The sequence below is a fragment of the Frankia sp. AvcI1 genome (genome assembly GCF_001420875.1).
Taxonomy (GTDB): Bacteria; Actinomycetota; Actinomycetes; order Frankiales; family Frankiaceae; genus Frankia; species Frankia alni.
Genome location: NZ_LJFZ01000042.1, coordinates 1 through 57671, shown reverse-complemented (window position 1 = coordinate 57671; position 57671 = coordinate 1). Strand labels below are relative to the sequence as shown.

At 73.6% G+C, this 57671-nt stretch carries 34 protein-coding genes and 39 pseudogenes (1 of these 73 running past the window's edge); 29 read left to right on the top strand and 44 right to left on the bottom strand.

The features are described 5' to 3' along the window. From UK94_RS29080 to UK94_RS69345, 6 genes and pseudogenes are all read right to left on the bottom strand, one after another. A protein-coding gene (locus UK94_RS29080) for an ATP-dependent Clp protease proteolytic subunit (protein ID WP_041939476.1) crosses the window boundary here: on the bottom strand, nt 1–119 show its start. 592 nt of this gene lie to the left of the window's left edge; 119 of the gene's 711 nt are visible here — the first part of the coding sequence; its start codon is at nt 117–119; its stop codon lies off the left edge, out of view. Between the two features lie 224 nt (nt 120–343). Beyond that, nucleotides 344–807 (bottom strand): annotated as a pseudogene (locus tag UK94_RS29075) (MerR family DNA-binding protein); the annotation flags it as partial. Between the two features lies 1 nt (nt 808). Beyond that, nucleotides 809–901, bottom strand: a pseudogene (locus tag UK94_RS69360) (MerR family transcriptional regulator); the annotation flags it as partial. A gap of 380 nt (nt 902–1281) precedes the next feature. Then, nucleotides 1282–1464, bottom strand: a pseudogene (locus tag UK94_RS69355) (MerR family transcriptional regulator); the annotation flags it as partial. Between the two features lies 1 nt (nt 1465). Continuing rightward, nucleotides 1466–1629: pseudogene (locus UK94_RS69350) on the bottom strand (MerR family transcriptional regulator); the annotation flags it as partial. 1 nt (nt 1630) lies between these two features. After that, nucleotides 1631–1716, bottom strand: a pseudogene (locus UK94_RS69345) (MerR family transcriptional regulator); the annotation flags it as partial. Nucleotides 1717–2115: 399 nt separating this feature from the next. Here UK94_RS69345 and mce point away from each other — a divergent pair. Further along, nucleotides 2116–2541 (top strand): methylmalonyl-CoA epimerase, encoded by a 426-nt coding sequence (gene mce, locus UK94_RS29065; RefSeq protein ID WP_011605401.1) that lies wholly within the window; start codon nt 2116–2118, stop codon nt 2539–2541. Nucleotides 2542–2605: 64 nt separating this feature from the next. Further along, nucleotides 2606–3265, top strand: a complete 660-nt coding sequence (locus UK94_RS29060; RefSeq protein WP_011605402.1) for an NAD(P)H-binding protein — start codon at nt 2606–2608, stop codon at nt 3263–3265. A gap of 185 nt (nt 3266–3450) precedes the next feature. On the opposite strand, the pseudogene UK94_RS69340 reads toward UK94_RS29060, so the two are convergent. The 6 genes and pseudogenes from UK94_RS69340 to UK94_RS69320 form a co-directional block, all read right to left on the bottom strand. Then, a pseudogene (locus UK94_RS69340) lies at nt 3451–3740 on the bottom strand (LppP/LprE family lipoprotein); the annotation flags it as partial. A gap of 1 nt (nt 3741) precedes the next feature. After that, nucleotides 3742–3807, bottom strand: a pseudogene (locus UK94_RS75360) (LppP/LprE family lipoprotein); the annotation flags it as partial. A 365-nt stretch (nt 3808–4172) separates the two neighbouring features. Then, a pseudogene (locus tag UK94_RS69335) lies at nt 4173–5211 on the bottom strand (aldehyde dehydrogenase family protein); the annotation flags it as partial. Nucleotide 5212: 1 nt separating this feature from the next. Further along, nucleotides 5213–5783, bottom strand: a 571-nt coding sequence (locus UK94_RS69330) for an aldehyde dehydrogenase family protein (protein WP_235490491.1), incomplete at its 3' end; no start/stop codon positions are given. Between the two features lie 149 nt (nt 5784–5932). Continuing rightward, nucleotides 5933–6735: pseudogene (locus UK94_RS29045) on the bottom strand (thiamine pyrophosphate-dependent enzyme); the annotation flags it as partial. A 38-nt stretch (nt 6736–6773) separates the two neighbouring features. Beyond that, nucleotides 6774–7030, bottom strand: a pseudogene (locus UK94_RS69320) (thiamine pyrophosphate-dependent dehydrogenase E1 component subunit alpha); the annotation flags it as partial. A gap of 554 nt (nt 7031–7584) precedes the next feature. Between UK94_RS69320 and UK94_RS29040 the strand changes: the two are divergent. From UK94_RS29040 to UK94_RS69270, 9 genes and pseudogenes are all read left to right on the top strand, one after another. Beyond that, complete coding sequence (locus UK94_RS29040; protein ID WP_235490467.1) at nt 7585–8034, top strand: hypothetical protein; 450 nt, start codon at nt 7585–7587, stop codon at nt 8032–8034. A gap of 393 nt (nt 8035–8427) precedes the next feature. Then, nucleotides 8428–8555 (top strand): annotated as a pseudogene (locus UK94_RS69315) (RtcB family protein); the annotation flags it as partial. Nucleotide 8556: 1 nt separating this feature from the next. Further along, a pseudogene (locus tag UK94_RS69310) lies at nt 8557–9002 on the top strand (RtcB family protein); the annotation flags it as partial. A 1-nt stretch (nt 9003) separates the two neighbouring features. After that, nucleotides 9004–9489: pseudogene (locus UK94_RS69305) on the top strand (RtcB family protein); the annotation flags it as partial. 37 nt (nt 9490–9526) lie between these two features. Next, the coding region (locus UK94_RS69295; RefSeq protein ID WP_235490490.1) for an RtcB family protein at nt 9527–9642 on the top strand (116 nt) is incomplete at its 5' end. 413 nt (nt 9643–10055) lie between these two features. Next, nucleotides 10056–10534 (top strand): annotated as a pseudogene (locus tag UK94_RS69290) (multicopper oxidase domain-containing protein); the annotation flags it as partial. Nucleotides 10535–10577: 43 nt separating this feature from the next. Then, nucleotides 10578–10713, top strand: a pseudogene (locus UK94_RS76620) (hypothetical protein); the annotation flags it as partial. Nucleotide 10714: 1 nt separating this feature from the next. Beyond that, nucleotides 10715–11286: pseudogene (locus tag UK94_RS69285) on the top strand (multicopper oxidase domain-containing protein); the annotation flags it as partial. A gap of 44 nt (nt 11287–11330) precedes the next feature. Further along, on the top strand, nt 11331–11480 hold a 150-nt coding region (locus tag UK94_RS69270), incomplete at its 5' end, for a multicopper oxidase domain-containing protein (RefSeq protein ID WP_235490487.1). Nucleotides 11481–11604: 124 nt separating this feature from the next. Here the strand turns inward: UK94_RS69270 and UK94_RS29025 are convergent. The 8 genes and pseudogenes from UK94_RS29025 to UK94_RS29000 all read right to left on the bottom strand — a co-directional run. Further along, a partial coding sequence (locus tag UK94_RS29025; protein ID WP_235490465.1) for a UBP-type zinc finger domain-containing protein occupies nt 11605–11857 on the bottom strand: 253 nt, incomplete at its 3' end. A 213-nt stretch (nt 11858–12070) separates the two neighbouring features. Next, nucleotides 12071–12141, bottom strand: a pseudogene (locus UK94_RS75355) (2OG-Fe(II) oxygenase); the annotation flags it as partial. 1 nt (nt 12142) lies between these two features. Then, a pseudogene (locus UK94_RS69265) lies at nt 12143–12234 on the bottom strand (proline hydroxylase); the annotation flags it as partial. A gap of 1 nt (nt 12235) precedes the next feature. Next, nucleotides 12236–12616: 2OG-Fe(II) oxygenase (locus tag UK94_RS69260; protein ID WP_235490485.1), on the bottom strand; the 381-nt coding region annotated here is incomplete at its 3' end. Between the two features lie 185 nt (nt 12617–12801). Continuing rightward, on the bottom strand, nt 12802–13368 hold the full coding sequence (locus tag UK94_RS29015; protein ID WP_063845408.1) for a methylated-DNA--[protein]-cysteine S-methyltransferase: 567 nt from the start codon (nt 13366–13368) through the stop codon (nt 12802–12804). Further along, nucleotides 13368–15116 carry an AlkA N-terminal domain-containing protein gene (locus tag UK94_RS29010; protein WP_055752329.1) on the bottom strand — a complete coding sequence of 583 codons (1749 nt, stop codon included), beginning with the start codon at nt 15114–15116 and terminating at the stop codon, nt 13368–13370. The genes UK94_RS29015 and UK94_RS29010 overlap by 1 nt, the downstream gene beginning before the upstream one ends. 76 nt (nt 15117–15192) lie before the next feature. After that, the gene (locus UK94_RS29005) at nt 15193–15855 is read right to left on the bottom strand and encodes a GNAT family N-acetyltransferase (RefSeq protein WP_055752328.1); all 663 of its coding nucleotides are present in this window, start codon (nt 15853–15855) and stop codon (nt 15193–15195) included. A gap of 97 nt (nt 15856–15952) precedes the next feature. Then, on the bottom strand, nt 15953–16792 hold an 840-nt coding region (locus UK94_RS29000), incomplete at its 3' end, for an NAD-dependent protein deacetylase (RefSeq protein WP_235490463.1). A gap of 102 nt (nt 16793–16894) precedes the next feature. Between UK94_RS29000 and UK94_RS28995 the strand changes: the two genes are divergently transcribed. Then, nucleotides 16895–17281: a hydrogenase assembly protein HupF gene (locus UK94_RS28995; RefSeq protein ID WP_063822648.1), complete on the top strand. Its 387-nt coding sequence runs from the start codon at nt 16895–16897 to the stop codon at nt 17279–17281. 143 nt (nt 17282–17424) lie between these two features. Then, on the top strand, nt 17425–18450 hold the full coding sequence (locus tag UK94_RS28990; protein WP_055752326.1) for a hypothetical protein: 1026 nt from the start codon (nt 17425–17427) through the stop codon (nt 18448–18450). Between the two features lie 48 nt (nt 18451–18498). Here UK94_RS28990 and UK94_RS69255 read toward each other — a convergent pair whose 3' ends face one another. The 7 genes and pseudogenes from UK94_RS69255 to UK94_RS75350 all read right to left on the bottom strand — a co-directional run. After that, nucleotides 18499–18864, bottom strand: coding sequence for a hypothetical protein (locus UK94_RS69255; RefSeq protein WP_235490461.1), 366 nt, complete (start codon nt 18862–18864; stop codon nt 18499–18501). 1 nt (nt 18865) lies between these two features. Next, nucleotides 18866–18943, bottom strand: a pseudogene (locus UK94_RS69250) (hypothetical protein); the annotation flags it as partial. Nucleotide 18944: 1 nt separating this feature from the next. Continuing rightward, the coding region (locus tag UK94_RS69245) for a YhjD/YihY/BrkB family envelope integrity protein (protein ID WP_235490482.1) at nt 18945–19599 on the bottom strand (655 nt) is incomplete at its 3' end. A 1145-nt stretch (nt 19600–20744) separates the two neighbouring features. Continuing rightward, nucleotides 20745–21341 (bottom strand): annotated as a pseudogene (locus UK94_RS69240) (NAD(P)/FAD-dependent oxidoreductase); the annotation flags it as partial. Nucleotide 21342: 1 nt separating this feature from the next. Continuing rightward, a partial coding sequence (locus UK94_RS69235; RefSeq protein ID WP_235490479.1) for an FAD-dependent oxidoreductase occupies nt 21343–22151 on the bottom strand: 809 nt, incomplete at its 3' end. Between the two features lie 3169 nt (nt 22152–25320). Next, nucleotides 25321–25620, bottom strand: a pseudogene (locus tag UK94_RS69230) (NUDIX domain-containing protein); the annotation flags it as partial. A gap of 14 nt (nt 25621–25634) precedes the next feature. Then, a partial coding sequence (locus UK94_RS75350; RefSeq protein WP_268761704.1) for an NUDIX domain-containing protein occupies nt 25635–25794 on the bottom strand: 160 nt, incomplete at its 3' end. 1102 nt (nt 25795–26896) lie between these two features. Here UK94_RS75350 and UK94_RS28945 point away from each other — a divergent pair. From UK94_RS28945 to UK94_RS28920, 6 genes and pseudogenes are all read left to right on the top strand, one after another. Further along, nucleotides 26897–27091: a hypothetical protein gene (locus tag UK94_RS28945; protein ID WP_041939482.1), complete on the top strand. Its 195-nt coding sequence runs from the start codon at nt 26897–26899 to the stop codon at nt 27089–27091. After that, nucleotides 27091–27375 (top strand): hypothetical protein, encoded by a 285-nt coding sequence (locus UK94_RS28940; RefSeq protein ID WP_011605431.1) that lies wholly within the window; start codon nt 27091–27093, stop codon nt 27373–27375. Before UK94_RS28945 ends, UK94_RS28940 begins: the two co-directional genes overlap by 1 nt. A gap of 770 nt (nt 27376–28145) precedes the next feature. Further along, nucleotides 28146–28844, top strand: a complete 699-nt coding sequence (locus UK94_RS28930; protein WP_055752317.1) for a copper resistance protein CopC — start codon at nt 28146–28148, stop codon at nt 28842–28844. A gap of 671 nt (nt 28845–29515) precedes the next feature. Then, nucleotides 29516–31381, top strand: coding sequence for a cytochrome c oxidase assembly protein (locus tag UK94_RS28925; RefSeq protein ID WP_235490476.1), 1866 nt, complete (start codon nt 29516–29518; stop codon nt 31379–31381). Nucleotides 31382–31565: 184 nt separating this feature from the next. Continuing rightward, nucleotides 31566–32257: pseudogene (locus UK94_RS76615) on the top strand (Na+/H+ antiporter NhaA); the annotation flags it as partial. Nucleotide 32258: 1 nt separating this feature from the next. Continuing rightward, nucleotides 32259–33284 (top strand): Na+/H+ antiporter NhaA (locus UK94_RS28920; RefSeq protein ID WP_235490459.1); only part of this gene is annotated, 1026 nt, incomplete at its 5' end. Here the strand turns inward: UK94_RS28920 and UK94_RS69210 are convergent. The 4 genes and pseudogenes from UK94_RS69210 to UK94_RS69195 form a co-directional block, all read right to left on the bottom strand. Beyond that, nucleotides 33247–35098 (bottom strand): annotated as a pseudogene (locus tag UK94_RS69210) (HAD-IC family P-type ATPase); the annotation flags it as partial. The gene UK94_RS28920 and the pseudogene UK94_RS69210 overlap by 38 nt on opposite strands. Nucleotide 35099: 1 nt before the next feature. Continuing rightward, a pseudogene (locus UK94_RS69205) lies at nt 35100–36096 on the bottom strand (cation-translocating P-type ATPase); the annotation flags it as partial. Between the two features lie 288 nt (nt 36097–36384). After that, nucleotides 36385–36797, bottom strand: a pseudogene (locus UK94_RS69200) (undecaprenyl-diphosphate phosphatase); the annotation flags it as partial. A gap of 1 nt (nt 36798) precedes the next feature. Then, nucleotides 36799–37278: undecaprenyl-diphosphate phosphatase (locus UK94_RS69195; RefSeq protein WP_313949612.1), on the bottom strand; the 480-nt coding region annotated here is incomplete at its 3' end. Nucleotides 37279–39036: 1758 nt separating this feature from the next. On the opposite strand from UK94_RS69195, the pseudogene UK94_RS69190 reads away from it, so the two are divergent. After that, a pseudogene (locus UK94_RS69190) lies at nt 39037–39525 on the top strand (MFS transporter); the annotation flags it as partial. A gap of 561 nt (nt 39526–40086) precedes the next feature. On the opposite strand, the gene UK94_RS69185 reads toward UK94_RS69190, so the two are convergent. From UK94_RS69185 to UK94_RS75335, 8 genes and pseudogenes are all read right to left on the bottom strand, one after another. Further along, nucleotides 40087–40485, bottom strand: coding sequence for a cation transporting ATPase C-terminal domain-containing protein (locus UK94_RS69185; protein ID WP_235490473.1), 399 nt, complete (start codon nt 40483–40485; stop codon nt 40087–40089). Nucleotides 40486–40575: 90 nt separating this feature from the next. Then, a pseudogene (locus UK94_RS69180) lies at nt 40576–42284 on the bottom strand (HAD-IC family P-type ATPase); the annotation flags it as partial. Between the two features lies 1 nt (nt 42285). Further along, nucleotides 42286–42648, bottom strand: a 363-nt coding sequence (locus UK94_RS75340) for a hypothetical protein (protein WP_268761703.1), incomplete at its 3' end; no start/stop codon positions are given. Between the two features lie 2302 nt (nt 42649–44950). Continuing rightward, on the bottom strand, nt 44951–45523 hold a 573-nt coding region (locus UK94_RS28895), incomplete at its 3' end, for a hypothetical protein (RefSeq protein WP_235490456.1). A gap of 1148 nt (nt 45524–46671) precedes the next feature. Next, a pseudogene (locus tag UK94_RS69170) lies at nt 46672–46775 on the bottom strand (mycofactocin system transcriptional regulator); the annotation flags it as partial. Nucleotide 46776: 1 nt separating this feature from the next. After that, nucleotides 46777–47037 (bottom strand): annotated as a pseudogene (locus UK94_RS69165) (mycofactocin system transcriptional regulator); the annotation flags it as partial. 1 nt (nt 47038) lies between these two features. Then, nucleotides 47039–47162, bottom strand: a pseudogene (locus tag UK94_RS69160) (TetR family transcriptional regulator); the annotation flags it as partial. Nucleotide 47163: 1 nt separating this feature from the next. After that, a pseudogene (locus tag UK94_RS75335) lies at nt 47164–47258 on the bottom strand (mycofactocin system transcriptional regulator); the annotation flags it as partial. Nucleotides 47259–47444: 186 nt separating this feature from the next. Between UK94_RS75335 and UK94_RS69150 the strand changes: the two are divergent. The 4 genes and pseudogenes from UK94_RS69150 to UK94_RS69130 all read left to right on the top strand — a co-directional run. Next, nucleotides 47445–49588: pseudogene (locus UK94_RS69150) on the top strand (mycofactocin system FadH/OYE family oxidoreductase 1); the annotation flags it as partial. Between the two features lies 1 nt (nt 49589). Continuing rightward, nucleotides 49590–49763 (top strand): annotated as a pseudogene (locus tag UK94_RS75330) (hypothetical protein); the annotation flags it as partial. 1 nt (nt 49764) lies between these two features. Beyond that, nucleotides 49765–50414 (top strand): annotated as a pseudogene (locus UK94_RS69140) (mycofactocin system FadH/OYE family oxidoreductase); the annotation flags it as partial. A gap of 32 nt (nt 50415–50446) precedes the next feature. Continuing rightward, nucleotides 50447–51749 (top strand): FAD-dependent oxidoreductase (locus UK94_RS69130; RefSeq protein ID WP_235490454.1); only part of this gene is annotated, 1303 nt, incomplete at its 5' end. 59 nt (nt 51750–51808) lie between these two features. Here the strand turns inward: UK94_RS69130 and UK94_RS28880 are convergent. The 3 genes and pseudogenes from UK94_RS28880 to UK94_RS33195 form a co-directional block, all read right to left on the bottom strand. Further along, a pseudogene (locus tag UK94_RS28880) lies at nt 51809–52706 on the bottom strand (FAD-dependent monooxygenase); the annotation flags it as partial. Between the two features lies 1 nt (nt 52707). Continuing rightward, nucleotides 52708–53158 (bottom strand): lycopene cyclase family protein (locus tag UK94_RS69125; protein ID WP_235490451.1); only part of this gene is annotated, 451 nt, incomplete at its 3' end. A gap of 231 nt (nt 53159–53389) precedes the next feature. Further along, nucleotides 53390–53599, bottom strand: a complete 210-nt coding sequence (locus tag UK94_RS33195) for a keywimysin-related RiPP (protein ID WP_011605446.1) — start codon at nt 53597–53599, stop codon at nt 53390–53392. Nucleotides 53600–54627: 1028 nt separating this feature from the next. On the opposite strand from UK94_RS33195, the pseudogene UK94_RS69120 reads away from it, so the two are divergent. The 3 genes and pseudogenes from UK94_RS69120 to UK94_RS69110 all read left to right on the top strand — a co-directional run. Next, nucleotides 54628–55214 (top strand): annotated as a pseudogene (locus UK94_RS69120) (aminotransferase class I/II-fold pyridoxal phosphate-dependent enzyme); the annotation flags it as partial. Nucleotide 55215: 1 nt separating this feature from the next. Further along, a pseudogene (locus UK94_RS69115) lies at nt 55216–55287 on the top strand (hypothetical protein); the annotation flags it as partial. Between the two features lies 1 nt (nt 55288). Then, the coding region (locus UK94_RS69110; protein ID WP_235490448.1) for a PLP-dependent aminotransferase family protein at nt 55289–55833 on the top strand (545 nt) is incomplete at its 5' end. Between the two features lie 76 nt (nt 55834–55909). On the opposite strand, the pseudogene UK94_RS69105 reads toward UK94_RS69110, so the two are convergent. After that, a pseudogene (locus UK94_RS69105) lies at nt 55910–56040 on the bottom strand (N-dimethylarginine dimethylaminohydrolase); the annotation flags it as partial. A gap of 1 nt (nt 56041) precedes the next feature. Next, nucleotides 56042–56737: N-dimethylarginine dimethylaminohydrolase (locus UK94_RS28865; protein ID WP_235490446.1), on the bottom strand; the 696-nt coding region annotated here is incomplete at its 3' end. 495 nt (nt 56738–57232) lie between these two features. Between UK94_RS28865 and UK94_RS69100 the strand changes: the two are divergent. Further along, nucleotides 57233–57397, top strand: a pseudogene (locus tag UK94_RS69100) (hypothetical protein); the annotation flags it as partial. A 1-nt stretch (nt 57398) separates the two neighbouring features. Beyond that, nucleotides 57399–57671, top strand: a 273-nt coding sequence (locus tag UK94_RS69095; RefSeq protein WP_235490469.1) for a protein kinase, incomplete at both ends; no start/stop codon positions are given.

The following is a 57671-nucleotide window of genomic DNA, read 5'->3' as shown; positions in this document are numbered from 1 at the left end:
TTCTCCAGCAGGCGACCGAACACCTGGTCGTCGCCGGTGGCGGCGCCGCCGGCCTGGGCGGCCGGGCCTCGGGCCCGGCCAATGCCGGGCCCCGCGTGCGCCGTCGATGTTTCGATCATGAGACGTGTCCTCCCGCCGGCCGGGTCGGGACTCGTCGCGCACGACGAGAAGCCGGCCCTTCCAGGGTCACCGGAAAAGCCGCCGCCGGACCGGCGGTCTGCCTGCGGCAGATCTGCTCCTGGCAGACAGGCCTCAGTGCGGCCCGCACCACGGCCGCCGCATCCCTCACCCAACGTCCCGGGCCGGGCCGGGCCAGCGCCCCGCGCTGACAGCGGCCAGCGCGTCAGCGGTCGTCGCCGCCGAGCGGGTCGTCGAGGAAGTCGAGGAACGAATCGTCGAGGTCCGGCCGACCGCCGGCGAGTCCCGGGGCCGGACCACTGCGATCGGATCCGTCCGCGTCGCCGTCGGTCCGCAGGGACCGGGCCGTGTCGTCCCGCAGACCGATCATGAAGTCCTCGGCGAGGCGGACCTGCTCCTGCAGCGAGGCGAGCTTCTCCTCGGCCAGGGTGACCCAGGTCTGCAGCCGGTCGTGCAGCTCGGCGCGAAGCTGCGGAGGAAGCCCCGGCTGCGCCATCCGCTCACGCAGAGTGAGCAGCGAACGCATCTCCTCCACCGTGAAACCCAGGGGCTTCATCTTCTTGATCAGAAAGAATCGATCGAGGGCATCGTCGTCATAGAGCGGAAAACCGCCCTCCGAGCGGCCCACGGCGACGAGGAGGCCAGCCTCCTCGTAGAACCGGGCGGTACNCAGGGACAAGGTCACCAGGGTGGCGACGTCACCGATCTCGTAGCGCCCGTCGCGGGCGTCGGCGGAAGACCTGGCGCTGCTGGTTGTGGACAATTCAACCCTTATCAGGTGAGCTTGGCGGCTGGTGTTCAGATATCTAGCGTCTACGCGTGGGCAATCCGCGGCTACACACAAGCGGTAAAGATCTGGTAATCCCTGCCCCACCGTGCGTCCCCGCCGAGGCCGGCTCCCCGAGGCCCCGCGCGCGATCTTCCGTAGCCGAGACCGGGGCGGGGCCGCGGCGAGNGTCGGCACACCGTCCGCACCCGTCGGATCCAGCGCCAGCCGGAGTGCACCGGACCCCGCTCCGTCACATTGTGTAGCCGGAAGATCCGGCGGGCCGATGTGCCCCACCGACCTACCGTAGCCGCTGACCTCGCACTACACGCCCAGGCGCGGCCGGCCGCCGAACCGGAGGGACGCCTAGCGCTGGGTCACGCTGATCTGTCGGCGTCGCCGTGCAGGCCGATGACGAAGTCCTCGGCGACGCCGGCCTGCTGGCGCAGGGTGGCGAGCTTCTCCTCGGCCAGCACGACCCAGGTGCGCAGCAACTCGCGCAGCTCGGCCCGACGGGCGTCGGAGATCTTCGGGTCGGACAGCTCGTCACGGACGGACAGNAGCGAGCGCATCTCCTCGAGCGTGAATCCGAGGGATTTCATCTTCTTGATGACCAACAGCCGGTCGACGGCCTCGTCGCCGTAAAGGCGGAAACCGCCCGGCGTACGGCCGGCGGTCGTGAGCAGCCCGGCCTCCTCGTAGTACCGGACCGTGCGCAACGAGAGNCCGACCCGCTCGGCCACCTCACCTATCTGATACGTGGTTCCGCGGGCCGCACGGAGCGCGGATGGATCGCGACGCGTCGTGGACAAGGTGACCCTCACGTTAGTGGCTCGACGCCGGGAGCAAGGCTGATAACAGACGACTCTACGACGTTCCGGACAGCGGGCCGATACGGGTCGCTTCGGCCCACCGCGCACCGCCGGACGATCCTCCGTGCACCGGTGCGGATGGTGCGTCCACGCCGACGCCGCCGACCGGGTGGGCGATCGCGGACCCACCGCGACCGTCATCACCTGCGCCACCTGCCCGGCAACGGTCGACGCGGGGATCGCGAACGGNCAGGCTCTTCCTCGGGCCGAGCTCTGCGGCGGGGTGGAGCTCTGCGGCGGGGCCGAGCTCCGCCGCGAGGCCGAGCCCGGACGCCGCCCGTCTCGGGCACCATTATCGGCATGATCCGGCCACCGGGCCGGCGGAGCAGGGAGAGCGTTGTGCTGACCAGGATCGACCATGTCGGGATCGCGGTGGTTTCACTGGCCGAGGCGATTCCGCGCTACGAGGAGGCGTTCGGCCTCAAGGTCGTGCACCAGGAGGACAACGACCGCCAGGGTGTGCGCGAAGCGATGCTGCTGGTGCACAGCGGCGAGGTCGGCAACTCCTACGTCCAGCTCCTCGAGCCGCTGCGCGAGGACAGCCCGGTGGGTAAGTTCCTGGCCAAGCGGGGCCCCGGCATCCACCACATCGCCTACGGCGTCGCCGACATCGACAGCGCCCTGGCCGCCCTGACCACCACCGGCTTCGACCTGGTCAACAAGACGCCGGTACACGGCACCGCTGGCAGCCGGATCGCCTTCGTCCATCCCAAGGGGCTCGGCGGGGTGCTCACCGAGCTGGTCGAGGCCGCCGAGGGCCACTGAGCGCCATCGAGGCCAACGAGGCCACCGAAGGGCCGCGGAGCCGAACAGCTGGAAGGAGTAGCGGGTGCGGATCGTGATCGCGGGGGCCCACGGCCGGATTGCCCGGGCGCTGAGCCGCCGGCTGCGCGCGCGGGACGCGACGGTGATCGGGCTGATCCGCAATCCCGACCATCGCGGCGACGTGCGTGCGGCGGGCGCCGAGCCCGTCCTCGCCGACCTGGAGTCGATCGACGCCGCGGCGTTGGCGAGCCACGTGCGCGGCGCGGACGCCGTCGTCTTCGCGGCCGGCGCGGGACCGGGCAGTGGCGCGGCCCGCAAGGACACCGTCGACCGCGCCGCGGCGGTGCTGCTCGCCGACGCGGCGCGGCTCGCCGGGGTCCGTCGCTACCTGCTGGTCTCCTCGGTCGGGGTCGACGGGCCGCCGCCGGCGGGCACGGACGCGGTCTTCGCGGCCTACCTGCGGGCCAAGGCGGCGGCCGAGGAGACGATCCGCGGCCGCGATCTGGACTGGACCATCGTCCGCCCGGGCCGGCTCACCGACGACGAGCCGACCGGCCGGGTGCACCTCGCCGCCGGGGTGGACCGCGGGGAGATCCCCCGCGAGGACGTGGCCGCCGTGCTCGCCGCCCTGCTCACCGCCCCCGGCACCGCCGGGATCACCGCCGGGCTGGTCAGTGGCGAGACGCCCGTGGCACAGGCGGTCGCGCAGCTTTCCTCCGCCTGACCCGCACCACGCCGGGAGCGGGTGCCGGCACCGCCGTGCGGCGGAAGTAGCCGCTTCCTTCCTTGTCTCCTGCCTCCTTCCTCCTTCTTCCTTCCTTGCCCTTCCAGAGGGTCTCCTGTCCGATTCGTCCCTCCGGAAGGGCAAGGAGGCCGGGGCTGGTGGTCCGCGGTGCCGGAGCACGGCGGTCAGCGGCGGCCTGCCGGGGCGGCGAAGGCGGCGCTCGGGATCGGGTCGAGCGGTGTCACCGAGGAGCCGTTCCACTGGTAACGGACGGTTGCTCCGCCTGCGGTCGGGCAGCACATCGGATCACCAGGCTTGTACAGGTCGTACTGCAGGGCCACCACCCGGTCGGTGGACCAGATCCAGCGAATCGTCGCGCTCGACTGCGGCGAGTCGTAGCCGATGAACGTCCCGCGGTGGAAGAAGAACGCCCGCTGCGGGTGCCCGTCCGCGGAGGTCGAGAGCAGCCCGACGANCACGCTGAGGTCACTGTTCTGGTCGAAGCCGCCCAGCGAGATCGGGGTGTACCCGGCGGCGCGCACGACCGAGGACGCCTTGGCCACGCTGAGCGCGGGTGCTCCNACCGCACTCGGCGCGGCCGAGGCGCTNCCNGCCATTCCGCCTACCAGAACGAGTACACCGATCATCACTGAAACGGCAAGTCCGCGACGTAGAGTCATGAGACCCCCCAGGTTCCGTGTTGACCCGACCACGCTAGATGCCCTCTTCGACGGCCGCCGCCCCGGCAGGGTCTATGGGCGTAATGTCGCCCGGTTCGATCGCAATCGCCTGGCACTTGCTGCGCGGGTTGTCGCGGGTCGGGGGGCTACGGGTCGCCAGCCGCGAAGCGCGCGGGTCGGGGGGCTACAGGGCCTCGGAGCGCGGGTCTCGGGGCGCGGGTCTCGGGTCAGCGGCTGAGGCGGGCGGACGGGCCGCGGCCGTGGCGGCGGCCCGCGACCCAGCTGACCGCGGCCAGCAGCCCGGGCGTGCGCTGGAAGCTGGTCAGCGTCGTGCCCGGCAGCGGTAGGCGCAGCGTGGCCACCGAGCGGGGGCGGGCGAACTCGCGCAGCCCCTCGGCGCCGTGCACCCGGCCGAAGCCACTCTCCCCGCTGCCACCGAAGGGCAGGGCGGGAATCCCGGCGAAGGCGAGCACGGCGTTGACAGACACCATGCCGGCGTCGAGTCGGCGGGCGATCTCGTCGCCGTGGCGACGGGAGAACACCGTCGCGCCCAGGGCGTACGGGGTGCCGTTGGCCAGAGCGACGGCCTCGTCGACGTCGGCGACGGTGCGGACGGTGACGACGGGACCGAAGGTCTCCTCCTGCACGGCGGGGCTGTCCTCGGGGACGTCGACGAGGACGATCGGGGCGATGAACGTCTCGCCCACCGCGTCGACGCCGCCGAGCAGGGCCGTCGCCCCGCGGGCCAGCGCGTCGCCGACGTGGCGGCGCACGACGGCGGCCTGGCCGGGCATCGTCATCGGCCCGTAGGAGGCGTCGGGACCGCCGCCCGGGCGCACCGTGGCCAGCGCCCGGCGGACCTCGGCGAGGAACTGCTCGGCGACGGCCGCGGTGACGTAGATCCGCTCGACGCCGGCGCAGGTCTGCCCGGCGTTCGCCATCGCCCCCCAGACGGCCGCCCGGGCGGCGGCGACCACGTCGGCGTCGTCGGCGACGATGCACGGATCCTTGCCGCCGCACTCCAGGATGACCGGGGTCAGCGACTGCGCGCAGGTCGCCATGACCGCGCGGCCGCTGGCCGCGGAGCCGGTGAAGGCGATCTTGTCGACGCCCGCGGCGCAGAGCGCGGCGCCGGTGTCGGCGAACCCGGTCACCACGCCCAGCACGCCGGCGGGGGCGGCCGGGTTCGCCGCGGCGAAGGCCTGCGCCAGCCAGCTGCCCAGCGCCGGGGTGTACTCGCTGGGCTTGAACACCACCGGGTTGCCGNCGGCGAGGGCGTAGGCGATCGAGCCGACCGGGGTCAGCAGCGGGTAGTTCCACGGGCCGATCACCCCGACGACCCCGAGCGGGCGGTACTCCACCCGGGCGGTGTGGTTGGCCAGGAACGGACCGGGCAGGACCCGGCGCGTGCGCAGCACCCGCCCGGCGTGACGGGCCGCCCAGCGGATGTGCTCCAGGGTGAGCAGCAGCTCGATGCGGGCGTCCGCGGTGGTCTTGCCGTTCTCCGCGTGCAGCAGCTCGACGAGCTCCCGGTCGTGGCGGGCGAGGTGAGCCGCCCAGCGCAGCAGGTGGTCGCGGCGCCCCGCGGCGCCGAGCCCGGCCCACCAGGGGGCCGCCGCGCGGGCCGCCGCCACCGCGGCCGAGACCCGCCGCGGGGAGGACATCGGGAAGCGGCCGACGACCGCGCCGGTGACCGGATTCGTCGAGGCGAACGTCGACTCCGAAGCACTCCCGGCCTCGGCGGCCGGACCAGCCGCGACGGCTGCGGACGCACCGACGCCCAGGACCACGGCGTCCAGAACGGTCGGGGTGCTGCCCACGGCCGGCTGGTCGGGCACGTGCGCCGCCTCCGCCTCGTGGCCGACCACCTCAGCCGGCGAGGTCGACGCAGACTGTCGCACCGCACGCCCCCCGGTGGTCGTCACGGACCTTCCCTGCCGGGAAACCCCTCCGGACCAAGCATAGGTCGCCCGCGGGCCGAGGTCGACTACAGGAAGGAGTCGCGGTAGGCGGTGAACCACTCCCGCTGGGCCCGCTGGTCGGCCGTCTCGTCCGCGCTGACGTTGCCGAACATGGTCACCGGGGCCGGCGGGTCCATGGCGAGGCAGGCGCGGCGCAGGTCCCCGGCGGCGTCGTCGGCGTGCTCGCGAACCTCGTCGAACCAGCCGGCGCTCACCTCGGCGGCCAGCAGCAGCCGCAGTCGCTCGATGGGGTCCCGCGCCCGCCAGACGGCGAGCTCCTCGGCGGGCTGGTACCGGGTCGCGTCGTCCGACGTGGTGTGCGGCGCCATCCGGTAGGTGTTGGCCTCGATGAGCACCGGACCGCCGCCGCCGCGGGCGTGCTCGAGCGCCCAGGTGGTGACGGCGTGCATGGCGAGCACGTCGTTGCCGTCGACGCGCACACCGGGGAAGCCGAACCCGTCGGCGCGCCGGGCCAGCTGCATCGTCGACTGCCGCCGGGTCGGAGTGGAGATCGCCCACTGGTTGTTCTGGCAGAGGAACACCACCGGGGCGCCGAAGCTCGCCGCCCACACGAACGCCTCGTTGGCGTCGCCCTGGCTCATCGCGCCGTCACCGAGGTAGACCAGCACGGCGCCGTCGCGGTCCGGATCGCCGGTGCCGACCGCGCCGTCGAGCACCATGCCCATGCCGTAGCCGACGGCATGCAGGGTCTGCGAGGCGAGAACGATCGTGTAGTTGGCCATGTTGTGCTCCGCCGTGTCCCAGCCGTCGTGGCTCACCCCGCGCAGCAGGCGGATGACCTCGGCGGCCGGCACCCCACGGTGCCAGGNGACGGCGTGCTCGCGGTAGCTGGGGAAGATGAAGTCNCGCGGCCTGACCGCCGCCGCGGAACCGACCTGCGCCGCCTCCTGCCCACGCAGCGGAATCCAGAGCACCAGCTCACCCTGCCGTTGCAGGGCCGTGGCCTCCTCGTCCAGACGGCGTGCCAGCACCATCGACGAGTAGAACTCCCGGCACAGGTCGTGGTCGGCGAGGACGGCGAAGCGGGGGTCGGTGACCCGGGTGCCGTCCGGCGCGAGCAGCCGGACGCCGGAGTCGGCCGGCTCCGGCGGTGGCGACGGCACCGCCGCAGGCGCGGCGGCGGCCGCCGCTTCCGGTGGCCGGGCGGGCCGCGCCGGCCGCTCCGCGGTCAGCCCCGGCCCGCGTACGACATTCATACCGAGTACCTCATCCCCACCGGAAGATCGCAGGACGTCCTACGATCGGAGACCATCGAAAAAAGACCGGTATACCGGTAAGAGAGTACGCGGTCCGGGTTGGACGAGAACGCCGGATCCCCTTGTTCATTCACGTTGTACTCCTACCCAGCCGGCCGCCCGGGATTCCAAGGACGTCCTACGATCGGAAACCATCGAGAGGGAAACGGTCACAGTTGTGAACTCGCTCGAAACTCGAGTGGCCGTTACGTCGCCCGCAGGTAAGGAGCACATTTCGGCCGCAGCCCGAGCTCCTCCCGCCGGCGGTCCACCAAGGGCCGTCCNACCAGTCGGAAAGAGGACCGGCGGTCGGCCTGATCGGCGCGTCGGATCGGACCGACGGACGCCCGGCACACGGTGTTCGCCGGCCCACACCGGCGCACAATGGCCCCATGGCTGGCAGGACGGGACGTGTCCGTGTGGTGTTGGAACGGTCCGGCGGGCTGCTGGGGCGGCCGGTACGGCGGGGGCTCGACAGCGCCGATCTGCCCGAGCCGGAAGCCGCCCAGCTGTGCGCGCTGGTGCGAGGTGCGGTCCCACCGGGCCAGGCACCAGCCCGGCGGGCCGGGGGGGCAGAGGGGGCAGCGCCGCGGGGCGGGCCGACCGGCAGCGGGCGGGGCGGGGGCGCGGACCGCTTTGTCTACACCCTGGAGGTCGACTACACCCCCGAGATCGACCACGCCCACGACATCGACCACGCCCCCGACATCGACCACGCCCCCGACGTCGAGCACCCGCCGCGGGTCGGCCAGCAGGGCGAACGCGTCGTGCGGACCTTCTCCGAGCCGGTCCCCGAGGACCTGCGGCCGCTGCTGGCCCTGCTGCGGACCGCCCCCCTGCTTCCGGCCGGTGGCCGCGACACGCCACGCTGACCCGCCGATCCCACCGGACGGAAGCCCGCCCCCGGGAGGAGGGAAATTCATTCGCCGGACGGCCGTGTACCGGGCATCCTGAGCAGGCAGAGCGGAAACGACCTCGAGTCGGGCTACCGGACCAGGCCGACACCTTCACTGAAGGCGGCGACAAAGGCGCGACAGGACTGGACAGGACAGGACTGGCATGAATGCGCAGAGCATGGGCTTCCGTGGCCGGCGTAATGCGCGCGCCGACTATTCCGGCAGCGGGCAGGACATCGTGATACCGGCGCGACGCCCTGGTGCCGGGGCGCCCACCAGAATTCCGGGCGACCGGGATGAACGCATTCGTTCGGCCGGACGTGAACAGCATGGACCCACCCCCGTCGAGACGAGAGGAGGAACCACCCGATGAGCCCCGTCGCGACGCTCGGCGCAGCGGCGCATCCGATCTGGCTGTGGACCCGGCCCGAGGAGGTCGAGAGCGCCGCGCTGGACCAGCTTCGCAACGTCGCGTCCCTGCCCTACATCCATCACCANGTCGCGGTGATGCCCGACGTGCACCTCGGTTACGGCGCCACGGTCGGCTCCGTCATCGCCCTGCGTGACGCCGTCTCCCCCGCCGCCGTCGGGGTCGACATCGGCTGCGGGATGGCCGCGGCGCGGACCAATCTCACCGCGGCCGACCTGCCCGACGACCTCGGTCCGCTGCGGGCCGCGCTGGAGGCGGCCGTCCCGGTCGGGATGACCAGCCACCGGGAGCCGACCGCGCGGGCCCGGCGCCAGGACGACCTGTGGAGCACGTTCGGCGCGCTGCACCCGCGCGTGGCCGGGCGGCTGGCGAGGGCCATGAACCAGCTCGGCACCCTCGGCTCGGGCAACCACTTCCTCGAGGTGTGCCTGGACACCGACGACGCAGTCTGGATCATGCTGCACTCCGGTTCGCGCAACGTCGGCAAGGAGCTCGCCGAGGGCCACATCCGCGTNGCCAAGCAGCTCGAACACAACGCCGGCCTGGCCGACCGCGACCTCGCCGTGTTCCTCGCCGGCACCCCCGAGATGGCCGCCTACCGCCACGACCTGGACTGGGCCCAGACGTACGCCCGGCGCAACCGGGACCTGATGCTCGCCGCGGCCGTCGAGGCACTGCGCGGCCCGCTGCCCGGGCTGCGCGTGCCCACCCCGCCGGCCGACGGCCCGCACGCCCGCGACCGAGACTTCGCCCTCGTCAACTGCCACCACAACTACGTCGCCGAGGAGCACCATTTCGGTGCCGACGTGCTCGTCACCCGCAAGGGCGCCATCTCCGCCAGGGAAGGGGAATACGGCATCATCCCCGGTTCGATGGGAACCCGGTCCTACCTGGTCCGCGGGCGGGGAAACCCCGACTCGTTCCATTCCGCCAGCCACGGTGCCGGCCGCACGATGAGCCGCAACCGGGCGCGGCGGACGTTCACCGTCGACGACCTCGCCNCCCAGACCCGCGGGGTGGAATGCCGCAAGGACGCCNGCGTCCTCGACGAGATCCCCGCGGCGTACAAGGACATCGACACCGTCCTGGCCCGTCAGAGCGACCTCGTCGAGATCGTCGCTCAGCTGCACGCCGTGCTCTGCGTGAAGGGCTGACCTTCACGGCACGTGGACGGGGGCCGTCGCCTCGGACGGCGGCCCCCGCGACCTCGGCCGACGCTCCCCCGGGGCTCCCCGACCAGCTCGCCCCCGTCCGGCCGGCTCGTCGGCACCGCCGTCACCACCCGGCACGGCCCGCGGCGCTTCAACCGCCGTTTCACCCGCCGGCTCCGCGCCCGGGGGTGTCCGACGAACGATGGACGTGCCTCGGCGGTCTCGCCGACCGAGGTGGGAGGAAAAGCTTGCATCGGCGCCCATGTCGGTCTTTCGGCCCCCTCCGCGCGCACGGGTGATTCGACCGCCCCGTCCATACGGATTATCGGTGACTGACGCCGGGTAAAAACAATCCGGCCGATCCCGACGACATCTGACCGGGACGGTGGCGTCCGCGCACGTCGCTGGGGGGCGTGATGCTTTCTCGACACCGAGCCGCACGACTCACGGTTGCGGCACTGATCGGTGCCATTGTGATGGTCGGCGCCAACCAGCCGGGCATGTCCGTGCCGACGGCGGCGCCCACACCGCCGCAGGGACAGCCGCTTCGGGACCCGCCGCAGTACGTGAGTCAGGACGGCGTCCTGCGGGTCCGTATCCTCGTGGAGCGCCGCCAGGTCGAGTTGGCCGGCCACCGGCTGTGGGCGCTGACCTACAACGGCCTGTACATGCCGCCGACGCTGCGATTCCGGCCGGGCGACCGGCTGGATCTGACGATGGTGAACCGCGTCCGCCCTTACACGAACCTGCATATCCACGGGCTGCACGTGTCGCCAGCCGGAAACTCCGACAACGTCTTCATCCACATCCATCCGGGCGAGACATATCATTACGTGTACCAGTTCCCTCGGACCCTGACGCCGGGGACCTACTGGTACCATTCCCATGGGCATCCNCATGCCGCGTCGCAGGTCGCCGGAGGGATGTCGGGAATCATNATCGTCGACGGCCTGCAGCGGTACCTTCCGCCGGATCTCCGTCACATCACCGAGCACGTCGTCGCCCTGAAGGACTTCCAGGTCCAGGGCGACGCGATCCGGACCGAGGACCTGCACATCGGAGCGGCGACGAACCNCACGGTCAACGGCCAGCGGAACCCGACCATCCAGATCCGGCCGGGCGAGACCCAGCTGTGGCGGCTGGCCAACATCAGCGCCAACATCTACTACCGACTGCGGCTGCCGGGGCAGCGGTTCCACGTGATCACGCAGGATGCGAGCCCCGTCACCCGGGTCTGGTCCGCGGACACTCTCGTCATTCCGGCCGGCGCCCGCTATGACGTACTCGTGCAGGGCGGCCCGGCCGGCCGCACCGCACTGGAAACCCTCGCCTACAACACCGGACCGGCAGGCAACAGTTTTCCCCGGCAGGCCCTCGCCACCGTCGTCTCCAGCGGTCCGGCGATGCGACCGGCGGTGTTGCCCACCACCTTCGACCCGAGACCGCGGACGGACCTGGGCCGCGCTCCCATCGCCGCGCGCCACACCATCGTCTTCTCGGAGAACAGCGCCGGAACCCAGTTCTACATCAACGGTCGGACCTTCGACGAAAACCGGGTCGACATCCGGTCCAGGCTCGACACGGTCGAGGAATGGACCGTCCGCAACGAGTCCGACGAGCAGCACTCCTTCCACGTGCACACCAACCNCTTCCAGGTGATGANCATCGACGGCGTACCGCATCACGCACTNAGCCTGCAGGACACCGTGAACCTCCCCGCGCGGGGAGAGGCGGTCGTGCGGATCCATTTCACCGACTTCACCGGAAAGACGGTCCTGCACTGCCACATCCTCAACCACGAGGACATGGGCATGATGGCCGTCCTCCAGATCGTGAGATAGGCCGCCGTACGATGATCGCCATGACGAAGGAGCGCAGGAATGCGACCCTCGGGCGCGTGCCTCCGCCGCAGGCATCAGACGCAGGCATCAGACATAGGGATCAGACCCAGGGATCAGACGTAGNCCTCGTCGACGTAACACCAGCGCCAGTCCTCGCCCGGTTCGAACGAGCGGACGATGGGGTGGCCGTGTTCGACGGCGTGGGCGCTGGCGTGCCGCGCCGGCGAGGAGTCGCAGCAGCCGACGTTGCCGCAGGTCAGGCAGAGCCGCAGGTGTACCCAGCGGCCGCCGGTGCGCAGGCATTCGCCGCAGCCCTGGGGCGTCGCCGGCTCGACGTCGCGGATCGCCGACAGGTGAGGGTCCTGGATGGTGGTCATCGGCCNCTCCGATCCTCGTCTGGCCGGCACGCACGAGCGGTGCGCGCCGATGTCGACTATGCCCGGCGGGGGGCTCTGACACCTCCCGGGTGCTCGGCGGGCCCTGGGTGCTCGGCGGCCCCTGGGTGCTCGGCGGCCCCTGGGTGGCCGGCGTGCCGCCCTTGGTGGCCGGCTGCGGCCCGGCTCGTCGCGGACTGCACCTGCGGGGTCCGATCAGGCGGCGTCATGGAAGATCAGGCCGAGGGCGTGGCGGCGGCCCGATCGGACGGTGCTGACCCCGTGCCNCACGGGCGAGGCGGACCAGCCACGCGCCGAGGGGACCGGCCGATCCCGGGTGGTGAAGATCAGGGCATGCCCGCGCGGGAGGATGTGGGCCGNGCCCCGAGACTGGGCCCGCATGCGCTGCTCGACGAGCAGAAACTCGCCGCCGGTGTAGTCCGCGCCGGGGGTGTCGAGGCCGATGACGACCTGCAACGGGAAGACCAGCTCGCCGTACAGGTCGCGGTGCAGCGCGTTCCAGTCGCCGGCCCGGTAGCGCAGCAGCAGCGGAGCGGGCAGGCGCTGCCCGGCACGGTGGCAGGCGGCCAGCCAGGCGTCGAGGGTGTCCGGCCAGGGGGCGGCCCGGCCCAGCCGGGCGGCCCATCGCCTGGCGACAGGCAGCAGGAACGGGTAGAACGCCGCGCGCAGGGACCCGACCGGCGGGGGAAGGGGCTGGTCGAAGTAGCGGTATTCCCCCGACCCGAAGCGGTGGCGGCCCATGTCCACGGTGGATCGAAAGTGGCCGGGCTCCTCGTACAGACGCACGAGGTCGCGGCACTGCGTCTCGGTGAGCACCGCGGCGGTGAGGGCGCTGCCGGTGGCATCCAGCTGCGCACCGATCTCCGCCCACTCCAGGGCCCGTACGCGTTGCGCGGCNCCGACGGTCGATGACGGCGGAGATTGCGTCATCCGAACTCCCCGGCCGAGCCGGCCGGCACGCTCGCCGCGGTGGCCCCGCCGGCGAGGTCCAGCGTCGGTGCGAGCGCGCCCTCGTGGCGCAGCAGGAACTCCTTGCGATCCAGTCCGGCGGCGAAGCCGCGCAGCATGCCGTCCGCGCCGATCACTCGGTGGCAGGGCCGCACCAGCAGCAGCGGATTGGCGCCGACCGCCGTGCCGACCGCGCGCACCTCCCCACGCCCGGCTCCGATGCGGGCGGCGAGCTGGCCGTAGCTGATCGTCGTGCCGTAGGGGATCGCCTCCAACGCCCGCCACACCCGCTCCTGGAAGCCGGTGCCGCCGGTCTGCAGGGTGAGGGTGAATCTGCGCCGTTCGCCCGCGAAGTACTCCTCGATCTCGCCTGCGACGGCGACGAAGGGCTCGGCGGCGCGGCGCCAGTGCGGCGCGGGAACCGCTGCGCCCCGCTGCCCCGGCAGGGACAGCGAGGCCAGGGTGAGCCCGCCGGGTGCCTGGTCCGTCGCGGTCCCCACCAGCAGCAGCTCGCCCACTGGGCTCGCCAGCGTCGTGTAGAGCATCACCGCTCCCCTCTCGATCCAGTCCCGCCCATCGGGACTGCTTCGCCCACCGGGCCTGCTTCGCCCCTCGGGCCTGGTTCGACATGCGGGCCTCGTTCGACGTGCGGGCCTGGTTCGACGTGCGGGCCTGGTTCGACGTGCGTGGTCAACTCGGACCAGGCACCGGGCCCGCAGCCGTCTTCCGCCGCGTGCCGGCCCGGGCGGGCACGGCCGGCGCGCAGACCCACGCGCGTCAGTCTGGATGGATCTCCGCGGGTGGCTGCTGCGGCCCACACGTGGTGCGCCGCATAGCTGCGCCAGGGCGCCCAGGCGGCGGCGCGACCCAGGTCGACGTCGCCGCGGCGGTCCGCGGCACGCAGGGCCGCGTCGCCCGGCGGGAGCACGTCCGGGTCGCCGAGGGCACGCATCCGGAGGTAACCCGCCGTCCAGGGCCCGATGCCGCGCAGCGCCAACAGCGCCCGGTGCGCCTCGTCGCGGTCCACGCCGGCGTCGAGGACCACGGAGCCGTCCGCGAGTGCACCGGCGAGCGTCCGCACGGTGTCCCGGCGCCCCGCCGGCATGCCCAGCTCCACCAGACCAGCGCACGCGATGGTGTCGACCCGGGGGAACAGCACGGTCAGGCCGCCGCTCGGCGTGGCCAGCGGCTCGCCGTAGGCCGCGAGCAACACCGCGCCGAGGCGCCGCCCGGCGGCCACCGACACCTGCTGGCCGAGCACGGCCCGCACGGCGAGCTCATGTGGGTCGGCGGCACCGGGGGCGCGTAGTCCGGGCAGGCGGCCCACCTGCGCGGCCAGGGCGGGATCACCGGCGAGCCGGTCGGCGACGGCGAGCGGGTCGGCGTCGAGGTCGAACAGTCGCCGGACCCGGCTGACGGCGCTGCCGAGGTCCCGCAGATCGCTCAGGACCAGCCGGCAGTCCAGCCAGCCGGCGTCGTCGCCGGCCGGGCGCTCGGCCACCTCCGCGACGCCGTGGCCGTGGGCCAGGCGCAGGGTGCGCCGGTAGGTGCGCCGGCCTCGCTCGCCCACGACCTCCTCCATCCCGGGCAGGGCCCGGGCGGCGAGGTAGTCGAACAGGTGACCCGCCTCGTAGGGCCGGCGGTAGCCCAACCTGAGGGTGAGACCACCCTCGTCGGGGCGGCCGCCCGGACCCGCCCGATCGCCGCGGTGCCGGCCGGACGGCACGACCCGCGGCGGCCGTGGGCCGCGCAGCTCGAGGGGCGTCGCCGCATAGACCGTCCGGACGGTGTCGTTGAACTGGCGGACGCTCGCGAAGCCGGCGGCGAAGGCCACCTCGGTGGCGGGCAGCGCGGTGGTCTGCAGCAGCAGCCGCGCGGTGTGTGCACGCCGCGCTCGGGCCAGGGCGAGCGGCCCGGCGCCCACCTCGGCGGTCAGGTGCCGGTGGAGCTGGCGCGCGCTGTAGCCCAGCCGGGCGGCGAGGCCGGCCACGCCCTCCCGATCGACGACACCGTCGCCGATCAGGCGCATCGCCCGGCCGACCACGTCCGCGCGGACGTCCCACTCGGCCGAGCCTGGCACCGCGTCCGGCCGGCACCGCCGGCAGGCCCGGAAGCCCGCGCCGTGCGCCGCCGCGGCCGTCGGGAAGAACCGGACGTTCGTCCGCTTCGGCGTCACCGCCGGGCAGCTTGGCCGGCAGTAGATGCCCGTCGTGGTCACGGCGAAGTAGAAGGCGCCATCGAATCGGGCATCCCGGCTGGCCACCGCCTCGTAGCGGCCCTCGTCCGTCCTCATGCCCCCACTCTCGGCGCGACCGGCTCCGGATGNTGGCGNGAATCGGACGTCGTGCCCGCTCGTCGGATCGGCGACGTCAGACGAGCGGCTTGCGCAGGACGACGAAGTAGAGGTCGGGCCGCAGCGGCCGACCGAACCGCTCGTCGGCGTACGGAAACGGTCGGGTGGCGGTGGTCGGTTGGTACCCCTTGCTGCGGTACCAGCCGATGAGTTCGCTCCGCTGGGCGATGACCTGCATCTCCATCCACGACGCCGACCACGCGGCGACGGCGTGCCGCTCGGCAAGCCGCAGCAGCGCCCCACCCACTCCGGCCCCCTGCCGGGTGGGGCTGACGGCGAACATGCCGAAGTAGGCCCCCGTCACCGCGGTGACTCCCGCCGCGGTGGTCCCCTCGCCCTCGCCCGGTTGGGCTACCAGCTCACCCGTCCGGACCACACCGGCTCCGCCCTGCGCCAGCGGCTCGATGCGCCGCTCAACGTGGCAGCAGCCCACGAGAAGACCCGAGGGCTCCTCCGCGAGCAGGACCGTCCCGTGCGGTGCGGTCAGGGCGGCACGCACCTCCTCCACATCCGTGCGCTGGCCTCCGACCAGGTCGGCCTCGGTGGTCCACCCCGCTCGGCTGGGCTCCCCGCGGTACGCGGACTCGACGAGAGCGACGATCGCCGCCGCCTCGGCGACGCTGTCGGTGGCATGGCGAAACGCCACGTTCGCGGGCTGGGGACGGGAGACCGATCGCATCTGCCCATCCTCACAGCTCAGCAGGCGAATCCCCCGACAGGGCCAGAGACACCACGGTCCGTGACGGCGCGAGCGTTCGTTTGCCACTGGTCGCGGNGGCCAGCTGGGGCAGCAGCGTCCCGAGAGGACCGTCGACACGGACCGTCGCCCGACTGTCGCCGCGGGTGGGACCCTGGTTGACGATCGCGACCGGAATGTCGAGCTCGGCCGCCCGCAGGACGAACCGGTATCCGGACATGACCGTCAGCGACGATCCCAGGATCAGCACCGCACGCGCGCTCTCGACCAGATCGAACGCCTGCGCCACGCGGGGGCGCGGCACGGTGGCGCCGAAGAACACCACGTCCGGCTCCAGCCGCTCACCGCCGCAGCCCCGGCAGCCGACCATGACGAAGCGGTCGACCGCCTCCGCCGACAGGGTGACGTCACCGTCCGGGTTGGTGGGGGCGCCGGAGATGCGGAAGCCCGGATTCGCCGCGCTCAGCCGCTCGTCGAGGTCGAGGCGCGGACTCACCTGCCCGCAGTCGCCGCACACCACGCGGGAGAGGCTTCCATGAAGATCGATGACCTGGCGGGAGCCGGCGCGCTGGTGCAACTCGTCGACGTTCTGGGTGATGATGCCGGTGACCAGCCCTGCCTGCTCCAGGCGGGCCACCGCGCGATGGCCCGCGTTGGGCTCGGCCCTGGCGACCTGCCGCCAGCCGGCATGGCTGCGCGCCCAGTAGCGGTGACGCGCCCCCGGTTCCTTGGTGAACTGCTGGTAGGTCATCGGGGTGTGGCGGCGCAGCGCCCCGTTCGGGCCCCGATAGTCCGGGATACCGGAGTCGGTCGAGATCCCCGCCCCGCTCACCACGGCGACGCCGCCTGCCGCGACGAGGGCGCACAGCCGGTCGAACGCCTCGCCGTCGTTGGTCGTCTTTACTCCCACCGCTCCCATGCTGCCCGATCGCGCGGCCGCGGACCCGTCCGAGCCGACTGGTGACCTCCGAGCACGGGTCGTACCGTTACGCCGGGTAGACCTGTACCGAGGTGATGACCGATGAACAAGCAGGTCAGCAGCGCCAGCAGACCGCCACGCGAGCGGCGGGACACCCCCGGCCCCGCCGTGGCGTCCCCCGAACGGCGCACGCCGCGCGTCGCCGGTGCGGGGGACGAAGTCGCACGCACCGGAGCTGAACGGCTGTCAGCGTGGGAGGCCGCGCAGGCCGCCGTCCACCCGGGCCCCGAGGCGCCCGTGTGTGGCGCGGCGGGACAGCTCGCCGGACCCGAGGAGACGATCGAGGCGGAGATCGTCCGGTGCCTGCCGGGGGCGGTCGCACTTGTCCGGACACCGGCCGGCACGGAGGAGATCGGTCTCGGCCTCGTCCGAGCCCAGCCGGGCGACGCGGTGCTGGTCCACGCCGGGGAAGCAGTCAGCGTCCTCTGACCAGCAATGCCGTCGGACCGTGGGGCCCGTTCGGGCGAGTCGATACACGCGGGGCGGGCGGTGCACAGACCGGTCCGCCCGGTCGGGCGGGTCGCGCGGCGCAGCAGGGACGCCGGTGCGNCCGAGCGTGAAGGGGGCTACCGATGAGGACGGTTCAGGCGCGGCTCGACCGGGCGGCGGCGATCGCCGACGCGACGATCTACCGGCACGATCCGGGCCATCGCCGGCGGGCCGGGGGGAGCGGGTCGGGCGGGCTCGTCGGGGTGCTGACCCCGGCCGCCTATGCCGTGCGCCATCCGGCTGACCGGGCCTACGCCCACGCCGAGTGCCTGTTGGAGGCCGGCCCCGACGCCGTGCTGACCGCACAGGTCCGCTGGCTGCAGATCACGACGCGGGAGCAGCACGTCCTCCGATCGGGCGGTGCCAGCGGCAGGTCGGACGCGCCCGTCGACGCCGACCCCGACGATCAGGCCGATTTCCTGCCCCACGAGGTCGACGAGGACGTGACGGTCGCGGACCTGCTCGCCGCGCGCCCCGGCCCGATCGGTCGTCCCCCGACTCCGTCGACCGGAACCTGGCCTCGCGGCTGGCTGCCTCATCTCAGCGCCCCCCGCCCGGCCCCCTGGGAGCCGGCCGCCGCGGCGGCGGACGGGCCGGGTAGGTCCAGGTCGGGGGCACACACGGTGCAGCTCCAGGCGCCGTCCGGCCGCCAGGTCCGGACAGTGGATCACGGTGGGACGGCGCCGACCCGGATCACCTGGGACACCTGGTCCGCCCAGGCGGAGCTGCGACTGAGCGCGGGGCTGTATCCCGGTCCGCACCCGCTGGTGCGGCTACGCGCGGAGCTGGTCAACACATCCGGCTGGCCGCCCCACGCCGATGAGACCGGCGGCCGTGGCCCCGTGGGGTGGGCCGCCCGGACGCCGCGCGGGCAGGCGTTGCGCCATGCGCTGATCGGGGCACACGTGATCCTCGGCACGGACCAGGGTCGCTTCGTCTCCCTGAACGCGCCCCCCGACTGGGCGGCCGATGTCGCGCAGGACTGCATCAACGATGGCCTGTGGCCTGCGGTGGTCGGCGGTCCGGGCGGCGGTCCGGGCGGCGGTCCGACCGCTGTGCTGCTCACGCCGGTCCGGATCTCGGACGATCCGGGTCCCTCCCCGGCGTGACGGGACCGTCGGCGTGGTGGCGGCGCCCCGGAACCTGGCCGAGATCCGTTATGGCCGGGGGCCGCGATCCAGGTCGGCCGCAGCCGACGGAGCGGGGTCGCCGGCGGCGGGGGCGGTGGCGGCACGACCCTCGCCAGGGGCCGACGGCGGCGGGTCGTCCGCCGGGAGCTGCTGGTCGGGCACATCGGTGAAGGTGACGTCCACCTGCTGGAAGCTCTTGAACTGCTCCGCCTTGGCGTAGGAGGTGTAGGCCCGACGGTCGGAATCGGTCAGCTCGACGTCGTCGGTGAACGGGGTCAACAGCGCCCGCGGGTAGAGCCGGCCCGCCCGCACCGCGTTGATCTCCATGGCGAGGACCACGACGACGGCGAGGAAGTACAGCCAGGTCATCAGCCCGAGAACGAGCCCGAACAGNCCATAGACCTGGGTGGAGCCCTTGAGCTGGTGGGCGATGTAGTAGCTGCCCAGCGTCTGCACGAGCTGCCAGCCGAGCNCCGCGAACACCGCCCCGGGCGCGATCTCGCGGACTCGGACGGACCGGGCGGTCAGGACCTTGAAGGCGACGAGGACCAGGCCGGCGTTGCCCGCCGTGGAGATGACGACCGCGAGTACCTGGAACCCGGCGGCCAACCGGCCGAACGCCGAGGCCCCGGTCGTGACGCTGGAAAGCACGGTCGTCATCAGCACACCGAGGCCGAGCAGGCCGATGAGGCTGAGGCTGCGCAGTCGGGCGAAGAACGGGTTCGGTCGGGCGCGGCGCGGTACCGCCCAGACGGTGTCGAGGGCGTTGCCGATCGCCCGGGCGACGCCGAGGCTGCCGGAGATGGCGCCGAGGACGCCGACGGCGACGGCGATCCCGCTGCCCTTGAGCGCCTGCACGTCGTCGCGGAGCTGATCGCCGATGATCGGGAACTGGCTCAGCGTCGAGGTCACAACCTGTTCCTGCAGGTCGGGATGGCCGTGCAGGACGAAGCCCAACCCGGTCGTGAGCAGCAGCAGCAACGGGAACAGCGACAGGAACGCGTAGAAGGTGATCAGGGCGGCGAGGTAGCCGCCCTGATCGTCGGCGAACTTGTAGATGACGGCGATGACGAACCCGACGCCACGGTTGCGTTGCTGGGCCCGGTCGATGCGGCCACCGAGCGCCATCCCGCGCCTCCCAAGGCCGTCCGTCGTCATGAAGCTGTCCCCCGTCCGGGTGGGCCGCATACCCGCTGACCTGCCGGTAAAGCGTTCCGACGGGTTGACAACGGACCTCCCACCACCTTGCGCCCGAATCGTCGCCATGGCTGGCCCGATCGGGTGATGCGCCGGCCGCGCGGCCGGGCTCCACCCGCATCCCCCGATCCGGGCGGCACCGCCGCGGGCTCCCTCCGCCGGCTCATCATCGCGTTGACGGATGGGCGCCCGTGGCCTTGGCTGATGCCGCCACCCTACGGACCTGATCGATCACAGGACAGCGACGGTCCACCGCCCGAAGGGAGTCCGCGGATGCGACGAGGTCTCAGGGGGATCGTCCCCGGCATCGGCGTGGGCCTGCTTCCCCTCGCCGTCCTTCCGATCCTGGCCGTGTCCGGCCCGGACGGGTCAGCCTCCGCGGTTCTGGCGCCGCCGGCAGACCACCCGTTCGTGCCGCCCGCCGACGCGGCCTCGACGCCGCCCGGACGAGGTGACACACCCGGCGACGAGCCGACCTACCTGATCGCCGATCTCGGACCGGTGAACCGGTCCGGCGCGAGCGGCACGGCCACCGCGACCCTGCGGGGGAACCTGCTGAGCATCCGGATCGCGACCCACGGGCTGGCGCCGGGACTGCCGCACCCCCAGCACATCCACATCGGCGGCAGCCATTCCTGCCCCGGCCCGGACGCGACGGGCACCGGCGCGGGGGGCCAGGTCCGTTCGGGCGATGCGAAGAAGTTGATCGGCGCCATCGCGGTGTCGCTCACCACGACCGGCGACACCGGCCCGGACAGCTCCTACGCGTTGGACCGCTTCCCCGTCGGCNACGCCGGCTACCAGCGCACCATCACCGTCTCTCCGAGAGTCGCCGCGCAGCTGCGCCGCGGCGAGGGCGTGATCGAGCAGCACGGTGTCGACGCGAACCACAGCGGCCGCTACGACGGGGCGGCCCGCAGCGACGTGAAACCCGAGCTACCCGAGGAGGTCTCCAACTCGGCCGCCTGCGGCCGACTCGTCACGAGCCCCACCGCGGTCCCGGTGGGCGGCGTGGCAGCCGGCGGCGGCGGGACCGCCTGATCCGATCCGGACACCGAGACGGACACCGGCCCGGATCACCGTCCCCCGACGCCGCCCACCGCATGGCCCGGTTGCTCCTGGGAGTCGCCCGAGTCGACGTCGACGTCGGCGCCCGCCCGTCCTGACGCCGCCGCGGGATAGATCCCAGTCTGCTCGGTGGCGTCGATCGTGGACTGCCGCCCGTCGGCGAAGCCGAGCTGCACGATCTGGTGCGGGATGACCAGGTCCAGCGCCCAGTCGGTGAGCACCCTGACCCGGTTGGACCCGTTGTTCAACGCGTACGCGTGGTACGCCCGGGTGACCACGGCCGCGGGTAGACCGTGCAAGGTGACCCCCAACGGGTTGGCCACCGCGTCACGCCCGCCCAGATCGACCACGAATCCGAGATCGCGGTGCCGGTATGGCCGGGCGGTGCCGTGGCCCAGGGACGCCGCCACGTTGCGGGCGGCGGCCGCAGCCTGGCGCACGGCATGCTGGGCGGTCTGACCGGCCGGGGCGCCCGAGCGGGTCACGTCCGGCACCGCGGCGGCGTCGCCCAGCGCGAACAGGCCATCCACCTCGGGGACGCGGAAGCAGTCGTCGACGACGAGGCGACCGTGCGTGGTCGGCAGGCCCAGCTTGGCCACGAGCGGNCTCGGGGACACCCCCGCGCACCAGACCACCGTGTGGGTGTCGATCGTCTCGTGGCGGTCGGGGGCCTCCGCCTGGCCCAGGCGGACGGTGCGCTCGGTGACCTCGTTCACCGCCGTCCGCAGCCGGAGCTCGACGCCGCGGGCGGTCAGCACGTCGGCGGCCCGATGGCCGAGCGCCGGCGCCAGCTCGTGCAGCAGGCTCGGCGCGTGGTCGACGAGCACCCAACGGACCTCGGCGGCACGCACCCGCGGATAGTTCACCACCGCGCGCCGGCTGAAGCGGGTCATCTGCGCGGCGAGCTCCGTGCCCGTGTACCCGCCGCCGACGATCACGAAGGTGCACAGGGCACGCCGGCGGGCATCGTCGGTGGTGGCGTCGGCCCGCTCGAACTGCCGCAGCACGTGGTCGCGCAGATGGACGGCCTCGGCGAGGTTCTTCAGGCCGATCGCGTGCTCGCGCACGCCGGGGATGTCGAAGGTCCGCGTGACCGAGCCGGGAGCCAGCACGAGCCGATCCCAACCCAGCTCGTCGACGGTGCCGTCGCTGCCCTGCACAGTCACCGTGCGGGCCCGGGTGTCGACCGCCACGGCATGGCCCAGGCGCAGCACGGTGCGGCGCAGCGCTCCCCGGGTGGCCACCGCCAGATGCCGCGGCTCCACCGAGCTCGCGCAGACCTGCGGCATCAGGGAGGTGTAGAGCAGATGGTCCACCGGGGAGACGACGGTGAGTTCCGCCGCCGACGTCGGCAGCAGACGCTCCAGCCGCCGCAGCAGCCGCAGTCCGGCGAACCCGCTGCCCACCACGACCACGCGGGACGCTGCCGCCCCGGACCCGGCGGCGGCCCCGGCGGCGGCCCCGGCCGGGTCGGAGGAGGAGCTCACCCGATCGGCCGCCCTGCCGGCACCCAGGAATCGACGCAGGGGCGCCGGCAACGACGACGTTGATGGGGGCACGTTCCACCTCCGGAGGCCGCACAGGGCGGTAGCGGTCGGGCGAGGACAGGCGCGGGCGCGTACCGGCCCGAGGAAATGCGGACCGCGCCGGCCACCTTCCCCTGCGTGCCCGGCCATGCGGCCAGGCAACCGCCCNCCGCAGCGGTCTTGCTCCACCCGATCGGTTTTCGTGATCATGGATGCGGAATCACGTCAACACCGTTGATTATCTTGCTGGACGTCCAGAGCTCCGCCGCCGCGCGACGGCCTTCACAGCCGCCGGACGCNCAGCACGCGGTGCCGAACGACGGGCCGAGATGTCGCCGGTCATCCTGGTCCACGCGATCACCTCATCTGTGCTGGTCGCACAGATCCCGGCACCGCGTCGACCCGACTACTGCTTTCTTCCCTCGACGTATCCCTGGGCCGCCTGCACGTACTGGTGTCCGCCGGCACGGTAAACCAGTGCGGCCCAGATGTTGGTGCCCGTGAAGGTCTCCGAGCACCAGGCGCCTCCCGGGGCGGAGCCGATGGTGCCGGTCTGACCGAGATCCGAGCCGTTCGGGGTGGTACCGACCTGGCCCAGGACGGCNTACTTGCCATTGGGCCGCAGGTTGCGGAACTGCACGATGAACTGGCCAAGGGACGGGCCCGCCGACCTTCCCCAGATGACGAGCTCGGCCGCGTCGTCCTNCTGGNCGTTTTCATCCACGGGATAGCGCGTGGCCGTCGAGTCGAGGGGGACGATCCGCCACCCGGGCAGGTTCTGACTGCAGAAGCCCTGGGATGCGGACGCAGGCGAGGCGCCCGCAAAGGTCAGAACTGACGCAGNCACCCCCACCAGGGCGACGACCAACAGCCGGCGTAGACGCATGAACGCTCCTCAAAGCGAGAATGGATGCGCAAGCGGTCGACTCGTCACAACTACCGGCGCAGCGTCATTTTTCGCGTAAAGAGGGCGAGCGTCAAGCTTTTCAAAAACCCTACGAGACACCACGGGCGGGTCGGCGTCAGATTCGGCGCGGCTGCCGTCAACCCGGACGACGGCCCGATGTGCTGCCCTGGAGTTTCGACCGGTAAAATGCCAAGAATACGGCAGACAATTCCTGTCGAATGTCGACCTGTCGGCTACCCGACATCTTCTTGCCGGCGTGCCTGCGGTTCGCGGCGCCGGCATTGCTGCTCTGGAGCCCGGCAACCTGCGGATGTGGTTCTCGGATAACCCGCCGGGGAGGCGGCCAGGCATGGCTGGATGACGACAGCCTGCCCCCCAGCCCGGCCGAGGGAGACGAGCTGACGGCGACCGGGAAGGACTGGGTCAGCATCGTCAGTGAGGCACAGGACCATGTGGCAGGCATCCAGCTAGAAGCCTGGGCCACGGAGCCCCCCCCGCCAGGAGGACTGGGAGATCTCGGAGGACTTCCAGGTCAGCGCCTTGATCCTAAATCGAGGAGTTCGACAGCGTACGACGGCTGTTCACGACGGCTGTTCGCGGTCGANCGCTTGCGCCTGGCGGTGNGGCCTTGGTCAGGATCCTGGTTTAGACAGTGACGCTGACGTGGTGGNGGATGTCCCAGCGGCAGGCGCGCCCGGCACGGCGGAGCGCACCCCATCTCGCACGATCTTCTTCACGAGCATGCCGCCCGGCTGGTCACGTAGAGAATCAGACAGTGCCACGGTGTTGGAGCAAGCGGGGCGTCGCCAGCGGCTCGACGAGCCCCACGTTCCCGACCCATCGGCCATCTGGCCCAGGGAAGCTGGGATCGGCAGCAAGGACAGGATCAGCCTTCACTGAGCCCGCCATGACCTTGATCGGCGTTGTTCCGCCCAGCGCCCCNCAATGCCCGCGGCCCGGAGCTTCCACCCCGGCGCGCCCATCCCTGCGGCCTGGTGCCACACCCGCTCGTTGGCCGTCACGAATGCAGTCAGCGCGCCGTCGTCTACCCAGGTGGGGAAGGTGGCGCCCCACGCCTCGGCTTCCTCGACGCTGTGACCGGCGACCATGAGCAGGAAGGCGACCATCGCCAAGTCCACCCACGGCGCGCCCCGGCACGCTCAGGCCCAGTCAACGATCACGGCCCGCTGGCCGGTGATCAGAATGTTGTGGCGGTTGAGGTCGGTGTGTAGCAGGGCCTCGCCGGTCATGGCGGGTTCCTGGCCGTAGTGCCGTTCGACTCTGGCCGTGGCGTGCGGTGGCAGGGGGATGCACTGAAGTCGGTCAAGGGCTGCACGGAAGAGGGGAAGGTCCGGCGAGCCGGGGGTGAAGTCCGCGTGCCGCCCTGCCACATGTTCGAAGCCGAGGACGGTCCACCCGTCCGCCTTGACGTGCCACAGGAGCTCGGGCGCGATGTCCCGCACGTACGGGTTGGTCGCAGCCTCATTTCGCAAGGACGGGGCGAAGGGNCGGCCCTGCGCCGCCTTGACGAACACCAAGCCGCTGTCGGTCTCCAGCGTCGCCGTGAGGTCGGAGCGGCCCCCGTCGGCAGAGTGGGACGCCATTACACGTCCCGCCCGTTCTTCTACCTCGCGCCGGACCGTGCTCGGCAGTTCGGCCCACACGATCCGGGTCACGGCGCTCCCTTCGATGGCGTTACAGGAGATCAGCCGGAGTCATGGCAGGGGTGATTACACGTGGTGTTGCACGACGGCTTGCCGTCACAGTCCCCCGGCAGAGCCCACATGCTCTCGTCCACCTCGTACCCGGTGGCGCGCGCGGCGGTACGACGTGGCGAGCCTCGACGATCAAGGCTGTTCTTGCCTCGGCTGCTGCTGATCGACTTCGTGCTGAGTCGGGCACGTCGACTTGATCGGTAGCGCCTGGACGCAACGAGACAAGGATCATGGCCATCAAAATCGCTACTGGGGATCAAGGTGGCCGCGACCCTCACTGATCAACGCACGTCATTCTGAGCATCAACACGAAGAATATTTCGATCATGACCCCCTTACCCTTCAATGATCTTCCCCCTGGGCAAGCCACCCGGTCCGTCGCGCAGGACTTTCCGGAGTGNAGGCGGACAGTGACGCAGTGTCGGCTGAGTCTTCCCTAGCCGAGGTAGGGAGTCGACTGGCGGGCAAAGAAGTGATCGACTCGCAGACGCATGGACGGATGCAAGTTCAACGTGTCGAGTTCCTCCACCGCGACGAAACGCGCCTCCTTTGCTTCGCTGCCGTCCGCCAACAGTGTCCCGCCGGTCACCCGAGCTTCAAAGCACACCGCGAACTGCTGCCGGACCTCTCCATCGTCGTAGGCGATCACATGCCGCGGGTCCGTGTAGGTCCCCAGGATGCCGATGATCTCTACGGTCAGCCCGGTCTCCTCCCCGACCTCTCGCGCTGCCGCTTCNGGCAGGGATTCGNCCACCTCCATCTGCCCACCCGGGAGCGCCCACCGGCCGTTGTCCGATCGGCGGATGAGCAGCACCCGGCCCCGCTCATCGGGAACGACGACGGTAGCCGCCGGGACGATCGAATTCGGCTTCGGTGCGGCCGGATCGTTGTAGAAGTCCCTTCTAGCCACGGTGGACCACGCTCCCCTCTACCGGCACGGAGCCGGAGTACACCCGGTCGAAGCTGCTCATGTAGTGGTCGAACAGCCGACCGCCCGGGATCCGCTGGACATGGACCACGGGGCTCTGAGCGGCCGGAGCTCCGAACACGTGGGTGTTCGCGAGCAGGACGTCATCGAAACGGTAGATGGAGCTGTAGAGCGTNGTACTGTGCAGATGGATGTGAACCCCTGGCGCCCCAATGGCGTCTTGCAGGTGGGTCAGAGACAGCTTGATCCGAGCGGACACCCCGCCGAACACCCCCTCTTCGGCTCCCCGTGCGGCCACTGCCTCCGAGTCAGGATCACCGAGGAGCACGCGCACGCGCACACCGTTCTCCGCCTTGTGGATAAGCCGCTTGGCGAGGTCGGGAGTGCCATCGGTCAGGAACAACCCGGCGTAGACCAGGACATCGACGCAGTCCTTCGCCTGGTCGAGGAGCGATGCCCAGAGGTTCAACGGGACGGCGCCCCGGTGGGGGTACAGGGTGACGAACTCGGCTCGGCTCGCCGAGTCCTGGNGCGCGTCATCAACGAGGGCAGGCCAGAGGTACGCCNGATCTTCCTTGAGCAGTGCCGCGACTTCGAGAGCCGTTCGTCGGCGCGGTGTCCTGCCCTTCGAGAGCCAGCGTTCCGCCGTCTTGTGATCAACACCTACCGCTTCGGCCAGGCTCGCAGGATCCATTCGTCTACTCGCCAGGGCGGCGCCCAGACGCTCATTTCGCATGCCGACTCCGAAAGGACGCAACGGGACGCCTTGCCGGGCGCCGTGACATCCCCAAGCGTCCCATGCGGGCGGTAGCAGTGTCCTCCGTACTGCGTGACGCTCGTGTGGCGTTCCGTCCGGGCAGCTATCCCCANCATCGGCCCCCGGGCGGGGCGCCTACTGGCACCGGGCGCGCTTCAGCTACGGGCGGGCGTGCCCGGTGTCCTCGACCAACAGGAGGCGGGCGGATGGGCGTGACCAGGGGGCCGGAAGGGGGCGACCGTGGCTGACAAGCGGAGCACCCACCGGTCAGGCGGGACACTAGATGAGGCACTCCCGGATCCGACTCATCCGGTACAGCTACCGGCGATGCCGGGCGTCAACGTGCACCACACGTCAGGCCGCACTACGGCGATCGTCGACACCGGCGTGAGACTGGCCGACATCATGCTTGCCCTGGGCGACGTGGCGCCAGGCGCTCGCCTGGTCGAGGCGATCAGCAACGTCGGCACCACCATGCTCGTGTTCGATCAGGACGTCCCGCAGGACGGTGAGGCCACCTGATGATGGTGATCGTCGACTTCGCCAACCCTGACCGGGCAACCGCCCATGTGACGGTGGACGAGACCGAGCCCGGCCATGACGCGGTAGCCCTCGCTCGACGCTTCCGCGACGCCATCCCGTACGCGGCCAGGGTGCGACTGTTCAGGCCCGGCGGTTCCATCGATACGGACCGGGAGGGGGCTCCGACCCCCGGGGAGGTCCTGGAAGACGTCGTTAACCGTCTGCTTGCCAGTAGGCGTGTGGTTCGACCTGCGAGCGGCGGCGAGGAGTCACAGACCGCTTGACCTGCACCAACGGCCACCAGGACTATGACGTCCGCGCCTGGTGGCCGTCGTCAGGCCATCCGATCAGCCTGCCAGAGCTTCTACCGACGCCAGAGCGACGCCCGTTCCCGACCGGCGCAGTCGGCCCGACGATGGCGCGGCGTACCTGCGGACGGTCGAGATGGATAGGCGCAACCGGGCCGCAGCATCGGCGAACGACACCGCGGTATCAGGCCCCTGATCAGGGGGGCGGGCTCGATCGGCTCACTGGTCACCAGGGGGGCGGGCTCCACGACAACGGGCGCCAGGGGTGGCGCCAGGGTGGCGGCATCGGTCGGGGTGCCGCTGATGCTGGTCGCGGTCGGGGCGCCGTACAGGTCCCGGATGATCTGCTCACGACTGGCCGGGCGCCGCTCCCCGATCTCGTGGCAGAGCCGGACCATGACCGCGNCTCGCTGGGTGGGTGTGAGCCTCATGACTGCACACCCGCAAGCGACCGGGCCAGGGCCCGCACAGCCGACGGGACCGCGAACCGGCCCAGTTGCCCCCTGGCAGCCTCGACCGCCCACGCTGGCGGTTCGGGTAGGGCCGACAGGTCCGGCCGTGGTGACGGCTTGAGCCGGTTCGTGGGTGCGGTCGACGGGGGCAGGATCGTGGGCCCTGTCCTTCTGATCTTCGATGCTGCCTGGCGCGCTCGCGCGACAGCCGCCCCTGCTGGTACGCGGGTTCCGCCCGGCAGTGCCCACGATCCACGTTCTACCGCGCGTAGAATCTGGCGGGTGCGACGACAGGTGCAGACGGCTTCCGCGTGTCCCGGCGGCGCCCGGCGGAACAGGTTCGCCGCCGCGGTCGGCGTCGTCGCCGCGATCCTTCCCGCGCTGCTGCTGGCCCTGGCGGCCCCCGCCGCGGCGCACTCCAGGCTCGTGGCCACCACGCCGGCCGGGGACAGCGTGGTGGCCACCGCCCCGGGCGAGATCACGTTGACCTTCAACGAGTCCGTCTCGTCCCGCTACACCCACGTCGCCGTGACCGGCGCCGACGGTGCCAGCGTGATCAACGGGGCCACGATGGTCGAGGGCGCGACGGTCCGCCAACCGCTCATGGCGCTGGCCGGCGGGCGCTACACGGTCTCCTACCAGGCCGTCTCCGAGGACGGCCATCCCGTCGGGGGGACGTTCACGTTCACCGTCGCCGGACGGGCGAGCTCCCGGGGCGGCGCCGCCGGCTCCGCGTCGGCGGCCGCAGGCGGCGGGCCCGCCCCCGGCGTCGGCGCGGCCACCGCCACGACCACACCTGGCGCGGGGATCGCGGCGGTTCCCGGCGGGTCCGCCTCGACGGCGCCCGCCGCCGACGCGCACGATGGGGGCGGTGGGGACGGTGGGGGTGTCGGCGGGGCCCTCTTCGTGGTGATCACCGCCGTCGTCGTCCTCGTGGTCGGCGGCCTGCTCGTCTTTCTGATCCTGCGCCGTCGTCAACCCGGAGCGCGCTGACCATGGACATTTCGGCCTCGACGGGCCCGCCCGCCTCGACCGACGACCCCGTTGCCGCGGAGGTCCGCCCGCCGGGGGACGCCATCGCGGCACCGGCGACGGCCGCGCCGACGGCTACCCGGCCCGTGGGTGCAGTGCGGCCCGTGGGTGCCGTGCCCCGCGCGCTGCCCGTCGCGGCGCTGGCCGGCTGTGCCGTGCTGGCTCTCGTCGTCGGCTTCGGCCCGGGTCCGCTCCGGCTTCCCGGGCTGCCCTCGTCAGGCGAGGGCACCTACTGGGCGTTGCCGTTCGCCCGGCTGGTGGGCCGGATCGCCTCGGTCGCCACGCTCGGCTGGCTGCTCGCCGCCGCGGTCCTGCTTCCGGCCCGGCGCGTCCCCGTGCGCCGCGACCGCGAGCCGTCCAGTGCGGACGATGCGCCGGCATCGCTCGCCGACGACACTGCCCCGCGCACGGACGACGCGGCCCCGCGCACAGGCGAGGCCGCCCCGCGCACAGGCGAGGCGGCCCCGCGCACCGGCGACGTGGCCACACGCGCGGGGGCGCAGGCGAGGGCTCGCTCGGATGACCGGCCGCCCGCCGGCCTGCCGGAACGCGCGGCCGGGTCCCGGCAGCGGCCGCTGACGTCGACCGCGCGCCGCTGCGGGCGGTACGCGGNCGATGCCGCGGTCGTGTGGATGATCGCCACACTGGCGGAGCTGGTGTTCACCCTGTCCGACGTCTCCGCGCAGCCGGCCGGGGACGTGCTCGACCTGCACGCGCTGCGCTCGTTCGTCGCCTCGACCGAGCAGGGGCGCGCCCTGCTCACCGTCGCCGCGCTCGCCGCCGTGGTGGCGATCGTGGGCCGCACGGTGACGACGACGACCGCGGCCGGCGCGCTGCTCGCCGTCGCCGCCGTCGGGCTGCTGCCGCCGGTGCTGGCCGGGCACGCCGCCACGTCTGGTGACCACGCGATCGCGGTGGTAGCGCTCGCCGTCCACATCCTCGCCGCGTCGGCGTGGGCGGGCGGGCTGCTGGGGCTGTTGTCCGCCGTGCGGCTGCCCGCCGGCTCCTTCGGCCCGGCGCTGCGGCGGCACAGCCGGTTCGCCGCCGGTGCGGCGGCTGCCACCGCGGTCAGCGGGATCGGCGGGGCCGCGCTGCGGCTCGGCGGCCTCGCGCCGCTGTGGGAGACCCGCTACGGCCTGCTCGTCACGCTCAAGGCGGTGGGCCTGATCACCGCGGTCGCGCTGGGCGGCCTGTTGCGCCGCCGGGTCGTCGACCGGGTCACCACGGCCACGGCAGAGACTGGAACGACGGCGAACACGCGAACCGCGGCAGAGACTGGAACCACGGCAGGGGCGGTCGGTCGGTTCGTGCGGCTGGCGGGCGTGGAACTGATCGTGCTGACGGCGACGCTGGGCCTGGCCGTGGGGCTGTCCCGCACGGCGCCGCCGGTGGACGACGCCCTCGTCCCCGCCGACCCGACCCGGGCGCTGCTCGGCTACCCGATGCCGCCGCCGGTGTCGGCCGCCCGGCTGGCCGGCGACTGGCGGATCGACTGGGTGTTCCTCAGCGCCTGCGTGCTCGCCGCCGGGCTGTACCTCGCCGGGCTGCTCCGCCTGCGCGCCCGGGGCATCCGCTGGCCGGTGGGGCGCACCATCGCCTGGCTGTGCGGTCTGGCCGTCGTCGTCTTCGCCACCTCCAGCGGGCTGGGGCGCTACGGGCCCGTCCTGCTCAGCGTGCACATGACCCAGCACATGCTGCTGAGCATGTGCGCCCCGATCCCCCTCGTCCTCGGCGCGCCGGTGACACTGGCGCTGCGGGCGATGCGTCCCGCGCGGGCCCCGCACCGCAGCGGGCCGCGGGAGTGGCTGGTGGCGGTGCTGCACTCGTGGCCGGTGCGGGTGCTGACCCATCCGGCGTGGGTGACGGCGAACTTCATCGGCAGCCTCTACGTGCTGTACATGACGTCGCTGCTGACCACGCTCATGCACAACCACCTCGGTCACCTCTACATGAACGTGCACTTCCTCGCGGTCGGCGTGCTGTTCTTCGAGCTGCTCATCGGGATCGACCCGTTGCCGCGGCGGCTGCCGCACCCTGGGCGGATCATCATGCTGCTGAGCGCCGTTCCGTTCCACACCTTCCTCGGAATAGCGATCATGAGTGAGTCGTCGCTACTCGCCGCCGACTGGTACGGCCGGCTGGTGCGGCCGTGGGGCGTCAGCGCGCTCAGCGACCAGCACACCGCCGGCGCCATCGTCTGGGCGTTCGGCGAACTGCCGACGTTCGCCGTGCTCGTCGTGCTCGTCATCCAGTGGTCGCGGATGGATGACCGGCGCACCCGGGCCCGTGAGCGCCGCATCGCCGCCGCCGGCGACGTCGACGCGGAACTCGACGCGTACAACGCCTACCTCGCCCGACTCGCCGACGGCCCGACCCGCCGCCGAACCGCCGCGACGGTCAGCCCGGCGGTCAGGATGACGACCACGCCTCCCGCGCCCCGGACCGCCCCGGACGACGAGGGTCGCGGCGGACGCCAGGCGACCGGGGGCGGCGGCTGACGGCACCCGCAGCCGGGTTCTCGGTGGGCTCCCGGCGGGTTCTCGCTGCGCGCCGTGCCCGGGGAGACATTCGTCGCCACCCGTCGCCCCCGCATCCGCCTTTCGCCGAGAGTGGCGCGAGCCGAGGGCATGGACGCGTAACCGTGAACGAAATAGCCCAGCGCCGGTTCCCGCCGTATTGGCAGTGCATTGTCCCCGCAAATCCCGGTCCGCGGCCGGCCACCAGCGGAATGTCGGCACGGCTGGGCGACCCGTCGAATTGCGGTACGCCCGCCCTCGTCACGACCCCCGGAAAAGCCCTCGACAACGGGTCCGGACGTGGCGTCCTCGCCGTCGACACCGCGGGAGAAGAAATTTCTCGTTACGATCTCCGAGACGGCCGGTAATCCGCCGCCGATCCGCAGACGCCGTCGCGCGGCGGCCGCGACGGAGGAGCAGTGACGTGTCGCAACCGCCCCCTGAACCGGGCCCGGTCCGCCGCCGAACTGTACGCAGGCGGGCCATTGTCCCAGGGCAGGGACGGGGCCCGGGCCGGTGGTCGCAACGGCTGCCCCGCGGCGCCCGAGGGGCAGATCGCGACGGGTTCGCCGCTTTTCTGCGGGCGGAGACCACCGGCGGGCTGCTCCTGCTCGCCGCGACGGTGGCCGCCCTGGTCTGGGCGAACACCGCCCCCGGCACCTACCACACGGTCTGGTCCACCCCGGCCGGCCTCGGACCGTCCTGGCTACACCTCGCCGACATGCACCTCACCGACTGGGTCGCCGACGCCCTGCTCGCCGTGTTCTTCTTCACCGTCGGCCTCGAACTCAAACGCGAACTCGCCCTCGGCACCCTCGCCGACCGCCGCAGCGCCGCACTCCCCGTCGCCGCCGCCGCNGGCGGCATGCTCGCCCCCGCCCTGCTCTGCCTCGCCCTCACCCACCACACCCCCGGCGCCGGGCACGCCTGGGCCATCCCCGTCGCCACCGACATCGCCTTCGCCCTCGGCGTGCTCTCCCTCGCCGGCCCCCGAGTCCCGCCGGGGCTACGCACCGTCCTGCTCGGCCTCGCCGTCGCCGACGACCTCGGCGGCATCCTGCTCATCGCCCTCGGCCTCAACCACGGCATCAACCCCGCCTGGCTCGCCACCGCCACCACCCTGCTCGCCACCACCGCCCTCGCCCACCACCGCCGCTGGACCTCCCCGCTACTGCACCTCCCCCTCGCCGCCGCCGTCTGGATCAGCCTGCACGCCGCCGGCATCCACCCCACCGTCGCCGGCGTCGCCCTCGGCCTGCTCGTGCGCGTCCACCCCGACCCCGACGAACCCGAAGCACCCGCCACCCGCCTCGAACGCCACCTCGGCCCGATCAACGCCGCCGTGATCCTCCCCGCGTTCGCCCTGTCCGCCACCGGGGTCTCCCTCACCCCGCACGCCCTGCTCCACGTCGCCACCGACCCGATCAGCCGAGGCGTCGCCGTCGGCCTGCTCGCCGGCAAACTCCTCGGCGTCCCCGCCGGCGCCTGGCTCGCCGTCCGCCTCCACCTCGCCCGCCTCCCCGACGGCGTCCGCTGGCGCCACCTGGTCCCCCTCGGCCTACTCGCCGGCATCGGCTACACCGTCAGCCTCCTCATCACCCGCCTCGCCCTGCCCGACCCCACCGCGGTCGACGGCGCCTCCACCGCCATCCTCACCGCCTCCGTCGCAGCCAGCGCCCTCGCCCTCACCGCCCTGCGCAGCCCGCTCGCCACCGTCGGCGCCCCGGCCACCCGCGGATCGAGCAGGCCAGCCACGCAGGTCGGCGGCGTGGCCGGACCGATCCCGCAGACCCGGCGGGAGTCCGACGGCGGCCCGACCGGCGGGCAGGAGCCGCCCCCGGCGCGGGTCAGGCGCGCCCCCCCGGCGTCCCCCCACCCGCGGTGACCTCATCCCGCGCGTCGGGTGTGTCGCCGGTGCCCGGCCCGGCGCTCGGCGCGGCGGGCCCGGCACCGGGTGCCGACAGCGCCGACAGCGCCGGCGGGGCCGATGGCGCCGGCAGGGTCCGCACGTTGCTCTGCGTCACCGAGGGGCGACGCGCCGCGGCGAGTTCGCCGCGCGACGCCGCGGCGGACAGGTGCCGGCGGGTCAGCAGCCAGACGAGTTCGAGCAGGACCCCCGCGCCCGCGGCGATGCCCGCACCGGTCCATGGGCCGGTCGTTCCCACCAGCGACAGCTGGAAGAACTCCTGGCCGAACGGGATCACCAGGACCAGCACGAAGGCGACCGCCATGGTCAGGACCAGGGCGATCCGCCACCACGTGTAGGGGCGGGCGACGATCGCCAGCGCCCACAGCGCGACGAGGAACAGCGTCAGGGTCGCCATCGACGTCTCAGCGTTCAGATCGTCGTAGATCGACCGCGCCACCAGGTAGGACGCCATGGTCGCCGCCGCGGCGAGGATCCCGGCAGGCAGCGCGAAGCGCAGCACCCGGCCGACGAAGTCCGGGCGGGCCCGCTCGGCGTTCGGGGCGAGCGCGAGGAAGAACGCCGGGATGCCGATCGTCAGCGAGCCGAGCAGGGTGAGATGCCGCGGCAGGAACGGGTAGGGCACCCGGGTGACGACGACGAGGAGGGCGAGCAGAACCGAATAGACGGTCTTCGTCAGGAACAGGTTCGCGACCCGTTCGATGTTGCCGATGACGCGGCGTCCCTCGGCGACGACGGACGGCAACGTCGCGAAGCTGTTGTCGAGCAGGACGATCTGCGCGACGCCGCGGGCCGCCTGGCTGCCCGAACCCATCGCGACGCCGATGTCGGCGTCCTTGAGGGCGAGAACGTCGTTGACGCCGTCGCCGGTCATCGCGACCGTGTGCCCGCGCGACTGCAACGCGGCGACCATCGCCCGCTTCTGCTGCGGGGTCACCCGTCCGAAGATCGAATGGGTCTCCAGGGCGTCGGCGAGGCCGGCGGGATCGGTCGGCAGCGTTCTCGCGTCCACCGGCGCGTCGGCGCCGGGCAGGCCCAGGGAACGGGCGACCGCGCCGACGGACAGCGCGTTGTCCCCGGAGATCACCTTCGCCGCGACGTTCTGCTCGGCGAAGTAGCGCAGCGTGTCCGGCGCGTCGGCCCGCAGCCGCTGGGCGATGACGACGATCGCGACCGGCACGACGGCCGCCGGGACACCCGCCGGGTCGGCAAGCGCGCCGTCGAGCGCAGCGGTGAACCGACCGAGCAGCAGTACCCGCAGGCCGCGCGCCCCGTGGCCGTCGACCTCGGTGAGCACCGGATGACCGGCGGGCAGCAGCACGTCCGGCGCGCCGAGCAGCCAGGTGGCGACGCCGCCGGCCGGGTCAACCAGGGTGGCACCGCTCCACTTGCGGGCCGAGGAGAACGGGGCGTCCGCGCGCACCGTCCAGCCCGCCGGCGCCGGGTAGGCGTCGATGATGGCCTGCATGCTGGGGTTCGGCCGGGTGTCGGCGGCGCCGAGCGCGCCGAGCACCCGGCGGGCCGCCTCCGCCGCGGGGCTGCCGTCGGCGTCAGTAGCCGCGGTCGCACCGGCAGCCGCGGTCGCCGCGGTCGCCGCGGTCGCCGCGGTCGCATCGGTCGCATCGACGATGCGTAGCTCGGCGACGTCCATCGCCGCCTCGGTCAGGGTGCCGGTCTTGTCGAGGCAGACGACGTCGACGCGGGCCAGCCCCTCGATCGCCGGCAGTTCCTGAACGAGACACTGGCGGCGCCCCAGCCGTACCACCCCGACGNCGAAGGCCACCGACGTGAGCAGCACGAGCCCCTCGGGCACCATCGGCACCAGGCCCGCGACCATCCGGCGGATCGCCTCGGGCAGGTCGTCGTCGTTGACGAGGATCTGGCTGATGATCAGTGCGACGCCGGTCGGAATGATCATCCAGGTGACGACCCGCAGGATCGTGCTGACGCCGGCGCGCAGCTCGGAGTGCACCAGGGTGAACCGGCTGGCCTCCTCCGCGAGCTGCGCGGCGTAGGCCTCGCGGCCCACCCGGGTCGCCCGGAAGGCTCCCCCGCCCGCGACCACGAAGCTGCCGGACATCACCTGGTCACCCGGCTGCTTGTGCACCGGGTCGGCCTCTCCGGTGAGCAGCGACTCGTCGACCTCCAGGTGCTCGGCCTCGACGACGACGCCGTCGACGCCGATCCGGTCGCCCGGCCCGAGCTCGATGACGTCGTCAAGGACGATCTCGGCCACGGCGAGCGGCGCCGCGACCCCGTCGCGGCGCACCACCGGCCGGGACTCCCCGACCACCGCCAGGCGGTCCAGGGTGCGCTTCGCGCGCAGCTCCTGGAACAACCCCACCAGGGTGTTCGCGACGATCACGCCGCCGAACAGGGCGTCCTGCAACGGGCCGACGACCAGCACGAACGCCAGCAGGACGCCGATGATCGCGTTGATCCGGGTGAACACGTTGGCGCGGACGATCTGCCCGAGGGTCCGGCTGGAGCGCAGCGGCACGTCGTTGACGTGGCCGTCGGCGATCCGCTCGGCGACCTCGGCCGCGGTCAGCCCGGCGGCGGCCGCGACGGCCGCCACGGATCCGACCTCCCCGCCCGACGCGTCCTCACGGCCCGACGCACCTTCACGGCCCGACGCACCTTCACGGCCCGACGCACCTTCACGGCCCGACGCGTCCTCACGGCCCGACGCGTCCTCGCCGGTCGCCGTGTCCGGGTCGTCGTGCCGCCCCGGGGACGGCCGCGCTCCCGCGACCCCTGGCCGATTCATGGCGTCCTCCACGCTCCGTCGCGGCCGCCGCCAGGAGCTCGGCGGCGGCGTCGGGCATCGCCTGCTGGGCCCGGTCCGGCGGACGGCCGGCGCGCGCACCACGGATCCATGCGCGTGCCCGGGGACGGCCACGTCCCGGCATGCCGCGTCCCCTCGGCGCCGTGTTCCCCGTCACCGCGCCGAGCAGGTACCCCGCACCCCCGCCCACCGCGCGTCGCGTTCCGTACGCCGCATGGGCCGCGAGCCCACCGTAGTTGACGCGACCCCGGCGGGTCCGGCAGCGGGTCGTCAGTCGGCCGCGGCACCCGCGTCCGCGCTGATCGCGCCGCCGGCGAGCAACGCCAGCAACAGCAGCCCCAGCGCGACCCGGTACAGCACGAACGGCGCGAAACTGCGGGTCGAGATGTAGCGCAGGAACCAGGCGATGGCCGCGTAGCCGGTGGCGAACGCCACGACCGTGGCGACGATCGTCGGTCCCCAGGACACCTCTTCGCCGTCCCCGCCTTCGCGGTCCCCGCCGATCGACTTCAGCTCGAACACGCCGGAGGCCAGCACCGCGGGCATCGCCAGCAGGAACGAGTAGCGCGCGGCCGCCTCCCGGGTGTAGCCGAGCAACAGCCCGCCGCTGATCGTCGCCCCCGACCGGGACACGCCCGGGATCAGCGCGGCCGACTGCGCCAACCCGTAGAGCAGGCCGTCGCNCACCGACAGGTCGCGCAGGGTCTTGCGCGGCCGCGGCAGCGAGTGCCGCCCGCGCGGGCGCCCCTTCGAGGCGTACCAGTCCGCGCCCCCGAGGATGAGACCGAGCACGACCAGCGTCGTCGCGATCAGGCGCAGGTCGCGAAACGGGCCCTCGATGGCGTCCTGCAACGTGACACCGAGCAGACCGATCGGGATCGTGCCGAGGAGGACCAGCCAGCCGACGCGGGCGTCGGTGTCCTTACGCATCTCGCGGCGGGTCCACGACAGCGCCCAGGCCCGCACGATCCGCGCGATGTCCCTACGGAAGTAGATCAGCACCGCGGTCTCGGTGCCGATCTGGGTGACCGCGGTGAACGCGGCGCCGGGATCGTCCCAGCCGGCCAGCGCGGCGGTGATCCGCAGGTGGGCGCTGGAGGAGACGGGAAGGAACTCGGTCAGGCCCTGGACGAGCCCGAGGACCGTGCCCTCGAAGTAGTTCACGGGCGCCGACCGGAGCCCGCGGGCCCCCTGCGCCCACCGCACCCGGGCTGTCCGCCGGGCCAGGACTGCCCGGCGGACCACAGCTGCCTGCCGGGGCGGGGCCACGTGCCGGCCGGCGGGTCACCCGCCCGCCGGGTCCGGTCTGGTCGCGTCATCCGTCTGCACCCCTCCACGTGCCTCACGCTAGCGGAGCGCGAAGCACACTCTCAGGGCGGGCAGCACGGCCACATCGCCGCCCGCGGCCGCGGCGACGCGCCCGGATCGCCGGCATCGTGCCTGGTAGGGTGCGTGGCACCTCGTCGTCCGGTTTCCGACCATCGTGGCTGGTATGGGCGGCGGTCGTCGATGCGTTCGCCGCGCATCGGCGGCTCGGGCGGTCGCCGCGACGGCGTCCACGCCCGAGCCGGACGTTGCCGGGCCTCGTCACCCCGCCGGATTCGCGCCCGCTGCGCGCTGTGGCCCGCGGACGCATCCATGAACCTTTCTCACGACGACGCCGCCGTCCCCCCGGACGCGCCCCATCCCCTCACCGCGTCGCCCCACCGTTTCCCGCGTCGGACGCCGGCCACCGCCACCGGCCCTCGACGCGCGACCGCCCTGCCCCACCTGGGCCGTTCCGGGCGAAGCCACCCCGGCGCGACGCACCGACCCGCCACCCCCGAACCGCCTTCCCTCGGACCGACCTCCCCCGAACCGACGACCCTCAAGCCGACGACCCTCAAGCCGACGACCCTCGAGCCGACGACCCTCGAGCCGAGGTCCCCCGAACCGGTGTCTGCTGGGTCCGCCTCCCCCGTCGCGGCCTGTCCCCGGCCGGCAGAGCAGTCCATCCCGACGGGCTCATCGCCCGTTCGGACCATGCCCGCACCACCCGCACCACCCGCACCACCCGCCGCTCCCGACGGCGTGGCGACCCGCGGTTACGGCGCGTTGGTGGACCAGCCGGGCGGGTGGGTGCGCGTCGCGGCCGGACTGGTGGGGCGGCTACCCATCTCGATGCTGGGTCTGGGCAGCCTTCTGCTCGTGGCGGACGTCACCGGCTCCTACGGCCAGGCCGGTGCCNTCAGCGCGACCCTGGCCCTGGCCGGCGCCCTCGCGGGTCCCGTGATCAGCCGGCTCATCGACCGGGCCGGCGCCCNCCGGGTGCTGCTCGTGCTCACCGGCCTGCACGTGCTCGCGGGTGCCGTGTTCGGGTTCGTGGTGCTGGTCCGGGCGTCGACCGCGATGGTGCTGGCCGCGGCCGCGCTGACCGGCGCGACACTGCCCCAGGTCGGCGCGGTGGCCCGGGAACGCTGGGCCACCCTGCTCGCGGGCTCGCCCACCCTCCAGTCGGCCTACGCCCTGGAGTCCGTGCTGGACGAGGTGGCGTTCGCCCTTGGGCCCGCCGCGGCCGGCCTGCTCGCCGGTGCGCTGCCCCCCGCCGGGCTGATCGCCGCCCTGGCCTGCGCGGCGACGGCGGTACCGCTGTTCGCGGCCCTCCCGGCCCCGGATGCGCCCCGGCCCGTCCCGACCATGCCCGCCACCGTCACCACACCCGGCGCCCTGCCCGCCACCGTCACCACGCCCGCCACCGTCACCACGTCCGCCACCGGTGCCCGGCCCGACGCAGGCACCCCACCCGACGCCGGCACCTGCGCAATGGCCGCCCCCCGATCCGTACCGGTGGCGCTGCTGCCCGGCATGCCGTCAGTGATCATCGTTTTCGTCGGACTCGGCGGATTCTTCGGCGCCGGTGAGGTCGCTCTGATCGCGCTCGGNCGCGAGCATGGTTGGGGAGCCGGCGCTGGGCTGCTACCCGTCCTGATCACCGTGGTGAGCCTGCTCAGCGGGCTGGTCTACGGCGCGCGGCCGGCCACCGGCGACCCGGTGCGCCGGTTCGCGCTTGCGGGCGTGGCGCTGGCGGTGGCGGCGGTGCTGATCCCGGCCACCGACCGGCTGGTCCTGGTCGTGGTGGGGGCCGGCCTCGTCGGCCTCCCCCTGGCCCCGCTGATGATCCTCGGAAACACCGTCGCCGGACGGCTGGTTCCCGCCGCCCGGCGGACCGAGGGCTTCACCTGGCTCACCGCCGGAACGAGCGTCGGGGCAGCGGTCAGCTCGCCGCTGTGCGGGATGGTCGTGGACGCCGCCGGGGCGCGGCCGGCGACCGTCGCCATCCCGATCTCGGCCGGGTTGGCCGCCGTCGGCGCGCTGCTCGCGGCGCGGTCCGACACCGCTCGATCCGACACCGCTCGATCCGACACCGCATGAGGCGACACCGCCCGATCGGACACCGCGTGAGCCGACACCGCCCGATCCGACACGCATGAGCCGACACCGCACGGACCGATCCCGCGCCCGGTCCGCCGTCCCGGACCCGAACGGCTGACCCGATCCGTGCGGCGCCNTCCGCGAGCGTGNATCGCCGATGGCTTCACCGTCGCGCCATATATCCGCACGGGAAATCTCACCTTCCGTTCATCTTCGGACCGCATGGTGTCATCGGAACGCGGGGTCCGTCGACGCATGCCCTGATCCGCGCCACGGGTGGCCGAGCCGCTGCGACGGCGTCGGATCCACGCGTNCAGCACGTCCACGGCAGCAACGGGAGGTCCGATGATGAACCATCTGCTCGCAGGAGTGATCATCGAGGTGGTCGGGACAGCCGTCATCCTCGTGCTGACCACCCTGGTCCGTCGCTGGCTTGGTGTGCCGGGCGGCCAGCGGGCCTGACCCGGCGGTCAGCGGGCCTGATCCGGCGGTCAGCGGGCCGCCCGCCGCCTCGGCCGGGCCACCTCGCCGCCTCGACCGGGTCAGCCCGGATCCGGCGGGTCAACGCGGGCCGGGTGACGTCTGGGCACTGTGCCGCCTCGCCGCCCGCCAGGCCGCGAAGGTGGCCGCGCCGGCGGCGCCCAGCGCGATGCACCAGCCGACCGGCCCGACCGGGCGGGACCCGAACAGTGCGCTGAGCACGGGCATCTGCACCAGCACGGCGAGCACGACCACGCTGGCGATCGCCGTCGTGATGACCAGTGGGTCCCGGCCCGCGAGGGTCAGGGTCTGGCCCAGCTGGGCCCCGACGAGCGCGAGCAGCGCGACGGTCGACGCGCGCCGCCGGCTGCCGGTCAGCCGGGCGAGCAGCCAGGCGGCGCTCGCTCCGCCCGCGGTCGCCCCGCCCCGGATCAGCAGGATGCGTCGCAGCGGGCCGGTGAGCCAGTCGGTCGCCGCCACGCCGCCGCGGCGGACACCCCCCGGCCCGGCCGGGCTGGTCCTGGGCAGCGCCCGCTCGGCAGCCTCGCCCGACCGGGGAGACTCCACGCNGTCGACGGCGCAGGGCCGACCGCCCTGCGGCGCACGACCCCGGACGGCGAGCGCCATCGCCGGGGCCATGTCGGTCAGCAGATTGACGAGCAGGAGCTGGCGCGGACTCAACGGCGCCGTCCCCCCGAGGGCCGTGCCGAGGACGGTGAACGCGACCTCCCCGGCGTTGCCGCCGACCAGCACGGACACCGCATCGGTCACCGCCCGCGACATGCCCGCGCCCTCCTCGATGGCGTCGACCAGACGCGTGACGTCGGCGTCGGTGAGCAGCAGGTCGGCGGCGCCGGTGGCCGCCGCCGACCCGTGGCCGCGGACGGCGACACCGACGTCGGCGGCGCGAATGGCGGCGGCGTCGTTCGTGCCATCCCCGGTCATGGCCACGACGTGGCCACGCCGGCGCAACGCGAGGACGAGACGCACCTTCTGCTCGGGGGAGATGCGCGCGAACACCGTCGCCTCCTCCACCCGACGTGCGTAGTCCTCGTCGCCCAGCGCCGCCAGCTCCGCGCCGGTGACGATGTGGTCGGCCCCCGGGACGCCGAGCTCGGCGGCGATCGCGCCGGCGGTCACCGGGTGGTCCCCGGTCACGACGAGCACCCTGATACCGGCCTCGACCAGCCGGCGCACGGCCGGAGCGGCCGACGGTCGAGGCGTGTCGGCCAGGCCGAGGAAGCCGACGAGTTCCAGGCCGCGCAGCTGCTCCGCCCGCATCGGGGCGGTCCGCGCGAGCGTGGTCCGACCGGGTGACGGGTGGTCCGCACGGGCGACGGCGAGGACGCGGAGCCCGCGCCGGGCCAGGTCCTCGGCGACCGACGCCGCCGCGCGCCGCCGGACGGGCCCCAACCCGCAGCGGTCGAGCAGCACCTCCGGGGCACCCTTGACGGCGAGCTCCACCGTCCCGTCCGGGCCACGCAGCAGCGTGGCCGCGTATCCACGCGCGGTCTCGAACGGCGTCTCCGCCAGGCGCTCCCCCCACGGGGCAAGTCCACGGGCGGCGTCGAGCACCGCCCGGTCGGTGGCATGCGGCACCGGCCCGCCCGGCGCGGGACTGGCCCCGGCCGCGATCCGATGTACGGCTGCCGCGGCCGGGTCGGTGGCGGCGACCCGACGCCACCGGGCGGCGGCGGGCACACCCGCGGTACCGTCCGGCCCCTCCCGGGCGCCGCCCGCGCGGACCACGACGTCGCGCAGCACCAGCCGCCCCTCGGTGAGGGTGCCCGTCTTGTCGAAGCACACGGTGTCGACGCGGCCGAGGGCCTCGACGGTGCGGGAGGAGCGGACGAGCACGCCGAGCCGGGCCAGGCGGCGTGCCGACGCCATCTGCGCGACGGTGGCGACCAGCGGAAGCCCCTCGGGGACCGCGGCCACCGCCACGGCCACTCCGGCGTTGACGGCGGACCGCAGCGACGTGCCGCGCAGCCAGGACAGGCCCGCCACGGCGACTCCGCTGATCGCGGTGAGCGGCATCGCCAGCCGGGTCAGGTCGGCGAGCCGGGCCTGCACGCCCGGCGGCCCGCCGTGGCCGACCGCCGCCTGCCCCGCCCGACCGGCCTCGGTCGCCGCGCCGACGGCGACCACCACCGCCCGACCGGACCCCGCAAGCACGGTCGTCCCCTCGTAGAGCATGTTGCGCCGCTCGGCGAGTGCGGCGCCCGGCGTCGGGGCGATGTCCTTCACGACGGGCACCGACTCCCCCGTCAGGGAGGACTNGTCGACCTCCAGGGACTCGGCGTGGACCAGGCGGGCATCCGCGGGCACCACGTCGGCGGCACGCACGTCGACGAGGTCGCCCGTACGCAGGTCGCTCGCGTCGACAAGTGCGGTCCCCGCCGTCGTCACCAACCGGGCCAGCGGGGTGTGCCGGGCCACCAGGCGGCGCATCACCGCCTCGGCCCTGGCCCGCTGCGCGCCGCTGACCACCGCGTTGGCCACCGACACGCCCGCCACGAGCGCCGCGTCGACCGTCGAGCCGAGCACCGCGCTCGCGGCGGCCCCGACGAACAGCACCGGGATGAGCGGATCGCGCAGGTCGGAGAGCACTGCGCCGGGGAGGCCACGGACGGTGGACGCCATCGAGCCCAGGGCCCGTCCGGAGGTCGGGGACTCGTTGGTCCCCGCGGCCGGCCGGCCCGTCGGTGCCGGACCGTCGGACCGCGCCTCCACGGTCGTGGTCCCCTCGGGCGGGTCCGGCCGAGGGGAGTCCGGTTCGGCGGTGTCGGCGACGGCCAGATCCGCCGGGTCCCGCGGACCGGCGGTCAGCCGGCGTCGCACGGTGTCCGCGGACAGGGCATGCCAGTCCGTGCGCCAGGTGGGCGCCGGCGGGTTGCGCCGGTCGGCGCGGCTCGCCCCGAGCGCGCCGAGGGCCATCGCGGCGAGCGCGGCGGCGCTGACCGGCCCGCCGCGCAGGAGTGCCGCGGGCCGGATCAACGCCGCCCGGCCCTGGCCCGTACCGGCGTCCTCGCGTCCCAGACCGGCGATGGTGGTGAGGACGGCCAGGGCCGATGCGGAGTGGGCGAGCGTCGCCGACCGACTGCTGACCGCCGCGGCGACCGGCGGTAGCTGCAGGATCCGCCAGGCGTCGGTCAGCCCGTCCGCGCAGATCAGATCCGCGGACCAGGGCGGCCGGGCACCAGGGGTGTCCACTCCGACGGCGACGTCCGCGCGGAACAGCGCGTCGGCATCGCCGGGAGCGACCACCGACGCCTGCGGTCGTTCACCCCCGGCCACGACGGCGACCACCCGGCCGGCCGCCTGCAACCGCCAGACCTCGGTGTCCGCGGCCGTGCCCGCGGGCAGCACGGTGTCGACGAGCGCGGCGAGCTCGGCCGTGCTGGCGTGGGCGGTGAGCACGACGGTGCCGCACGACCGGGCGGCGCGCAGGAGCGCCTCGGNGAGACCGTCGAGTTCGGCGCCGAGGACGGCGCGGGCGCGACGGCGTCCGACGCGAAGCTCGACGGATAGTCCGGACGGGTGCAGCGCCGAGCGCGGCCCGCCGGCGTGCACCGCGACCATCCGGGCNGACCCCTCCCGCGCGACGACGTCGCCCGGCTGGAACATCCGCCGCGGGTCCACCTCGTCGACCAGTCGGTCCGTGCGCGACCACGTGGCCGCATCGGCGGCGGACAGCACCCGCATCCGCTCCCCCAGCAGGACCGGCGCGCAGACGACGACGGCGTCGATCCGATCGAGTCGTCGCAGGCTGGCGGCGTCGAGGATCAGCACGTCCCGAGCGGACAGCCGGCGCGCCGCCGTGGCCGCGAAGACCTCACGGCCCAGTCGGGCCGCTCGCGGCACGGCCGCCAGTACCAGCTCGCCGCCGACCCGCGGGGAGCCCGTCGCGAGCAGACCGGCCGCGCCGACCGCGAGCCCGACGGCGGCCATCCGCTCGGCGCTGCGTTCGAGCGGGCCGGCGGGAAGCGGGCGGGGCCGGTGTCCCCGCGCGCCGGCGCCGAGCTCGCCGGGCGACGGGGTGTCCGGGAAGGCTCGCCGGCCTGGGACCGCACCGACCGACTCGGACGCAGCCGCGGGCGAGACACCAGACTGGTCCGCCTGGGCGGTGCGGCGCAGCAGGTCGGACTGGCGCCGGAGGAACACCGCCCGTTCGGCGAACAGCTCGCCGACGGCCGCCGCCCGGTGGGCCACGCCGACGACGAGGATGTCCGGGCTCTGGGTCACCGCGCCCGCCCCCGCGCCGAGCAGGCCGATCACCAGGTCGGCACCGCGCTGGCCGAGGCGGCGTTCGACTGCCCGCCGGACCCACGGTTGGTGATCCACGAGCGCCACCACGGCTCCCGCCGCGCGCGGTACCGCGGGTACCCGGCACACTCGGGCCACCACAGCGACGCCGAGCGCCGCGGTGTCCACGCCGAGCGCGATCATCGCGGCGGCCACCGGCTCCGGATCCCCCGGGTAGGCGGAACCATCCTGATCACCGTCCGCGCCGGCCCGCGTGTACCCGGCGTCCGGGCCCGGCTCGCCGAGGGCACCCTGGCGCAGGACTCTCTCCGCCGCGTCGACGGCCTCGACCAGCTCCGCCACGTCCACCCGATCGGAGTCGAAGCTGATCAGGACCCGCCCCAGGGCCTCGTCGACCTCGGCCCAGTCGACGCCGTCCAGGCGATGCAGTGCGGCGACGACCGCGCGGTGCAGCCGGCGCCGGTGGGCGTCGGCGACCGCCGGATCCGGCTGGGTGCCCTCGGGCCAGGGCGGATGAACCTCGATGTGCGCGTCGCCGTCCCGAGTCCACACGTGCCGCGGTCGCCGCTGCNACCGGGTCAGCTCGGTGCTCAGCGTCCGCACNAGCACCGCCGCCGCGGCCCTGGCCGCGGTCGGGCCGGGCAGTCTCACGTGCGGAGGATCAACCTCGAAGGCGAGNCCGAGCCGCGCCGCCGCTGTGACCGTTGTGACCAGACCGCTCGGCGCCAGACCGCTCGGCACCAGGACGCGAGGAACCACGCCCCCGGGAACCGGGTTCGTGGCGGCCGTTCTCGCTGTGGCCGTCGCGGTCGGACAGCCCGCCGGGCCCGTGTTCGGCATGCCGGAACCGGCGCCACAAACCGCGCGGGCCGAGTCCGGTGGGCAGCTCCGCGCTGATCTCGACCTCGGCCTCCCGCTCCCGCGCAGGAGCAACCTGCGATCCCACGGCATGCCCGGCCACATAGGTGCCGGCCGCGATGGCCAACGCCACCGGCCACTCGATCAGCTCGACCACGGCCAGGGTGCCCAGGCCCAGGTAGTAGGCGGTGCGTCCCGGGGAAGGCAGGCTCAGCGGCCCCACCCGGACCTGGCCGCCCGGCGCGGGTGGGGGGGAGACCTCGAAATGGGCGGTGACGAAGGGAAGTCGTAGTGTCGCCGTACGTAGCTCCGTATGAGTGTCCTCGCGGCGAGACGCCCGGGTGGCCCTCCCCACCGGCGTGGAGCTCACCCGAAGGGCCGAGGAAGCTGTCACCCGGCTGCCTGCGGGATTTCGGACGGTGCCGCGTGCGCTCACCGCGCGGCCCGACGTCGTCGCCGTGCCGCGACCCGATGCCGGCCTGGTCACGGAGGCCCGCGATGTCGTGGGACGCTTCGCCGCGGCGGCCCGGCTGCTTGCAGCGCGGGTCGTGGTGCTCCCGGCGGCCGCCACCGACCGGCCGCCGCCGGCGTCACCCGACGCCGACCTGTCCGTTGCGGAGTCGGCGACCGCCGAGGCCGTGCTGCCGCGCCCGGACGCCGCCCGGGTCGGCGTCGACCGGCTGGCGGGGCCCGTTCGGGCGGCCCCCGCCCGCGCGGTGGTCGACCGGGCGGGCGTGGTCCCTCCCGCGGTCTGCGTGGTCGTCCCGACGGAGGCCGACTCCGTCGGCGCCGCCGCGGCGGACCGACCGGCCGGGGCTGCCGCCCGAGTCGCGCTCGCCCGGGTGGAGCCGGCGCGCGCGGGGGAGGACTTCGCGCTCGCCGGGCCCGACTGTCCCGCCCTCGCGGTGCCGGCCCTGGCGGTGCTGGTCTTCGCCTCGGTGGCTCCCTCTGCGGNGGTCCTGCCGGCGCCGGACTTCGCGGTGGTGGTTCTGGCGGTGGACGTCCTGGACGGCCCGGTCCCGGAGCCGGATCGTGCGGACCCGGGCGTGGCAGCCCCGGACTCGGCAGGTCCGGATGTTGAGGACCCGGGCGTGGCGGAACCTGCGCCGACGGAACCTGCGCCGGTGGNACCTGCGCCGGTGGCACCTGGGGGCGTGCCGGCCGAACCTGCCTGCGATGCCGACGCCCCCGCGGACGCCGGGCCTGGCCGGGAGCCGCCGTCGCCCGACGATGCGGCATCGTCGGCAGGTGACTGCGAGGCAGACAGGGAGGTCGGGCTGACCGGGGTCCCGGCGACGGTGCTCTGGCGCGTTCCAGCGCTGCTCGGCCCGGCGCCGTTCCTGGAGCTCGTGCTTGCCATGGAGCGCTTCCTCCCCGTCAACCAGCCGGCCGTTGACTCCGAGGAGTCAGCGGACTGCGTCGATGGGTGCACAGCCTCGCAGCTTCGACGCCGGAGCGCTACCGCTCACCGCAATGATGCGACTACTTTTCGTTGCGACGTGCGCGGGCGGAGCAGCGCCGGGCGGTACGGCCGCCCGGCGCTCAGAAGGCCGCGAAACCGGTCGCAAGCAGCCCGAGCGCCTCGTCGAGGATTGCGACCAGGTCCGTGCCCTCCTCCCGCAGCCACTGCTCGTACGCGGTGACTGNGACCCCCAGGTGCGCCGCCGCGACCGCCTGCGGCGTCAGGGCGTCTGCCGGCTGGCCGACCCGGCGGGCGACGAACTCGGCGAGGACGCCACGCCAGCTCGCGTAGCGCAACGTCGAGTGCGCCTGCAGGGCGGGGGTGCGCAGGATGAGCGTCATCCGGCGACGCAGCCAGGCACCCTCCGCGGGCGGATAGGTGTTGAAGTCGAGAATCGCCCGGCGCAGCACGGCAACCGTCGGTTCGCCCGCCGCGGCGGAGGCCAGNGACGCGCGCATGACCTCGAGCTGGCCGTCGAAGTCGCCCCAGGGGACGTCGTTCTTGGAGGCGAAGTAGCGGAAGAAGGTACGCCGCCCGATCCCGGCCGCGCGGGCGATGTCGTCGACGGTGGNCTCCTCGAACCCACGCTCGGTGAAGATCTGCAGGGCCAGGTGTTCGAGCTCCGCCGCGCTGGTGGCGGGCCGGCGGCCGGTGCGTCGACCGTCGGNACCCATGGTCACACCGGGGGGCATCACTCGCCCCTCACCCCACTTCACTTCACTTTCGACACCGAGTGCCTTTAATGTCCGAGGCGGCGGGTGACGCCCGGTCGTCCCGCGTCGCGGGNACGCCGGACCCGTTGGCCGGCGGGCCGCACCCCACCTGCTACCCACCATCACCGTAGAGGAGATCGATGCGGCCCGGGGAACCGGTGGGCGCACCGCCCGTGCGCGCGGTGGTCCCACCCACCCGGCTGAGCCAGGCGATCGTCCTGCGCGGGGGGCGGCGCGCGCCCTCCCGGGTCCTGTTCGGACCGCACGAGACCAACCTGGGCCGGGGGCGGGCGTTGTCCGAACGCCATGTCGCCTACTACGAGCGGCGGGCGGCGGGCGGCGCCGGCGTCATCGTCACCGAGACCGCCTCGGTGACCTCCGACGACTGGCCCTACGAACGGGCCCCCCTTGCCGCCGAGTGCGGGTCCGGCTGGGCGGCTGTGGCCCAGGCGGTCCGGCCGCACGGGACCGTGCTGCTGGCCGGTCTGGGCCATGCCGGCGGGCAGGGATCGAGCGCATGGTCGCAGCAGCCGCTGTGGGCCCCCTCCCCGGTGGCCGACGTGGTGAGCCGGGAGGTCCCAGCCGAACTGGACAGCAGCACGATCGCGAGCATCGTCGCGGGCTTCGCCGCCGGGGCCGGCCGGGCGGTGGCGGCCGGGCTCGACGGAGTGGAGATCGACGCCGGGGTGTTCTCCCTGCTGCGGCAGTTTCACTCGGGGTTGACCAACCGGCGTGGCGACGACTACGGCCGGGACCGGCTCCGGCTGACCCGGGAGGTCCTGACGGCGGTCCGCGCGGCCGTCGGCGACACGCCCATCCTCGGCCTGCGGCTGTGCTGCGACGAGCTGGCGCCCTGGGCGGGCATCACCGCGGACCTGGCGGCCGGCCACGTCGGTGCACTGGCCGACCTTGTGGACCTGCTCGTCGTCGTCCGTGGCGGCCCGTTCGCGACGGGTGCGTACCGGCCCGATGCGGCCACCCCGCCGGCCTTCAACACCGATCTCGCCCGCCGGATGCGCCGCGCCGCCGCCGGCCGGGTGCCCATCGTCCTGCAGGGCAGCGTGGTGGACACCGCCGACGCCCAGCAGGCCCTCGACTCCGCGGCCGCCGACGTCGTGGAGATGACGCGCGCGCTCATCGCGGAGCCGGACCTGGTGGCGCTGGTCCGCGCGGGCCAGGGCCACCGGGTGCGTCCGTGCGTGTTGTGCAATCAGGCGTGCCAGGTCCGGGATGTCCGCAACCCACTGGTGAGCTGCATCGGCGAACCCGCGAGCGGCCACGAGACCGTCGAGCCCGGGCCCGGCGGACGCGCCGCGACACCGGTGGACGTCCTCGTCGTCGGCGGCGGCCCGGCCGGGCTGGAGGCTGCACGCGTGCTGGGCGCCCGCGGGCATCGGGTCCGACTCGCCGAACGCGGCGCCCACCTCGGCGGGACGCTGCGGATCGCCGCCCGTGGGCCCGGGCTCCACCGGCTCGCCGCGCTGGCCGACTGGTGGGCGGCCGAGTGCCGCCGCCTCGGGGTGCGGATCGACCTGGACACCGACATCGGCGTGGAGGAGATCGACCGGCAGCGGGCGGCCGGCGGCGTGGTGCTGCTCGCCACCGGCTCGGTCCCGGCGCCGCCCACCGCGCGGACCGACCTGCCCGCCCCCGACGCCGACGCCACGACAGAGGTCCTCGACGTGGTCCACGTCCTGGCGGCGGGGCCGGCGGCCCTGCCGCAGGGGCCGGTGGTCGTGCATGACCCGCTCGGGGGTCCCGTGGGGGTGGCGACCGCGCACTGGCTGGCCGAGCTCGGCCGGCCGGTCACGATCGTGACGCCCGACCCGGTGGTGGGCGCCCGACTGGCCGCCGGCGATCTCGCGCCGGCGAACGTCCGGCTGGCCCGCGCGGGCGTCCGCCGGCAGGTGCGGACGTCGGTGCGCGCGATCGGTCCGGACGGGCTGGTACTGGAGGACGCCTGGACGGGCGAGCGGCAGATCCTCGCCTGCGCCGCGGTCGTCGACTGCGGTCCCCGGCTGCCGCGGGACACCCTGCACTCCCTCCGCCCGGACCTGCCCCGGGCGGGGGACGCGATCGCGCCGCGGACCATCCTGGCGGCCGTCCTCGAAGGCCGTCGCCGAGCACGGGAGATCGGCGCCGACCGGCCCGACTCCCCCCGACCGGACCATGACCTCCCCCGCCCCGGCCGTGTTCGACCCCCCCGGTCGGATGATGCCCCGGGCGGGCCGACGGGGCCGCAGGGGCCGCAGACGTCGGGCGGGCCCCGGAGGCCGCAGGGGCCNCACAGGGGTGGGGCTGCGGGGTCCGGCGGCGCGGGGGGTGGTGAGGCACCCGGGCTCCTCACCCCGCAGCGGATCGGGCCGCTGACACTGCACAACCGGATCGTGTTCTGCGCGCACCTGACGAACTACGCCGACGAGGGCCTGCCGAACGTCCGTCACGCCGCCTACTACGCCNCCCGGGCAGCCGGCGGAACCGGGATGGTCATCACCGAGGAGCTCACCACCCATCCGGGCGACCGGCCCTACGAGAAGATGATCCGCGGTTTCGATCCGGCGGTGATCCCCGGTCTGCGGCGGATCGCCGACGCGGTCCACGCCCACGGGGTACCGATCCTCGCCCAGCTCAATCACAACGGCGGGCAGTCCGCCTCGACCTACACCCGGCTGCCCGTCTGGGCGCCGAGCGCGGTGGCGGACCCGATGTTCCGCGAGGTGCCCAAGGCGCTGACGGAGTCGGAGATCGCCGAGGTGGTCGCCGGTTTCGCGCGCACGGCCGCACACGCCGCGGCGGGCGGGTTCGACGGCGTCGAGATACAGGGCTCGCACAGCTCCCTCATCCGCGGGTTTCTGGCGCCGGCGACGAACCGGCGCACCGACCACTACGGCGGCCCGCTCGCGAACAGGGCCCGACTGCTGCTGGAGGTCATCGAGGCGGTGCGGACCGCGATCGGCCCCGGCCGGGTCCTCGGCGTACGGCTGTGCGGAGACGACGGGGTCGAGGGGGGCATCACCCTCGCCGAGGCGGTCGCCGTCGCGACGATGGTCGAGGCCACCGGCGCGGTCGACTACCTCAACACGGCCATCGGGGTGGCGACCTCGACGCTGNCCCTGATCGTGCCGAGCATGCAGGTCCGCCNGGGCTACGCGGCGCACATCGCCGCGGCGATCCGGGCGGCGGTCGACCTGCCGGTCGTCGCCGTCGGCCGGTTCACCGACCCGGCGCAGGCCGAGCGGGTCCTGGCCGCCGGCCAGGCCGATCTCGTCGGGGTCGTCCGCGGTCAGATCGCCGACCCCGCCTTCGCCGCGACGGCCCGGGCAGGGGGGCGCGGCCGGAGTGGACGCGGCGACGACGGCCGAGACCAGGACCACCGGCACCAGGAGGACCACCGGGAGCGGGACGACCGGTCTGGCGGCGGCACCTGCGTGGCCTGCAACCAGGAGTGTGTGGGCCGGACGGGGCGCAATCGCTGGCTGGGCTGCCTGGCCAACCCCCGGGCAGGCCGGGAGGCGGTGACGCTGGCGCCACCGCGTCGGCGCGGACGGCGGGTGTACGTCGTGGGGGGCGGCCCCGGGGGTCTGCGGGCCGCTGTCACCGCGGCCGCGCGCGGGCACCGCGTCACCGTGGTCGAGCGTGGCGATCGGCTTGGCGGCCAGATGCTCCTCGCCGCTCAGCTGCCCGGCCGCGGCGGGCTGCGCGCTCTGGTCGACGACCTCGCCGTCCGCCTTGGCGGGCTCGGCGTCGAGGTGCTGCTGGGTACCGTCGCCGACACCGATCTCCTGCACGCCGCCGGCCCCGACGCCGTCATCCTCGCCACCGGATCCCGACCGGCCCGGCCCGACTGGGCGGGTGACGATCCACGGATCGTCGGCGTGCGAGAGGTGCTGACCGGCCAGGCCCACCCGCGCGGGCGGGTGCTCGTGGTGGACAGCACGGGTTTCCACCAGGCCCCGTCGATGGCGGAGCTGCTCGCCGCCCGCGGCGCCGATGTGACGGTGATCAGCGACGCGATGGTCGTCGGCCAGGATCTCGGCCTCACCCTGGACCTGGAGCGGTGGAACCGACGAGCGGCCGCCCTCGGTGTCCGGCAGGCCGGCGACCTCGTGGTGACGGATGTCGGCGACGCCGGTCCCGCTCCGGCGGGATCCGCTCCGTGCGGTCCGCCCGACGCGTCCCGCCGCTCCGGTCGGGTGGGCCAGGCCGGTCGCGCGGACCATGCCGGCGAGCTGACGGTGAGCGTCACGCACCATCCCACCGGGGCGGTGCGGCGCCACGCGGTGGACTGGGTCGTCCATACCGAACCCCCCCGAGCGGAGGACTCGCTGTGGTCCACGCTCCGGGTGAATGCCCCGTTCGAGCTACACCGGGTCGGCGACTGCCTGGCCCCACGGCGCGCGCACGCCGCCATCCTCGAGGGTGACCGGGTGGCCCTCCTCCTTTGAGTAGCACGAGGCGGGAGTAGCCGAGGCGGCGGAGTAGCCCGAGGCGGCGGGGCCGCAGCTCATCGAGCCGCCCGCTCGGACAACTCGGCCTGCTCAGGCTGCTCAGGCTGCTCGGACAACTCGGCCTGCTCGGGCTGCTCAGCCCGCTCGGGCTGCTCGGCACGCGTCGCTACGGGTTCGCCCCGACGGCGGGCCAGGCACCAGCGGCCGCCCGAGTTCAGGCCGCGCAGAGCCCGGCGGACCGCCGGGACCTGGGTGGCACGGTGCACCCGGTAACGCCACGGCGGCTGCGGACCGTGACGCCCGGCCATCGCGTAGGCGAACGACACCGCGTCCAGGTGGCCGTCCCGGCCGCCCACCTCGTTGCTCTGCGCGTCGCCGTCCCGGCCGAGGTGGCGGTCCGCCTGCTCGAACCAGGTCATGCTGGTCCGCGCCGCCGCCTGCACCGGGCGCAGCGCCAGCCGACCGCGGGCGTCGAAGGACCGCAGTGCGGCGGTCAGGTCGTCATCGTTGTCGTCGAGGATCCGCGCGAGCATGACCGCGTCGACGATCGCCAACGCCGTCCCGGATCCCAGGGTGAAGTGGGTCGTATGGGCGGCGTCCCCGAGCAGCACGACGTTGTCGTGGTACCACCGCTCGTTGCTGATCTCGGAGAAGCGCTGCCAGCGGGCGGTCCGACCGCGGCACTGACTGATCAGGCCGTGGCCGTCCAACGGCTCGGCGAAGATCTTCTCCAGCTCTCGCAGGGTGTCGGCGTCGCCACGCCGGTCGAAGCCGAGCCCCGCCCAGGTCCGCGGGGTGCACTCGACGATGCACGTGCTCAGGCCCGCGCTGGACGGGTAGGCGTGGCACCAGATCCAGCCCGCCGCGGTGCGTTCGAAGTCGAAGGCGAAGGTGTCGAAGAACCGGTCCGTCCCCAGCCAGATGTAGGGATTGCTGCCGGTCGTGAGGCGGGTCNCGAACGGGTTTCCACCTGCCTGGCGCACCCGGCTGTTGGCGCCGTCGGCGGCCACGACCAGGTCGGCGTCGGCGAACGGAGGCAGACCGTCGACCTCGTGGCGGTAGGAGATCCTCACCCCGAGTTCGGCCGCGCGCCGCGCGAGGATGTCCAGCAGCGTCGCCCGCTGCATGCTGAAGCCGTATCCGGCCAGGTAGGCCGCGCCCGCCCCCGCGACGCTGATGCGCTGCTCCTGCCAGAGAGTGGACTGCGCCCGGATCTGCCGCGCGCTGCGCGGATCGTTGCGGAAGAAGACGTCCAGCAGGTTGTCCCAGTAGACGACCCCCCAGCCGTAGGTGGCTCCCGGGGGGTCTCGTTCGATCACCGTGACCTCGTGTGCGGGATTGCGCAGCTTCGTCGAGATGGCGAAGTACAACCCCGCCGGTCCACCACCCACGCACACGACGCGCATACCAGATCCTCCCGATCCGCACCCGCCTGGTCAGCGGTGCCCTACCGCGGCCCGAAAACGACGACATGGCGGCGGCCGACCGCTACGGCCGGTCCGTCGCCACCTCGTCCCCGGATGAACAGAACACTCGTGGTGGGTGTCGTGACAGTTGGTTGGAACGTTGGGCCGGACTTCTGACGACGGCCTGGCCAGCCGCTGGGCTGGCGCAGGTCGCCGCAGGTCGCCTCGGGGCTACCAGCCCCAGCCGCCGCCCCAACCACCCCAGCCGCCCCAGCCGCCTCCGCGGCCCCAGCGGCTCCAACCCCAGCCACCCCAACCACCCCAGCCGCTCCAGCCACCCCAGCCGCCGCCCCAGCCGCCGACGAAGAAGCCGACGAAACCGGTCGCCTGCCGGAACGATCCCTGAGCCTGAAGGGCTGGTGCCTCATATGTTGCCTTCATGCCGGGTTCCCCCCGTCTGCACTCGGATACCTTCTCCTGGGCATGCCCGGCCCTTGGTGTTCCTCGTTCAAGGCCGGATACACGACCTTCGACCGAGCAAATTCCATTCTGCTTCCTGCGGGTACATTGAGGGTTCACCCACGGTCCGTTGCAGCCGGTCGCAACGGCGTCCGCGGGTCTCTGCCGCCAGCGCCGGGGATCACCGCTGGTCGCGAGTCGCCGAGGAGAGACAATTCGCTCTATGGCGCTGTAAGGCGACAAAGCCAGCGGAATTCGTCGACGCGCCGGGCTCCGGGACTGCACCCGGCCTGGTCCGAGCGGAGCGATGACGTCGCGCCAGTTCACGATCCGCGGCGGCGAGGCCAGGCTGCGCTGTGACGACACCGGCCGCGGTCCCGTCCTCATCTTTCTCAACGGTGCTTTCGGCACTCGGCGGGACTGGCGGCGTGTCCTGGACACAATCGGCGGCCGGTACCGATGCGTCACCTTCGACGCGCGCGGGCGTGGCAGGTCCTCACAGGCTCCCGAGTACTCCTTCGACGACGATCTCCGTGATGCCGCCCGCGTCGTCGACGCGGTCGGGACGGGTCGGCTGGCCGGGAGCCGGGGCAGCGCGACAGGGCGGCCGGGTTACCATAGGTAAGCCCATCATCTGGGAGATCCTGTCCAGATGATGAGATACCTGTCGGGAGAGGCCCCTGAGGGGACACCCCGCCGGTGTCCCCGGCGGGCCGCGACAGTCGGTCGGCGTCGGGGACCCTGACGGCCCGCCCGCCGCCGCGACCCGGCCTGGCGGGCGGGCCGTCGACCCCGGCACCCGCCATCCCGCCACGCCGCCATCCCGCCACGCCGCACCCACCACGCCTTGCCCGGGAGCCCCCGCGACCCCTGCGCACCTGACCGGGCGGCGGCCCGACCGCACGTCCCGCGGGCGGATCACGGCCGACGCCGATGGCAGCCGGCGCAGGCAGAGGCACGCAGCCGCCGGGCCGCGCCCACCCGTCCGCAGAAGGAATCGAGAAGCCGCCATGACGACCGCCGCCGCCCCGCCGCAGCTCGCCGCCCGCGCCCGCGCGGTGCGCACCTCCCCGGTGCGCGAGATCCTCGCCCTGACCGCCCGGCCGGAGGTGATCTCCTTCGCCGGCGGTCTGCCGGCCCCCGAGCTGATCGACGCGGACGGCATCCGGCGCGCCTACGACCAGGTGCTCACCGACGAGCCCCGGCGGGTGCTGCAGTACTCCACCACCGAGGGGGACCCCGATCTGCGGGCGGCGGTCGCCGCCCGCCTGGCCCGGCGCGGCCTGCCGACCGAGCCCGACCACCTGCTGGTCACCACCGGCTCCCAGCAGGCCCTGACGCTGCTCGCCGCCGCGCTGCTCGAACCCGGGGACGCCGTCGTGGTGGAGGACCCGACCTACCTCGCCGTGCTGCAGTGCTTCGGCTTCGCCGGGGCCCGGGTGTTCGCGGCCCCCACCGACGATCAGGGGATCATCCCCGACCGACTGGCAGACCTCGTCGCCCGGGAGCGCCCCCGGCTGCTGTACGTGGTGCCCACGTTCCAGAACCCCACCGGACGCACCATGGCCGCGGACCGCCGCCGCGCCGTCGCCGAGGTNGCCGCCCGGCAGGGCCTGTGGATCGTCGAGGACGACCCGTACGGCGAGCTGCGCTACGAGGGGACGGCGCAGNCGTGGATCGCCTCGTACCCCGCCGCGGCCGATCGGACGGTGCTGCTCGGCAGCTTTTCCAAGACCATGGCCCCGGGCATGCGGCTGGGCTGGCTGCGCGCACCGGCGGCGTTGCGGCGCGCCTGCGTGATCGCCAAGCAGGCCGCGGACCTGCACACCTCGACCGTCGACCAGGCGGCCGCCGCCCGCTACCTGGCCGAGGCCGACCTCGACGCCCACCTCGCCCGCATGTGCGCGGTGTACCGGGAACGGCGCGACGCGATGCTCGACGGGCTCGTCGGGGCGCTGCCGCCCGGTAGCTCCTGGAACCGGCCCGAGGGCGGCATGTTCGTCTGGGCTCGTCTGCCCGCCGGATACGACGCCACCGCCCTGCTGCCCGCCGTGGTCGCCCACGACGTCGCCTACGTTCCCGGCGCCCCGTTCTTCGCCGGCGCGCCCGACCCGGCGGCGCTGCGCCTGTCGTTCACCACGCACGCGCCCGCGCGCATCGCCGAGGGGATGGCCCGCCTCGCCCGCGCCCTCGGCGGCCAGTCCGCGACCGGGTGAGGTTACCCGGCCCTCGCCCGCTGGGTTGCGTGCCGGGCGGGCAGCCGGGCAGCCGGGCCGCGCTGCGTGGCCGCGCTCAGGCGCGGATCTCCAGAGTGGCGCACTTGATGCCGCCGCCGCCGCGGCGCAACTCGTCGAACTCGACCCCGATCGGCTCGAACCCCCGGTCCCGCAGCTCGGCGGCGAACCCCTCGGCGGCGGCGGAGANCACCACGTGCCGCCCGTCACTGACGGCGTTGAGCCCGAACACCGCCGCGTCGGCCTCGCTCACCCTGATCGCGTCCGGGAACAGGGTGGCGAGCAGCCGGCGGGCGGCGTCGTCGAAGGCCGCCGGCAGGTAGGCGACGAGGTCATCGTCGAGGACGCACAGCGCGGTGTCGAGATGGTAGAAACGCGGGTCCACCAGGGTCAGTGAGTGCACCGGGCGGCCCAGCACGCGCGCCGCCTCGGCGTGCGCGGCCGGCTCCGACCGGAACCCGGTGCCGGCGAGGATCATCTCGCCGACGGGCAGGAAGTCGCCCTCGCCCTCGTTGCAGAACGCCGGACGGTACACCCCGCCCGGGGCCAACCTCGCCAATCGCCGCAGGTAGGGCGCCTGTTCGCCGCGCCGTTCGGGATGGCGGAACAGGACCCCGAGCGCCCGGCCGCCGACGACGAGCCCGCCGTTGGCCGCGTAGACCATGTCGGGCAGGCCCGGCAGCGGCTCGATCAGCTCCACGGTGTGCCCGAGGTCGCGGTACAGCGCACGCAGCGCCTCCCACTGCGCGCAGGCCCGCGCGGTGTCGACCGGGCGGTGCGGGTCCATCCACGGGTTGATGGCGTAGCGGACGTCGAAGTAGGTCGGCCGGCACATCAGGTACCGGCGCGCGCGGGCCCGGCGACCCCCGGCACACGACGACGTCATCCGCGACTCCCGGGACCGACAGGTGCGCTGCCACCGTCCGACTCAACGCGCCATCCCCCGGCGCCGTTCCGCCGGTCGGATCGGCTCGCGGATCGGTCGGGAAAGACCTCGCCCAGCCAGTCGGAACGGACCTGGGAGGTTCTGACCCGTCGGCGTCGGACTTCGGCAGAGAAGGTGTTTTGGACCGTCGGTCAGCTGATTCTTCGTAGCGGCCGGGGGCCGGTGTGCGGGGGGTGTGCCGGTCGTCGCGGCGCCGCACCGGCGGCCCGACGTGTCGGTCGCGGTCAATCATCTCGCCGCGGACCCCGCGAGACGATCGGTTCCGACGCGGAAGCCAGACTGCGTACTGCCAGCTCAGCGGCCTGCCCGGGGAACGCCCAGGCCGAGGGTCATCGGCGGTGAGCCCAGGCTAAAATGCCGAATCATGACGGGGGCGCGGAGCGGAGTTCTGCCGGCTGGCCGGCCACGTGACCGGTCGACGGTCACCATCGTACGTTGATTGTCGACCGTGGCCAGGTTGCCGCAGCGCTTCCTGGCTACCTGATTGGCGCGAAACTGGGCGCGGGTGCGGGCGGACTGGTGCTCACCGGCCGGCACCGTCGGCTGAAGCGTCCGGTGGCCATTAAAATTCTTCCCGGGGGTTCGGAGTACGCGCCGGGGNGTTTCGAGACCGAGGCGCGCCTGCTCGCAGGGATGGATCATCCGCATATCGTGCGGGTCTTCGACTATGTGGAAGCCGACGATCTCCTGCTGATCGTCATGGAACTGTTGGACGGCGGTACGTTGACCCGTCGACGTGCCACGCTGGATCCGCAGGGAGCCTGCGCGGTCGGGTTAGCTGTTGCCGCGGGGCTTTCTCACGCCCATATCCGTGGGGTGCTGCACCTGGACATCAAGCCCGGCAACCTGCTGTTCGACGCGGCCGGAACACTGA

Coding starts and splice junctions, on each gene's coding strand:
- UK94_RS33195 (WP_011605446.1), bottom strand. CDS start 53,599: ATGAAGGCAACATATGAGGCACCAGCCCTTCAGGCTCAGGGATCGTTC.
- UK94_RS28990 (WP_055752326.1), top strand. CDS start 17,425: ATGAGGACGGTTCAGGCGCGGCTCGACCGGGCGGCGGCGATCGCCGAC.
- UK94_RS29010 (WP_055752329.1), bottom strand. CDS start 15,116: ATGAGGACGGACGAGGGCCGCTACGAGGCGGTGGCCAGCCGGGATGCC.
- UK94_RS28940 (WP_011605431.1), top strand. CDS start 27,091: ATGATGGTGATCGTCGACTTCGCCAACCCTGACCGGGCAACCGCCCAT.
- UK94_RS29015 (WP_063845408.1), bottom strand. CDS start 13,368: ATGCTCTACACGACGCTGGCGAGCCCAGTGGGCGAGCTGCTGCTGGTG.
- UK94_RS28945 (WP_041939482.1), top strand. CDS start 26,897: ATGCCGGGCGTCAACGTGCACCACACGTCAGGCCGCACTACGGCGATC.
- UK94_RS28925 (WP_235490476.1), top strand. CDS start 29,516: ATGATCGCCACACTGGCGGAGCTGGTGTTCACCCTGTCCGACGTCTCC.
- UK94_RS28995 (WP_063822648.1), top strand. CDS start 16,895: ATGAACAAGCAGGTCAGCAGCGCCAGCAGACCGCCACGCGAGCGGCGG.
- UK94_RS29005 (WP_055752328.1), bottom strand. CDS start 15,855: ATGCGATCGGTCTCCCGTCCCCAGCCCGCGAACGTGGCGTTTCGCCAT.